Genomic DNA, 47577 nt, shown 5'->3' on the forward strand with positions numbered 1-47577 from the left:
CTTAGTTCACACTCTTGCCCCCCCCTACGCTCTTCCGATCCTTCCATCTGAACGTTCCGTCGACGGACGCCGTCCACACACAGATACCCTTGACAGGTGACCGACGCCCAAGACACCGCAGCAGACAGTTCACTGCGCACCACCGGGGGCACTCCCCCGGACGACGCCGAGTCTTCTGCGACGGGGGCGCCGATCCCTCTGCTGGAGCCGCGCGAGGGCATTCCGCCCGTGGTCGCCGACGCGGCCGCGCTCGCCCGCGTGGTCGCCGCGTTCGCCGCCGGTTCCGGTCCCGTCGCCGTCGACGCCGAGCGGGCGTCCGGCTACCGCTACGGACAGCGCGCCTACCTGGTCCAGCTGCGCCGCGAGGGCGCCGGGACCGCGCTGATCGACCCGGTCGCCTGCCCCGACCTCTCCGGCCTCGGCGAGGCGCTGGCCGGCGTCGAGTGGGTGCTGCACGCGGCCACCCAGGACCTGCCCTGTCTGCGCGAGATAGGCATGGTGCCCAGCAGCCTCTTCGACACCGAGCTGGCCGGCCGGCTCGCCGGGTTCCCCCGGGTCGGGCTCGGCGCGATGGTCGAGGGTGTCCTCGGGTTCGTGCTGGAGAAGGGGCACTCCGCCGTCGACTGGTCGACCCGCCCGCTGCCCGAGCCGTGGCTGCGGTACGCGGCGCTCGACGTCGAACTGCTGGTCGACCTGCGGGACGCCCTGGAGAAGGAGCTCGAGCGGCAGGGGAAGCTGGAGTGGGCCCGGCAGGAGTTCGACGCCATCGCGGCCGCGCCGCCCGCCGAGCCCAGGAAGGACCCCTGGCGGCGGACGTCCGGGATGCACAAGGTGCGGCGGCGTCGGCAGCTGGCCGTGGTGCGGGAGCTGTGGGAGATGCGGGACCGGATCGCGCAGAAGCGGGACGTGTCGCCGGGCAAGGTGCTCAGCGACGCGGCGATCGTCGAGGCGGCGCTCGGCCTCCCGCCGAACGTGCACGCCCTCGCCGGGCTGAACGGGTTCGGGCACCGGATGGGCCGGCGCCAGCTGGAGCAGTGGCAGACCGCGGTGGACCGCGCCAAGGCACTGCCGGACGCCGCGCTGCCGCAGCCCGGTCAGCCGGTCACGGGGCCGCCCCCGCCCCGGGCGTGGGCCGACAAGGACCCCGTCGCGGCGGCCCGGTTGTCCGCGGCGCGCGCAGCGGTGTCGGCCCTGGCCGAACAGCTCACCATGCCGCAGGAGAACCTGATCGCACCGGACACCGTACGGCGGCTCTGCTGGGAACCGCCGCGGGTGGTGGACGCCGACTCGGTCGGGGCCGCGCTGGAGGGGTACGGCGCACGACCGTGGCAGGTCGAGCAGGTGACCCCGGCCCTGGTGACGGCGCTGACCCCGTAGGCGTGCCGGCCGACCGGCCCCCGAGCCGCTCCCGGCTCCGGGGCGCGTGACCCTTCGCGTGGCGGGCCCCTCCCGTGGCGGGCCGGATCAGCCCCCCGAGCCCCGTGCGGAGGAGCCTGCCGCGCCCTGCCCGGCAGCGGCCTCCGGGTCCGGGTCCCCCCGCGGGATGGCGTCCGGGTCCGGGTCCCCCTGCGCGGTGGCGTCCGGGTCCGGGTCGGGGGTGGCTTCGAGGAACGCCGTGTAGAGGTGTTTGCCCCGGGTCACCGAGAAGTCCATCTCCGGGAGCACCTCCGGGACCGCGATCGCGGTCACCAGGTTGCGGTACATGCGCGAGATCCGCGCCTCCACGTTCCCCAGGTGCCGGTCGAGGGTGTTCGAGATCAGCACCACCCCGGCCCAGTTCCCCGCGAGCTGGTAGGCCTGCTCCGCCACGTCGACGAAGGGTTTCAGCTCGCCGTGCCGCTGGGCCTCGGTGAGCTGCCCGGTGTTGAAGACGATCCAGTCCGGCCACGGAGTCCCGTAGGTCTCCGGCGCGCTGCTGTGGAACGACAGCATCAGGGCGGCCTGAAGTGCGCTCTCGTGGGAGATCCGGTGCGCCAGGATCATGCCGATGTCGACCACCTCCTGGAGCTTGAGCCGCTGCTCCCGCAGCCCGTCCATGCTCAGCGTGTCCGTCATGATGGCGCTCGCCACGTCGAGCTTGCCGCCGGGGAAGTGCCGGTAGAAGGCTCCCTTGCTGGTGCGCGCCGCCGTGATCAGGTCGCTGACCGAGGCCCCTTCGTAGCTCTCCGCGACGAACAGCGCCCCGGCCGTGTCGAGGATGCGCTGCCTGGTGTCGAGGGCACGCTGTTGCCGACGTCGCGGACTGCGCGGGTTGGTCATGCACTCTCCCGGATGGCTCCACCGATTCCCGGGCCAAGGAATACCAGACGGACGGGCCCACGACCGACGTCTGCTTGACGCCACCGCACCTGAGTTCCAGACTTGGCGACGCTAGAAGAGACCGCTCGGTCCCTTCTAGCATGGTACAGAGCAGAGCGGCACGGAGATTTCACCGGTTCTCCAGGTGAAAGCTGCTGCGACAGACGGGACCGTTCGGTCCCAACAAGGCCGGGAGCAGTGCAATGAGCGTCTCCGACACCGTCGGCACCGTGGCGGTGATCGCCCCGTACGACGCCGGGAACGCGTATCCGCTCGCGTTCGCCCGGCACGGCTGGCGGACGGTGGCCGTCGTACCGGAGCACCGGCTGCGGCCACCGGCGTACCGGAACGCCGCGGTGGCCGCGGGCTACACCGGCACGGTCGTGCACCGCGGGGTACGGCAGACGGTCAAGGCGTTGCGGGCCCTCGGGGTGTCGGCAGTCGTCGCGGCCGGCGCCGGGGGCGTCGAACCGGCCGAGCGGATCGCCTGGCAGCTCGGCCTGCCCGGGGCGGATCCGGCCTCCTCCCCGCTGCGGTACGACCGCGGGGCACAGGCGGCCCGGCTGTCCCGGCTGGGGATACCCGCTCTGCGGGGCGTCCGCGCGACGAGTCCCGCCGCCGCGGTGGCCTGGGTACGGGCCTGCCCCCTGCCCGGTTACCTGCTCGCGCCGGCGACGGCCGGCACCCCGGTCGAGCCGGTGGAGTGCGCGGACGCACTCCAGGTCGTCGCCGCCTGGCAGGCCGTACGGGACGCGGCCGTCCGCTACTCCGGCAGCCCGGACCTCGTCCTGACCGAGCGGCCGCCGCCCGGCAGGTTCACGGTCCGCACCGTCACCCGGCCGGACCCCGACGGCCGCCCCGAGCACGTGGTCACCGCGCTGCGGGCACGGCCCCCCTCCTACCGCACGGCGCAGGTCCCCTCATCCCGCACGGTGCAGCTCCTCAGGCACCGCACGGCGCGGGTGCTCGACGCGCTCGGCGTGGTCTGCGGTCCGGCCACCACCCGGTTCGCCCTCGGGGCCGACGACGAGCCGCTGCTGGTGGACTCGCTCGCCGCCGGTTCAGCCCCACACGTCCCTCTCTCCCCAGGACAGTCCATGACCGAATGGCCGCCGCCCGCCACCGCCCGCCCCGCCGACGTGCCGCCCACCGTGACGCGGAACGCCCGCATCCTGGAGCTGCGCGCACCGCGCGAGGAACCGTCCGCCCCCTCCCGGGCGGCTCGTCTCGCGGCGCCCCGCACGAAGCCGGTGCAGGTCGAGATCACGCCAAGGTTCCGGGATGCCTGTCAGCAGCGGACGGACATGTGACCTTCGCCGCTCCCGCCGTCAGGGGTGGGCAGTCACGTTACTGATAAGTAGCATGGGGCTGAGCGCGCGCTCAGCGCGGCCGCAGCAGTGCAGACCCGCATCTGGAGGAGAGCCATCGTGCCTCGTACCGTCAGGGACGTCGTCTTCGTCGACGGCGTCCGTACCCCGTTCGGCAAGGCGGGCCCGAAGGGCATCTACCACGAGACCCGTGCCGACGACCTCGTCGTGAAGGCGATCCGGGAGCTGCTGCGCCGCAACCCCGGCCTGGACACCACGAAGATCGACGAGGTCGCCATCGCCGCGACCACGCAGATCGGCGACCAGGGTCTGACCATCGGCCGTACCGCGGGGATCCTGGCGGGTCTGCCGCAGTCCGTGCCGGGCTACTCCATCGACCGCATGTGCGCCGGCGCCCTGACCGCCGTCACCACGGTCGCCGGTTCCGTCGCCTTCGGCGCGTACGACGTCGCCATCGCCGGCGGTGTCGAGCACATGGGCCGCCACCCGATGGGCGAGGGCGTGGACCCGAACCCGCGGTTCGTCAGCGAGAAGCTGGTCGACGAGTCGGCGCTGTTCATGGGCATGACCGCGGAGAACCTGCACGACCGCTACCCGGGGATCACCAAGCTGCGCGCCGACGAGTACGCGGTGCGTTCGCAGGAGAAGGCCGCCAAGGCGTACGCCAACGGCAAGATCCAGGCCGACCTGGTGCCGATCTCGGTGCGCCGGACCAACCCGGAGGGCGGCGAGACCGGTTGGGGTCTCGTGACCGCCGACGAGCCGATGCGCCCGGGGACCACCCTGGAGAACCTCTCGGGTCTCAAGACGCCGTTCCGGGTGCACGGGCGGGTCACCGCCGGCAACGCGGCCGGTCTGAACGACGGTGCGACCGCCTCGATCATCGCCTCCGAGGACTTCGCCCGCGAGAACAACCTGCCGGTGAAGATGCGTCTCGTGGCGTACTCCTTCGCGGGGGTCGAGCCCGAGGTCATGGGCTACGGCCCGATCCCGGCGACCGAGAAGGCCCTCGCGCAGGCGGGGCTGTCCATCTCCGACATCGGCCTGTTCGAGATCAACGAGGCCTTCGCCGTCCAGGTGCTGGCCTTCCTCGACCACTACGGCATCGCGGACGACGACGAGCGCGTCAACCAGTACGGCGGCGCCATCGCCTTCGGTCACCCGCTGGCCTCCTCGGGTGTGCGTCTGATGACGCAGCTGGCCCGCCAGTTCGAGGAGCAGCCGCACGTCCGCTACGGCCTGACCACCATGTGCGTCGGCTTCGGCATGGGCGCGACGGTCATCTGGGAGAACCCGCACTTCGAGGGGGACAAGTGAGCACCACCGCCGAGCTTCTGAAGCAGGCCTCCGACCTGTTCCCCGACGAGGTCGTGACGTCGGCGCACGTACGCCACTTCGACCTCCCGTTCGGGGCCGGCCGGTTCGCGCTGATCACCCTGGACAACGGCCTGGACCACACCAAGCCGACCACCTTCGGCCCGGCCTCGCTGGCCAACCTCAACACCGCGATCGACCAGGTGGAGAAGGAGGCCGCCGAGGGCGCGATCGTCGGTGTCGGCATCACCGGCAAGCCGTTCATCTTCGCGGTCGGCGCCGACCTCAAGGGCGTCGAGCTGCTCAAGGAGCACGAGCACGCGCTCGCCATCGGCAAGGGCGGTCACGAGGTCTTCAAGCGCCTCGCGGGCCTCGCGGTGCCGACCTTCACGTACTACAACGGTGCCGCCATGGGCGGTGGCGTCGAGGTCGGTCTGCACTGCACGTACCGGACCGTGTCCAAGGCCATCCCGGCGTTCTCGCTGCCCGAGGTCTTCCTCGGCCTGGTTCCCGGCTGGGGCGGTTGCGCCCTCCTCCCGAACCTGATCGGCGCCGACAAGGCCGTCTCGGTGATCATCGAGAACAGCCTCAACCAGAACAAGCAGCTCAAGGGTCAGCAGGTCTTCGACCTGGGCATCGCCGACGCCCTCTTCGAGGGTGCCGACTTCCTGGAGCAGTCGCTGATCTGGACCGCCCAGGTGCTGAAGGGCGAGATCGAGGTCGAGCGTCCGGTGATCGACCGCGGCGATGCCTGGGACCAGGCCGTCGCGCGCGGCCGGTTCATCGCGGACTCCAAGGTGCACGGCGCCGCGCCGGCCGCCTACCGCGCCCTGGACATCATCGCCGCCGCCAAGAACGGCGACCTCCAGCAGGGTTACGACGCCGAGGACCTGGCCCTCGCCGACCTGATCATGGGCGGTGAACTCCGCGCCGGCATCTACGCGTTCAACCTGGTGCAGAAGCGCGGCAAGCGTCCGGCGGGTGCGCCCGACAAGAACCTGGCGCGTCCGGTCACCAAGGTGGGCGTCGTGGGCGCGGGCCTCATGGCCTCGCAGCTCGCGCTGCTCTTCCTGCGCCGCCTGGAGGTGCCGGTCGTGCTGACCGACATCGACCAGGAGCGCGTCGACAAGGGCGTGGGCTACGTCCATGCCGAGATCGACAAGCTGCTCGGCAAGGGCCGCGTCAACCAGGACAAGGCCAACCGCCTCAAGGCCCTCGTCACCGGTGTGCTGGACAAGGCCGAGGGCTTCGCGGACGCCGACTTCATCATCGAAGCGGTGTTCGAGGAGATCGGTGTCAAGCAGCAGGTGTTCGCGGAGGTCGAGGCGGTCGCCCCGGCGCACGCGATCCTCGCCACCAACACCTCCTCGCTGTCGGTGACGGAGATGGCGTCGAAGCTGAAGAACCCCGAGCGGGTCGTCGGCTTCCACTTCTTCAACCCGGTCGCGATCCTCCCCCTCCTGGAGATCGTGCGCGGCGAGCAGACGGACGACGCGTCCCTGGCGACCGCGTTCGCCGTCGCCAAGAAGCTGAAGAAGACCGCGGTGCTCGTGAAGGACGCCCCGGCGTTCGTCGTGAACCGCATCCTCACCCGCTTCATGGGCGAGATCCAGAACGTCATCGACGAGGGCACCCCGGTCGAGGTCGCGGAGAAGGCGGTCGACCCGCTGGGCCTGCCGATGTCTCCGCTGGTGCTCCTGGAGCTGGTCGGTCCCGCCATCGGCCTGCACGTCTCGGAGACCCTCAACCGGGCCTTCCCGGACCGCTTCACGGTCTCCCCGAACCTCGCGGCCGTCGTCAAGGCGGGCAAGCGCGGCTTCTACGTGTACGACAGCGGGAAGCCGGAGCTGGACCCCGAGGTCGCCGCGCTGCTGAAGCAGGGTGACTCGGTCCTCAGCGAGGAGCAGGTCCGCGACCGCGTCCTGGACGCCGTCGCCCAGGAGATCGGGCTCATGCTCGACGAGGGCGTCGTCGCCGAGGCGCAGGACATCGACCTGTGCCTGATCACGGGCGCCGGCTGGCCCTTCCACCTGGGCGGCATCACGCCGTACCTGGACCGCGAGGGCGTCTCGGAGCGTGTGAACGGCAAGAAGTTCCTGGCCCCGGGCGTGGCGTCGGTCCCGGCGTAACGACCGGTCAGCCACAGGGGGCCTCCGCAGTGCTGCGGAGGCCCCCTGTCGTCGCTCCGGGACAATGCCGGTGGTCATGAAAAAATCTCACACGCTCACAGGTCCGGTGTCCGGTCGCAAGGCGCTGCTCGCGGTCGTGGTGGCGCTCGCCGCCGTCGCCGCGGCCCTCTCCTGGTCGGGCCGGAACGGGCACGCCGACCGCACGTTCCGCGTCTGGCAGTGGAACATCGCGGGGAACGCCCTGCACCACGGTGCCGTCGACGACGGGCTGGCCGAGGCCGCGGTCGACTCGATACGCCACCGCGAGGCGGACTTCGTCTCCCTCAACGAGGTCTGCCGGGGCCAGTTCGACCGGATGAAGGAACTCCTCGCCGCACGCGGGTGGCCCAGCGGTCCCGGGACGTTCGCCCGCTTCGCCGCCACGCGTGCCGCGTCGCCCGGACTGTGCGGTGGCACCGGGGACTACGGTATCGCCCTGTTCAGCAGGGACCCGCTCGGCGCCTCGCGGGAGTACGTCCTGCCCTCCGACGGCACGGCGGAACACCGGCGGCTGCTGTGCGCGGCGCTGCGGGACGAGCCCCGGATGAAGTTCTGCACCGTGCACATCACCACCAGCAACGCCGTGCGCTCGGGCGTGCCCGCCAACGTCCGGCAGCTCCGGGCGGTCCTGAACGTCCTGGACGGCTTCGACGCGGCCGGTCAGGCGTACCTCATCGCCGGCGACTTCAACGCCCAGCCCGACTACGCCCGGCTGAACGCGTTCTACGCTCCCTCGGCGTCCACGGCCGCCAACCCCGCGAACACGGGAAGCCACCGGGAACTGGACGACGCGGACAGGGCCCACTGTCCCGGGTACGGGCAGTGGACGGCCCTGGGGACTCCGGGCAGCGCGCCGCCCTGCGGGGGCCGTGCCAAGATCGACGAGATCTTCGTGCGCGAGTCGCGTCTGGCCGGGCCGTACGCGGCCGTCGCCCTGACCGTCCCCACCTCGTGCCGGGGGCTCGTCCGGTGTTCCGACCACCGTGCCCTCGTGGGCACGGTACGACTGCGCATGCCCTGATCCCCCGGGGTCCGTCCGGTCACCAGCGCCCGTGGAACGGCAGGTGCTCGCACTTCTCGTCCCCGCAGGCGTCGCGGGCGCGGGCCGCGGACTCCCGGATCCAGTTGCCCTCCGGAATCCCGTGGATCCTCAGCCGCAGGGAGGCCGGCCGGGAGTGCAGGGCGCTGAACACCGACACGAAGTCGACCTGGTAGGTGCCGGGCTTCCAGTCGTGGGGATGGCGCACGCTCCAGGTGCCGTCCTCGCGCACCGGGGCCTCGGCGATCAGCCGACCGCCCTCCAGGAGCATCACCTTGGTCACGCCGGGGTCGGCGGTGCCGGAGAAGCGCGGCCGGGGACCGCTGAAGGCGCCCTCGCGGGGGCCGAGCACGACCGGGGGCTCGACGTGGTCCCGGACGGTGAAGGGCACCGACGCGACCTCGGTCACGCCGGAGTCCGTGAGCCCGACCGCCTGCAACAGGTGGTCACCGCCGGGCCAGCTGACCGCCCGGCGCCACTGCCAGGTACCGGCGGAACCGACGGAGGTGCCACCGAGATAGCCGCCGTTCTCGAAGAACAGCAGGTAGGACGTGCCGGGCGGGGCCGTTCCCGCGAACTTGTGCAGCGGGCTGACGATCTTCGAGGCGGTGGGGGCGGCGATCACGGGGGCCGGGCCGGTGATCCGGTTGCCGCCGTAGAGCACGGACTCGGGGTTGGCGACCGTGAACTCGGCGGTCACCGGCGGGTACTCGCCCGCACCGAGGCGGTCGGGGTCGACGAGGCCGGGCGGCAGGGTGCGGGCGTGCAGCAGCGCGGAGCAGAGGATGCGGGCCACTTCCCGGGCACCGGCCTCGTTGAAGTGGGTGGAGTCGACGATGCCCTCGGGGTGGTGGGGATGCTCGCCCGGGTCGGTCCAGCGGAAGAGGCCCCGCGCCCGGGTGGGGCCGAGTTCCTGAAGCAACCGCGTGGTGTAGTGGTTCAGGTCGATCAGGTCGGCGCCTGTGCCGGCCGCGACCTCGCGGATCACGTCCGGGTAGACGTCGTGGGTGTTCAGGACGTTGCCCTGGACGTCGAAGACGCAGCGCGCCGTCGGGGTGAGCAGCAGCGGCACGGCTCCCTCACCGCGGATCGCGTCCACGTAGAGCCGCAGGAACTCGGTGAACTCGCGGGGGCTGTGGTAGCGCAGCGGCACGTTGACCCGCTGTTCGACGGCGCCGAAGTCCATGGCCACGACGTCGCCGGGGACGAGCGAGTTGAGCAGGCTCGCCATCCGCTCGGTGTAGTAGGTCCGCGCGGTCATCGCGTCGCGGGCGTAGTTCTTGACCTCGTGGTGACCGGAGAGGAACTCCTCGACGTACTGGCCCCAGCCGGCCATGGGCGCCTCCTCCGGTCTCCGGGAGGTGGCCACGGAGTTGCCCAGGATGCAGAAGGTGTTCATGGTTCCTCTCAGAGCGGCCAGCCGGGCAGGCGCCCCGCATGGAAGAGCCGATTGCGGGGCGAGCCCGCCTCGAACTGGCTGGCTATCGGGAAGTAGCTGGGCAGGAACGCGGCCAGGGTGGCGTCCTGCTCGTCCTCGGAGATGTCGCCGTCGTGGAAGTCGTTGAGGCAGAAGACGTCGTTGGCCCGTTCCGCGAGGAGGTGGTTGAGCCGCTTCACCTGCTCGCTGAGGCCGACGTTGACGAATCCGCTGGAGATGCCGCCCGGCACGCTGCGACCCGTGTAGTAGCCGAAGTAGTGGTGCAGCGACGAGGCGACGGACACGTCCGACGGGTCGCGCAGCTGGTTGCGGGCGGTGGTGCCGAGCGCGTCCGGGAACTGCTTCTCCAGGTCGTACATGACGCTGCGGCGCAGGGGGTGCGGGGCGTGGATGAAGGAGTTGACGAGGGTCCGGCCGAACATCCAGGCCACCAGCTGCCGGTTGTTCTTCGCCGCCATACGGCTGAACTCGTCGCCCTCCGTGATGGGGTTCATCGGAATGGCGTTCGACGACATGAAGTGCTTCGACTGGCCGTTGCCCAGGAAGAACAGGCCGGGCTGGAGGGGGCGGGCGGCGAAGACGTCGTCGTTGAAGTACAGGAAGTGTTCGGCCAGTCCGTCGATGTGGTGCAGCCGGCTCTCGATGGCGTGCGAGTTGTACGTGGGCAACGCCCCTTCGCTGCCGAAGATCTCGGTGTGGTCCACCACGCGGACCCGGGGGTGGTGGGGGTCCAGCCACTGCGGGACCTGCCGGTCCGTGACCAGGTAGATGTTCCTGATCCACGGGGCGTACATGTCCAGGGACCGCAGTGAGTACCGCAGTTCGTCGCGGTTGCGGAAGCGGGCCGCGCTGGTGGCCGCGTCCTGCGTCTCGATCCCCTTGGCGGCCAGCACCGCGTTCTTGCGCTCCAGCCAGGAGACGTCGGCGCCGTCGACCCAGGTGTAGACGGCGTCGACCGGGAACGCGATGTCGTGGTGCAGGGTGTCCGCGAACGCCTCCAGCGTCGGGTACTTGCGCCCGCCCAGGACCGTCGGCACCCGGCGCAGCGCGCTCTTGGGCACCCGTGAGCCGATCAGGGTGCGGTACGGCGAGACGATGGTGCCGGAGTCCTCCGGGTCGTCCTCCCAGAACGCGACGGTGCAGCCGTAGGCCGCCCCGAGCCGCAGGGTGCGGGACGGTGTGACGACACTCTGGTAGACCCGCACTCCGGCGCATTCCGTGCGCAGGTATTCGGTGGCGAGTCCGGCGAGCGTGGTGGCGACCGCGGTGTCGGCGTCGTTGAGCAGTGCCATGTACACGGCCTGCTTCGCGAAGTGCTGGGCGAGCGCCTTGAGGACGGCCTCACGGTGGTCGGCGTGCACGGCGACGGTGTGCCGCACCTTCGTGGTCCGGGAGACGAAGTACGGGATGCGGGCCGCTTCCAGCGCGGCGGCCGTCATCGCCAGGTTCGCCTGGACGGTGTCGAAGGGGGTCTCCGCGTCGATCAGGCGGCACAGCTGTCCGCCGTCGCGCACCAGCGTGCCGTTCTCCTTGAGGAGCCGCTCCTCGGTCCCCTGGAGCCGGCTGGAGTGCTGGGTGCTGCGCGGGGCGGCGGCCGCGGCCCTGGCCTGGCCGCCCGCACCGGCGATCATGGCGTGCGCGGCGATCCGTTCGGCCTTCAGCGCGGCGCGGCGACCGCTCGCCCGGTCCGCCTCCAGGGTGGTGAGCAGGCCGTCCCACTGGTCGCCGGCCCGGAACCGCAGGGCCGCCTCGGCGGCGAGGTTGCCCATGCCCAGGCGCATCTCGGTGTTCTCGATCATGTCGAGCAGCGCGGCGGCCAGGGCCTCCGTGTCCCCGGGAGTGGTGAGGAGGCCGGTGCGCCCCTCGTGCACGATCTCCCGCGGGGCGTGGGGACTGTCGTACGCCAGGACGGGCACCCCGGCGGCCTGGGCCTCGCGCAGCGCCAGTCCCACGGCGTCCTCGGTCGCGGTGCTCAGGGCGATGCTCGCCTTGGCCCACTCCTCGGCGAGGCTGGGCGGCGCCTCCCCCACGAACTGGACGGTTCCGTGCAGGCCGAGCTGGTCCCGGTGGCCGGTGAGCCGGTTGCCGAGCGGACCGTCGCCGACGACCCGCAGGACCCAGGTGGGGTGCAGCGGGCTGACCCGCGCCCAGGCGGCCAGGGCGTCGGCGATCCCGGAGCGCTCCTCCAGCCGGGCGGCCAGGGTCACCATCCGGGTCTCCAGCGTGGAACGGGGCCGGAACCCCTCGGCGAGCGCGGGCGGGATCACCACGAGCGGCGGGGCGCCGGCGCCGAACGTCTCGGTGTACCACTCGTGGGAGCGGGCGCACGCCAGCGCCACCGCGTCGCAGCGCGTGATGTGCCGGAGCAGGGGTTCGGCGGCGGGGCCGGCCACTTCCGGCGCGCTCAGTTCGTAGTGGACCGTGAGGACGTGCGGCGGGGCGAACCGCGCGGCGTAGGCGAGCAGCGCCGGCGAGGTGGTGACGAGGACGTCGACGTCGGCGTCCTGGAGCGCGTACTCCAGTTCGATGTCGGCGAGTCGGTGGAAGCGGTCGTCCCAGCGGCGCTCGACGACCTCGCTGGGTACCGCGCTCAGGGCGAGGCCGGTGCCGGCGTCCAGGGTGGAGCGGCGTACGGGCCGGTGCTGGAGCGTCTCGATGAGGAACCTGACCGGCACCCGGGGGTCGGGGGGTGCGAAGCGTCGGCGCCGCGCCTTGAACACGCTGATGACGCTGACCTCGTGCCGGTCGGCGAGCGTGCCGGCGTGACCGAGCACGGCTCGTTCCTCGCCGCCCAGCACGTCGGCCTGGGTCAGCAGGAAGGCGATTCTCATGGGTTCCTCTGCTCCGCCCCGGCACCGTCACCGCAGGTGAACCGGAGGTTCCCGGCAGGGGTGTAGCGGGGTTCGATCATCATCAGGGTGTCGCGGCGCGGTGACACGAGGATCTTCCGCATCGCGAACACCCGCCCCGGCGCCTGGACGTCGTGCAGCCGGCGCCCGAGGCGCAGGGGCGTGCGGGCGTCCGTGTGGACGAGGACGTCCCAGTGCACGCGCCGGCTTCCGGTGGGGACCATCTCGGCCAGCGGAACGTCCACCCGCCATACGCCGGGCTCCACTTCGTCCAGCGGGCGCGTGACACTCCGGCCGGCGGCGACGAACTCGGCCTGCCGGGCGTCGGTGCCGACGCCGAGCAGGCGCAGATCGACCTCGATGCGCGCGTGCTCGATGTGCACGTTGACCACCTCGGCGGCGGGCCGCGCCTTGGCGCACACCACGCGGGCGTCACCGCGGACGGTCCGGCCGAGCCGGTAGCGGTCGGCGGTGACCGGCGACGACTTCATGGGTCCTGTCGTGCCCGTCGGGGGCTTCGTCAGCTCCGCGAGCAGCAGCGGGAACTGGCGGACCCGGCGCCCGGTGCCCACGTCCAGCCGCAGTTTCCAGCGCCCCGGGGTGACGGGCACTCCCCTGGTGCCGGTGCCCAGCAGCACCGCCGCGTCGACGAGGTAGCGGCCGTCGCGCCCGGCGTAGACCCGGGCGGGGACCCGGTGCCGGTGGCGCCGACGCAGTACGACGATCTCGGCGTGGTCCGCCTCGGTCACCGAGCCGGGCAGCTCGGCGTGCAGGTTGACGGTCTGGCCGTCCAGCAGGGCGGCGTAGCGCAGCCGTGCGGTACGGCCGGCTCGCCGGGGCAGGAAGAGCCGGTTCATCAGCCAGGCACGCGGCCGGGCGAGCCGGACCGCGGCACGGCGCCGGACGGCGGCGAGGAGACGACGGCGCGCGCTCATCGGACGGCCACCCCCTGCTCCTGCTCGACCTGGTGCCGCGCCGGCGACAGCGCCCGGTCGGGGAGTTCGTACGGACTGGCGACGGGGAAGTAGGCGTCGAGGAAGCGGGCGACCATGCGCGTCTGCGCGTCCCGGTCCTCGGGGACGATCGTGTCGTTGATGCAGAAGGTGTCGAAGTCGCGCCGGGCGACCAGCCGGTTCAGCCGCTGCTGGGCGCGCTGCTCACCGATGTCGACGTAGACGTAGCGCAGGTCGCCGACCGTGGCCCGGGCCGAGTGGTAGGCGTAGTAGTGGTGCAGCGACGAGGCGACGGGCGTGTCGTGCGGGGAGCGGAACCGCGAGTGCTGCGTGACCCAGTGCGCACGCGCGTAGACCTGCTCGATCTCGGCGAGGACGGAGCGCCTGAGGGCGTGCGGGGTGTGCTTCATCTTCTGCGAGATGACGGTGCCGAACTGCTGGGCGATCAGACCCCGGCTGTTCTTGCCGGCGGCGTTCACGGGAAGGTCGTCGGGGGAGATCTGCCCGGACGGGATCAGCGCCTTGGACATGAAGAATTTGGTCAGGCCATTGGGATGGAAGAACTGCTCGGGGCGGACCGGCCGTCCGAAGAACACGTCGTCGTTCAGGTAGAGGAAGTGTTCGGCGAGGTCCGGGATGTGGTGCAGCTGGCTCTCGATGGCGTGGGAGTTGAAGGTCGGCAGCGCGCGGGAGTCGGAGAAGATCTCCCGGTGGTCCACCACCCGCAGGCCCGGGTACTCGGTGTCGAGCCAGTCGGGCACCTGCCCCGCGGTCACCAGGAAGATGTTCCGGACCCAGGGCACGAACTGGTGGATCGAGCGCAGGGAGTACCGCAGTTCGTCGCGGCTGGTGTACCGGGCGTCGTTGTCGGCCTGCTCGTGCAGCGACGTGGAGCCGCCGTCGTACTGCCGGCGCGCGGCGTCCTTGTTCGCTCTCCAGACGGGGTCGGAGTCGTCGACCCAGGTGTAGACGATGTCGATCGGGTACCGGTGGTCGCCGATCAGGGCGGCCGTGAACTCGGGCAGCGTACGGGTCCGGCCGGTGCCGTAGAGGAACGGGACGGGGCTGAACAGGCGCTGTTCCGCGAGTCGCCGTTCCCCGCCCACCGGGGTGCTGGTGACCACGGAGTTGGGGCGGGGTGCGACGAGCTCGCCCTCCTCCTCCGTCCAGAACTCCAGCTCGCAGCCGGACTCATGGCCGAAGGCGAGGTTCTCCGTGGGGTCGCACACGACCCAGGCCACGTTCAGCACCTTCTGCGAGCGCAGTTTCCGCCAGGCCTGCGCGGACGAACCGGCACGGGACTGGCCCCCGGAAGCGGCGCGGACGTATCCCGGGTCGCGGCTGCACACCAGCTGGAAGACGTCCTCGACGTCCTCGCGGAGCGCGGCGGGCACGGCCACTGCAGGAACGGTTCCTCCCGTGCCGCGCACGGCGAAGTACTCGATCTCCGCGTCTTCGAGGACGGCCACCAGCAGATGGAGGTTGCGAGCCCTGGCGGCCCATTCGGTGGCGCCGGGCACGACCATGGCCCGCACGTGCTGACCGTCGAGGCGGATCACCCGCAGGACGGCCCCGGCGCCGCGCCGGGCGGGACCACCGGCCGCCCCGAGGACGACCCTGGCCAGAGCGGTGCGCATGGCGTCCGCAGCCGTCAGGATCCGCATGACCCCCTGGCGCAGCGGACGGGGAATCCGGCGGACGATGCGCCGCCGGGCCCGTACCGGCACCAGTGATCGGTAGGTCGAAACGAGCGCGCTCGCCTCAGGATTACCCGGGCTCACTCCAACTCCTCAGCACCTTGGCAAGGGCTGAGACCCCCCTCATGCCCCGTACAAACGATTCAGCCCGCCCGCCGCTCGCTTTGGGACGAACGAATCAAGCCACCGGATCTTCACATCTTTGCCAACTCATTGTCTAGATGTTTTCTTACCTGTGAGATATGTGTCACTTACATTTTCTTCAGCTGTGTCTTACCGCACGTCACACCCGGACCGACCGGCCCAGCACCAGTCCCGCCTCGGCCGACTGGCGCGCCACGCACAGCGCGCCCGCCTCGTCCAGGAAGGCCAGGACCACCCGCCCGTGCGCGTCCCGGGCCAATGCGGGGCCGTGCGCACAGCGCTCCCCGGTGGGCGACCACCACACGCCGCCGCCCTCGTTCTCCGTGCCGAAGGCCGCGAGCGCGATCTCCCCCGCGTGGTCGCGCGCGGCGAGGACCGTGCAGTCGTACCCGTCGAGAGCGGTCCGCAGGGCCGCGATCCGGCCGACGGCGGGTGCCCCGCCCAGCGGGATGACCCAACTGCCGGGACGGTGCGCGACGATCCCGCCGGTCGCCGCGTCCGTCCAGTAGAAGGTCACCCGGTCCTGGGCGGTCTCCAGCACGGCGGGGCTGCCCTCGGCCACGGCGACGGGCACGTTCGGGCAGCGCTCCGGGTCGGCGTCCGGCTCGGGCTGGGACCAGCGCATCGCGGGACCCTCCCCCGGCACGAACAGCTCGATCCGGCCGGTGCCGGTGGCCGTGGCCGTCATGCCCGGCCGGACGCCACCGCCGCGCAGATCCCGCCAGGGCTCCCAGCGCCCGTCCGGCGCCTCCCGGCGCAGACAGACCCCGCCACCCGCGTTGCGGACGAACACATGCACCCGCCCCGACGCGCTCACGGCCGCTGCCGGTGCCGCCACCAGCGCCGCGCGCTCCGGGGTCCGGCCGGGATTCCCCATCGAGCGCCACTCGGTGACCGGCCTGCCGGTCTGGTACTGCACCGCGTGCACGATGTCGACGGGTGCGGAGCCGCCCGGTTCCCGCCGGGCGACCAGGTGCACATACCCGTCGGCGCCCTGGGCGGCCGACACCTCCGTGACGCCGGGGGCGGCCAAGAAGTCCGGGCCGGTCCACTCCGGACCGCCGGGACGCGCCTCGGTCCAGCGCAACAGCCCGCCATCGGTGCGCGCGTAGGCGGTGAGTCTCCCGTCGCGACCGCGCAGGAGCCAGCGGCCGTCCACGGCACCGACGGCCCGGGGACCTTCGTACGGCACCCGGCCCGCGGCTCCTCGCGGTGTGCCGGCTCCTCCCGGTGTGCCGGCTCCTCGCGGTGTGCCGGCGCGTCCGCGCCGGGCACGCCCGGTCCTGGCCCCCATCCGGTGCCCCCTCTTCCCGTTCCTCCGACAGCCCCCGGCCGGCGCCGACCGCCTCCCCGGCCTCCCAGAAGGTCACTCGCCCGACGGTCTGCATTCATGTTTTCGTCACTCCGACCGCACAACTGTCCGGACGGGGTGTCTATAGTGCAACGTCATCCGGCAGATCACGGACCGGCCCTCCCCCACCCGAGTCCCCACGCCACCGCATTCGCCCTCCGGGGCACGACACATGAGGACTCGAACCAGGATGAGCCACGTATCGACGCCGTCCCCCGACGACACCGACGGCGCCGCCGGGACCGGCGGCGGGCGAGGCCGCAGGCGTGGGCGTACCGGCAAGCGCCGGACCGGCCGCTGGATCCTGCTCTCCCTGGCCGTGCTGGTCCTCGCCGGGGCCGGCACCGCCTACTGGCTCTACAGCGGGATCGACGGCAACATCAAGGGCGTCGACATCAACAGGTCGATCGGCGACGACCGGCCGGAGAAGCTGCCCACCTCGGGCCAGAACGTCCTGATCCTGGGCTCCGACTCACGGGCCGGGGCCAACGCGAAGCTGGACGACGCCAAGGTGTCCGGCGCCCGTTCGGACACCGCGCTGGTGATGCACATACCCGAGGGCCGCAAGCAGGCCGTCGCCGTCAGCATCCCGCGCGACACCCTGGTGACCCGCCCCGAGTGCACCAAGGCGGACGGCACCCAGGTCGCCTCCGCGAAGCGCGTGATGTTCAACTCCATCTACGCGCAGGTCGGTCCGGCCTGTGTGGTCAAGACGGTGGAGCAGATGTCCGGCGTCCGCATGGACCACTACGTCGAGGTCGACTTCGCCGGCTTCAAGGGCCTGGTCGACGCGATAGGCGGGGTGACCGTCACCGTCGACCAGGACATCCACGACTCCTCCAGCGGCCTGAACATCACCAAGGGCACCCACCGGCTGAACGGCACCCAGGCCCTCCAGTTCGTCCGCACCCGGCACGGCATCGGCGACGGCAGCGACCTCGGCCGCATAGGCCTCCAGCAGCAGTTCATGCTCGCGCTGCTCTCGGAGATCCAGAAGCAGGACCTGCTGGGCAGCCCGGTCAAGGCGTACAAGATCGCCGACAAGCTGACCGCCGCGCTCACCACCGACTCCGAACTGGCCTCCCTCACCAAGCTCGCCGAGTTCGGCCGCAGCCTGAACGGCGTCAGTCCGTCGACCATGGAGACGATCATGCTCCCGGTGGCGTACGACAAGATCGACCCGAACCGCGTGGTGGCCGCCGAACCGCAGGCGGCCACGCTCTGGAAGGCGATCCGCACCGACGCCACCATCCCGGAGTCGGCGAAGAAGTCCCCTGCCACCGGCGGTAACTGACGTAGCGCCAGTTGTCGTCAGACCTCGCGCCAGGCTTGCAGGGCCAGCCCCGGTTCGTCCTTGCGTCGGGTGAGGAGGAGTTGGGCGGTGGCCGGGGACAGGGTCGCCGCGGTGACGCGGCCGGACTCGTCCGTGGTGAGGGCGACCGTCGCGTCCGCGGGGAGCTGCGGGCCGGACTCGGCCCACCAGGCACCGGCCCGCTCGTCCTCGGTGGGGTAGGCGGCGAAGGCGACCCGGCCGCTCGCCGAACGCTGGGCGAGCAGGGTGCAGTCGTGGCCGTCCAGTTCGCAGCGGATCGCCGCGACCGGGCCGGGGCCGGCCGACGGCAGCAGCGCGGCGGGCTTGCCGCCGGGGCGCCAGGCGCACAGGTCGCCGGCGGCGTCCGTGTAGTAGAGGGTCGTGCTCCCGGGCGAGGTGGCGAGGGCGGCAAGGGTGCCCGGCCGGACCGGTGCCTCCAGGGCCTCCTGGAGCACGGGCGGACTGCCCGCCTCCTCCTGACGCCAGTACAGGATCCCGTCGGGCACGGCCGCGTAGACCTCGACACGCCCCGACGCACCGGTCACCGCCGCGAGTCCGTCCTCGACCAGCCGCCCCTTCAGGTCGCGCCAGGGTTCCCAGCCGCCCTTCTCCTTCTGGGCGACCATGCTCACACCGCGCCCCGGGTTGCGGACGAACACATGGGCGCGGCCCTCCGCGTCCACCGCGACGGCCGGGGTGCCGGTGACATCGCCCTGCTTCGCCGGGTGGCCGATCGGCTGCCAGTCCATCGCGGCGAGATGAGGGCGGTAGTGGGTCGAGTGCACGAGGCCCGACTCGCCCTTGACGGTCGGCCGCCAGGCCACCAGGTGGGCGTACCCGTCGTCGCCCCGGCCCACCGAGAAGCCGGGGTGCAACCGTTGGTCGCCGCCCATCCGCCGGGGGGCGCCCCAGGGGCCGCCGGGTCCGCGTTCCGCCCGGCACAGCACGGCGTCACCCGACGGCAGATACACACTGAGCCGGCCGTCACGGCCGCGATGAAGCCAGTCGCCGTTCACCGCTTCACTTTAAGCGGGGCCGTCCGGGGCAGTGGGGCGACCCCGGGCGTGCGAGGCTTGGGGCATGGATGAGGAAGCTCCGCTGCTGGTGATCGTCGACGGCGCGAACGTCGTCGGGTCGCGGCCGGACGGCTGGTGGCGGGACCGCAGGGGTGCCGCCGAGCGGTTGCGGGACCGGCTCGCCGAGCGAGGGTTGCCGGGCCGTCCGACCCCCGTGGAACTGGTGCTCGTCGTGGAGGGCGCGGCCCGTGGGGTGGCGTCGGTGCCCGGGGTACGGGTGGAGTCGGCGCCGGGCAGCGGAGACGACCGGATCGTGGAACTGGCCGCCGAGCAGCCCGGCCGCCCTCGCCTCGTCATCACCGCGGACCGTGAACTACGGCGCCGGGTGACGGAGTTGGGAGCGGAAGTGATCGGACCGAGCGCCCTGCTGCACTGAACCGGGGTGAGCACCCGCGGCCCGGACCCGGGCGGGCCGCCGGCACCCCGACACGGCACCTGGAGCCGCCGGCCGAGGCAGCCGCTCTTCGTCGCGGCCCCTGGAGCCGCCGGCCGAGGCGGCCGCTCTTCGTCGCGGCCCCTCACTCCCCCGGCGCTCTGACGTACAGCACCGCTCCGTCCACCTCGCCCGCCGGTTCGTAGTCGGCCGTGAGCAGGCGGCGCAGGCTCGGGATCCGGTCGGGGGCGTACGGCTTGCCCCGGGAGTCGTCGATCACCAGGGTGGGCGGGCGGGCGGCCAGTTCCGCGCGGAAGACCGGCCAGGTGCCGGCCACCGCGTACTTCTCGCCGACCTGCGGTCCGTCCCGGCCGCCGCTGAAGTTGGTGAGGAGGCCGGCGGTGAGGTAGCGGGTGGCGGGGGCACGGCCGGCGAGCCAGTACGTCTCCGGGTGTATGCCCCAGACCAGGACCCGGTCACCGGGCGCGCTGCGGCGGTCCAGGGCGAGCGCCAGCCGCTGGGCGTGGGCGAGTTCGGTGCGCGGGGCGCACAGTCCCCAGGTCAGGAACAGGGCGCAGGCGCAGCAGGACGTGAGGACGGCGGCCGTGACCCGTTCCCGCGGCAGTACCTGGAGCGCAGCGGTGGCCAACAGCGCCAGGGGCGGGGTGAGTTGCAGGAAGTAGTGGCCGAAGAAGTGGAGACCGAGGGTGACGGCGGCCCCCGACGCGGCCAGCCACAGCCACAGGTCGACGGCCCCGGTTCGGGCGACGCGCAGGGCCCGTACGACCGGCGGCAGCAGACCGGCACAGGCCGCGGCGAGGATCGCAGTGTTGGTCAACGCCCGCCCCAGCACATGGAGTTCGGAACCGGTGAAGGAGGCGTAGGCGCCGGATCCGGTGACCGTCCAGAAGACGAAGCCGGCCGGGTCGGTGGCCAGGGCCGCGCCCAGCACCGGCAGGACCGCGCCGGCCGCCAGTCGCAGCGTGGCCGCGCGCGCGTCGCCGTACCGGTGCAGGAGCCACACCACCGGCAGCAGGACCGCGCCGCCGGTCTGCTTGGTGAGGACGGCGCACGCGACGGCCACCCCTGCGGCGGCCCAGCGGCGACGGTCGGCGCACCACATCGCGGCCGCCGTGCAGGGCAGTATGAACACCTCGAAGGTGGCCGCCTGGGCGTCCTCGGGGTTGAGTCCCACGGAGACCAGCAGGTACAGCCCCCCGGCGGTACGTCCCGCGCGGTCGCCCCAGCGGCGCCGGGCGAGCGAGGCCAGCAGCACGGCGGTGGTCAGCTGCGCGAGTACGGCGAGGACCCGGACCGGGGCGAGCGAACCGGACCCGAAGACCGCGAACACCCCTTCGTACAGCCAGGGCAGCAGGGGGGGCTTGCGGTCCACGACCGTCTGGTACAGCTGCCCGCCCCGCGCCAGCATCCCCGCCTGTACGGCGAGGTAGCCCTCGTCGGGGTTCCACAGCGGCCGGACGAAGGACGGCACCCTGGTCACGCAGGCCAGCGCGGCGAGCGACGGCAGCAGCCGGGGCCAGTACCCCTTCCGTACGACTACGGACCGTGGCTGAGCGAGGGGCGCGGCGAGCATGGAGTGCACGCTATCCGTCCCGCGGTCCCGTCAGGACGGGACATACGGGGCCGGAGCGGTGAGGCTGATGATTACGGAGCGTCCACCGGGGTGCGCTGCTGCCCGGCGAGGCGGCTGTGCGTGCGGCCGTAGAAGAAGTAGACGACGAAGCCGATGACCATCCAGACGGCGAACCGCAGCCAGGTCTCCGCGGGCAGGTTGAGCATCAGCCACAGCGAGGCCAGCACGGACAGGATCGGCAGCACCGGCACCCACGGGGTACGGAAGGACCGCTCCAGGTCGGGGCGGGTGTTGCGCAGGATGATCACGCTGATCGCGACGACGATGAACGCGAAGAGGGTGCCGATGTTCACGAGTTCGGCGAGTTCGCTGAGACTGGTGAAGCCGGCCACGATCGCGATGATGACGCCGAGCAGGATGGTCGGCCGGTACGGGGTGCGGAACTTCGGGTGGGTGTGCGAGAAGAACCGGGGCAGCAGCCCGTCCCGGCTCATCGCGAAGAACACCCGGGACTGGCCGAGCAGCAGGATCATGCACACGGTGGTGAGGCCGACGGCGGCGCCGAAACTGATCAGACCGGCGAACCAGGGGTGCCCGGTCGCCTTGAACGCGTCCGCGAGCGGGGCGTCCACGGACAGTTGGGTGTACTTCTGCATGCCGGTGACCACGATGGCCACGGCCACGTACAGGGCGGTGCAGATGATCAGGGAGCCGATGATGCCGCGCGGCACGTCGCGCTGCGGGTTGCGGGTCTCCTCGGCGGCGGTGGCCACGACGTCGAAGCCGATGAAGGCGAAGAAGACGACGGACGCGGCGGTGAAGATGCCCATCACGCCGAAGTTGGACGGCGCCCAGCCGATCATCAGCTGGATCAGCGGCGCCTTGAGGTTGCCGCCGGCCGGCACGGCCACCTTCGGCGGGATGAAGGGGGTGTAGTTGCCGCTGTGGATGAAGAAGGCGCCCGCGATGATGACGACGAGGACGACGGCGACCTTGATGGCGACGACGACCGAGGTGACCCGGGCGGAGAGCTTCATGCCGATGACGAGGATCGCGGTGAGGGCGAGGACGAGGGCGGCGGCGAGGATGTCGAAGCCGAAGCCGTGGGCGCCGTCCCTGCCGCTGAGGTACGCCGGCAGGTGCCAGCCGGCGTTGTCCAGCAGGGAGTGGATGTACCCCGACCAGCCGACGGCGACCACCGCGGTGCCCAGCGCGAGTTCGAGGACCAGGTCCCAGCCGATGATCCAGGCGGGGAACTCGCCGAGCGAGGCGTAGGAGAAGGTGTACGCGGAGCCGGCCACCGGGACGGTGGAGGCGAACTCCGCGTAGCAGAGCGCGGCCAGGCCGCAGACGACGCCGGCCACCACGAAGGACAGGGCGACCGCGGGCCCCGCGTTGTTCCTGGCGGCGGTGCCGGTCAGGACGAAGATGCCGGTGCCGATGATGACACCCACGCCGAAGACCGTGAGGTCCAGGGCCGAGAGCGACTTCTTGAGCGCGTGCTCCGGTTCCTCGGTGTCCTTGATGGACTGCTCGACGTTCTTGGTCCTGAACAGGGTGCTGCTCACGTGCCTACCTCCCGAGAGAGCCGGAGGTGCGTATGCCCGGCAAAGGCAGGTTCACGCAGATGGGCCGGTCTCGCCACCGGAGAGGTGGGGAGACCGACCCAGGGGGTGGTGCGGGACGCGCTGGGGTGCGGGCCGGTGGGGGCTGGTCGCGCAGTTCCTCCCCCAGCCTCCGGCCGGGGGTACCCCCAGCGCCCCTAAAGGGGCGCTCCGGCTGGGGCGGCTTCGATCAGTCCCTCGCCGGTTCCACCGAACTGACATCCGTCGGCTGGCCGTCCAGCTTGGCCACCAGGCCCGTGACCTGGCGGGCGATGGCGGGGGCCGTCAGGCCGATCTCCGCCATGATCTCGGGGCGGGAGGCGTGGTCCAGGAAGCGGGGCGGGATGCCGAAGTCGCGGAGCGGGACGTCCACGCCCGCGTCGCGCAGGGCCTGGGCGATGCTGGAGCCGACGCCGCCGACACGGACGTTGTCCTCCACGGTGACGACCACCCGGTGCCGCTCGGCCAGCGGGGCCATCGCCTCGTCCACCGGCTTCACCCAGCGGGGGTCCACCACCGTGGTGGAGATGCCCTGCTTGTCGAGGAGGCCGGCGATCTCCAGGCACATCGGCGCGAGGGCGCCCACGGAGACCAGGAGGACGTCCGGGGTGTCGGTGCCCGGCTCGCGCAGCACGTCCATGCCGCCCACGGTGCCCACGGCGGGTACGGCGGGGCCGACGGCGCCCTTGGAGAAGCGGACGACGGTCGGGGCGTCGTCGACCTCGACGGCCTCGCGCAGCTGGGCGCGGACCTGGTCGGCGTCGCGCGGGGCGGCGAGCCTGAGGCCGGGGACGACCTGGAGGATCGACATGTCCCACATGCCGTTGTGGGAGGCGCCGTCGGTCCCGGTGACGCCGGCCCGGTCCAGGACGAAGGTCACCCCGCAGCGGTGCAGGGCCACGTCCATCAGGACCTGGTCGAAGGCGCGGTTGAGGAAGGTGGCGTACACGGCGAAGACCGGGTGCAGGCCCGCGGTGGCGAGGCCGGCGGCGGAGACGGCGCCGTGCTGTTCCGCGATGCCGACGTCGTAGATCCGCTCCGGGAAGGTGTCCGCGAACTTCTTCAGGCCGACCGGCTGGAGCATGGCCGCCGTGATGGCGACGATGTCCGCGCGTTCCTTGCCGAGCTCGACCATCTCGTCGCCGAAGACGGAGGTCCAGTCGGCGCCGGAGGCCTTGACCGGCAGACCGGTGTCGGGGTGGATGGGGCCGATGCCGTGGAAGCGGTCGGCCTCGTCCTGGAGGGCGGGCTGGTAGCCGCGCCCCTTCTCGGTGAGGCAGTGCACGATCACCGGGCCGCCGAACCGCTTGGCGCGGGCCAGGGCCGACTCCAGGGCCTCGATGTCGTGGCCGTCGATGGGGCCGACGTACTTCAGGCCGAGGTCCTCGAACATGCCCTGCGGGGCGATGAAGTCCTTGAGCCCCTTCTTGGCACCGTGCAGGGTGTCGTAGAGCGGCCTGCCGACGACCGGGGTGCGCTCCAGGAGGTCCTTGCCGCGGGCCAGGAAGCGCTCGTAGCCGTCGGTGGTGCGCAGGGTGGCCAGGTGGTTGGCGAGGCCGCCGATGGTCGGGGCGTACGAGCGCTCGTTGTCGTTGACGACGATGACCAGCGGGCGGTCCTTGGCGTCGGCGATGTTGTTCAGCGCCTCCCAGGCCATACCGCCGGTGAGGGCGCCGTCACCGATCACGGCGACCACGTGGCTGTCGCGTTCGAGCAGCTGGTTGCCCTTGGCGATGCCGTCGGCCCAGCCGAGCACCGTGGAGGCGTGGCTGTTCTCGATGACGTCGTGCTCGGACTCGGCCTGCGAGGGGTAGCCGGACAGGCCGCCCTTCTGCTTGAGCCTGGAGAAGTCCTGGCGGCCGGTGAGCAGCTTGTGCACGTAGGACTGGTGGCCGGTGTCCCAGAGCACCTTGTCCTTCGGCGACTCGAAGACGCGGTGCAGGGCGATGGTGAGCTCGACCACGCCCAGGTTGGGACCGAGGTGTCCGCCGGTCTTGGAGACCGCGTCCACGAGGAAGCTCCGGATCTCCTCCGCCAGCTGGACCAGCTCCTCGGTGCTGAGCCGGTCCAGATCGCGCGGTCCCCTGATACGGGTCAGCAGCGGCACCCGTGCCTCCTTGCAGTAGAGCTGATCGAGCTGTTGCCGGGCTCGTCGAGTCTAATGTTCCGCCCGGGCGGCCGACGCGCGGGCTGTACGTCATACGTCACGCGAACGGCAGTACCCATCGAAGGGGTTCCTGAGACACAGCTGTGGCCCGGCACCTGAACGGTGCCGGGCCACTTGTCCTACCTAGGGGGCGCTGGGGGTACCCCCGGCCGGAGGCTGGGGGAGGAACTGCGCGACCAGCCACTACGGACCGGCACCCGCGTCACCACCGCACCCCCGCGGCGCTCACGCGCTATCCGCGTCCGGCCGCCTTCTGGCTCTTGCGGGAGACGGAGTCGATGACGACCGCGCCCAGCAGGACCCCACCGGTGATCATGTACTGGATCGACGTGTTCATGTTCAGCAGGTCGAGGCCGGTCTGGATGGACTGGATGACCAGCATGCCCAGGAGGGCCGACCACACCGAACCACGGCCGCCGAACAGCGACGTACCACCGATGACCGCCGCCGCGATGGCGAGCATCAGCGTGTTGCCGCCACCGGCGTTGAGCGTCGCGCTCGCCGTCTGACCGGCGAAGAACATGCCGCCGATCGCCGCGAAGCCACCGGAGATCGCGAAGACCGTGATGCGGACCAGCGGCACGCTGATACCCGCACGACGGGCCGCCTCGATGCCGCCGCCGACCGCGAAGACCTTGCGGCCGAACGTCGTACGACGCAGCACGAAGTCCACGATCACCAGGGAGGCGAGGAAGATCACCAGCGCGTTGGAGACACCGGCCGCGCTGTTCAGGACGGCCGCGGCCACGAAGGACGCGATCGCGAGCAGGGCGACGCGGACGACGATCTCGCTGGTGGGCCGGAACGGCACACCGGCGGCCCGGCGCCGGCGCTGCTCGTTGAACTGGCCCAGGGCCGACAGGACGACACCGAGGCCGGCCAGCAGGTAGGCGCCGATGATGGCCTGGTCCATGAAGAAGGAGGACTGGCCGAGGATGTGCACCGGACCGGAGTCGGCCGGGATGTTGATCGTGCCGCTGTCGCCGAGCAGCCACAGCATCAGGCCGTTCCAGCCGAGGAAGCCGGCCAGGGTGACCACGAACGCCGGCACGCCGATCCTGGCGAAGAACCAGCCGTGCAGCGCGCCGATGCCGACACCGGTGATGATCGTGAGGATCAGGGCGAGCCACTGGTTCATCCCGTGGTTGACCACGAAGACGGCGAACACGGTGGAGGCCAGGCCGCTGACCGAACCGACGGACAGGTCGATCTCGCCGAGCAGCAGCACGAACACCAGGCCGATGGCGAGCATGCCGGTGGCCGAGAGGAAGTAGCTGATGTTGGAGAGGTTGTCCGCGCTGAGGAACAGGCTGTTCTTCAGCTGGAAGATCGTCCAGATGATGATCAGGCCGATGACCACCGGCAGCGAGCCCAGCTCGCCGCCCTTCACCTTGCGCTTGAACTCGGTGAGGTAGCCCTTGAGGCCCTCTTCACGGACCAGCAGCCGCGGGTCGACGACCGCGACACCCGCGGCCGTGGGGTCCTCGGCGGGTGCGGCGACCGTGGCGGTGGCCGCGGCGGCGTCGGCGGCCGCGCTCTTCTCGACCTTGGGCGACTCGTCGCCCTGCACGGTCTTGTTGGATGTCTCGCTCACTTTGCCGCCTCCGTGGTGCGACGCTCCGCACGACGGGTCACGGCGTTGTCCGTGGCACCCGTGATCGCGGCGATGATCTCTTCGTGGCTGGTGCTCTTCACGGGGAAGGAGCCGTTGTTCTTGCCCAGGCGCAGCACGGCGACGGTGTCGGCGACCGCCTTGACGTCGGCCATGTTGTGGCTGATGAGGATGACGCCGAGGTCGCGCTCGCGCAGCCGCTCGACGAGGTCGAGGACCTGCGCGGTCTGCTCGACACCGAGGGCCGCGGTGGGCTCGTCGAGGATGACGACCTTGGGGTCGCCGATCAGGGCGCGGGCGATGGCCACGACCTGGCGCTGACCGCCGGAGAGGCTGGCGATCGGGATCCGCACGCTCGGGATCCGGATGGAGAGCGTGGACAGCAGCTCGCGGGCCTGCTTCTCCATCGTCACCTCGTCGATGACGCCGCGGTGCAGCAGCTCACGGCCGAGGAAGAGGTTGCCGACCACGTCGAGGTTGTCGCAGAGCGCGAGGTCCTGGTAGACCGTCGCGACGCCGAGCCCCTGGGCGTCGTGCGGCTTGTTGATGCTGACCGGGTTGCCCTCCCACTCGATGACGCCCTCATCGATGGGATGCACACCCGCGATCGTCTTGACCAGGGTCGACTTTCCTGCGCCGTTGTCGCCCACCAGGGCGACCACTTCTCCGGCGTGGACCTCCAGTTCGACGTCGGTGAGTGCCTGCACCGCACCGAACCTCTTGGAGACTCCGCGCAACGCCAGCACGGGCGTAGCGGACACGTGAACCATCTCCTTCGCCGCCTGACCGGCGGGGATGCCGCGCTTGCTGATCAGGCGCGGAGGGACGTGCGGCAGCCCGGGAGTTCCCCGGGCGGACGCACGTGGTTTACAAGATGAACATGCGCGAATCCGCGGCACTTGGCAACGGGTCCGTCCGACGCCCGCTCCGGCAGCGGGGTATGAAGGCCGGAGCGGGCGTCGGAGGAGTTTCGCGAGACCGCCGGACGGGGCGCCCCGCTCGCGCGGGGGCATCGCTCGTCGGGCGGCCGGGGCCCGGGTGTCGTACTGCGATCACCCGGGCGCTGGCGGCCGGAGCCCGGGGGCTCCGGGGCGCGGCTACTGAAGGCCGGCGGCCTTGCAGGCCTTGGCGAACTCGGCGGTGCAGATGTCCGAGACGGTGTACAGACCGTCCTTGATCACCGTGTCCTTGATGTTGGCCTTGGTGACCGACACCGGGGTCAGCAGCTGGGAGGGCACCTTGTTGCCGGAGCCGCTGGTCTGCGTGGTGGTGGCGAGCGAGGAGATGCTCTTGCCCTGGAGCAGGTCCACCGCGATCGTGGCGGCGGCGTCGGCCTCCGGCTTGAACGCCTTGTAGACGGTGGAGGACTGGGTGCCGGCGACGATGCGCTGGATACCCGCGAGCTCCGCGTCCTGACCGGTCAGCGGGATGCCGCTGATGCCGGCGCCCTTGAGAGTGGTGGCGATACCACCGGCCATGCCGTCGTTGGCGGAGTAGACGCCCGCGATGTTCTTGGCGCCCAGCTGGGTGATGGCCGCCTTCACCTTCTGCGCGGCGACGGTGTCCTTCCACAGGCCGGACTGCTCGTAGGCGATGTCGACCTTGCCGTCCAGGGCCTGGTGGGCGCCCTTCTTGAACTGGCCGGCGTTCGGGTCGGCGTCGTCACCGTTGATCATGACGATCTTCGACTTGGTGGTCGCCTTGGAGCCGAGGGCGTCCAGCAGGGCCTGGCCCTGGAGCTGGCCGACCTTGACGTTGTCGAAGGAGACGTAGGCGGAGACGTTGCCCTGCGCGAGGCGGTCGTACGCGACGACCTTGATGCCCTTGGCCACGGCGGCGTCGATGGAGGACTTGATGGCCGCGGAGTCCTGGGCGGAGATCACGATGACCTTCACACCCTTGGTGACCATGCTGCTGACCTGCTGGGCCTGCTTGGCCGCGTCACCCGCAGCGTTCGCGTACTCGACCTTGCAGTCGGCACACAGCGAGCTGACCTGCGCCTCGAAGTACGGCTTGTCGAACTTCTCGTAGCGCGCGGTCACGCTGTCGGGGAGCAGCAGGCCGATGGTCTTGCTCCCACCGGAGGAGCTGCTGCTCGACGAGTCGCTCTTCTTGTCATCGCCGGCCTTGCCACAGGCGGCGAGCGACAGCGCCATGGAAACCGCGGCGGTGCCGATGACGACTCTACGCATCGTTGCGTTCATTTGAGGGGTGCCTCCCTGACAGGGCCGCAACGCTGCGGCCGAGGTGGCTCGAAGTCAACTCGGCCGCAAGTTCGACGTCAAGAAGTAAATACTTAACGAGATGGCAACGGCGCCATTCGTTCTCTAAGTGAAGGCAGGTGCAACAGCGGGTGACGACCCATCCAAAAGGGTCGAATCGCCCATCTCGCTGAGCGCGAGAGCGAGCGCCCCGAGCACCTCGGCGCGGCCGCCGAGGGCCCCTGGGAGCACCGAGAGCTGGCGGGCCGCGCTGGGGATCGCGTAGCGGCCCACGGACTCCCTGATGGGCCCGAGAACCAGCTCTCCGGCCTCGGCGAGGTCGCCGCCGAGGACCACCCGGCTCGGGTTCAGCAGGTTGCAGAGGTTGGCCACGCCGCTGCCGATGTGGCGGCCCACGTCGCCGATCACCCGACGACAGCCCGGGTCGCCGTCCCTGGCCAGCCGCACGACGCCCTCCATGGTCAGCGCGGTGCCGTGACTGGGCTGGAGCAGCGGCAGCACGTAGCGGGCCGACGCGAAGGTCTCCAGGCAGCCGCGGTTGCCGCAGCGGCAGACCGGACCGGCTTCATCGAGCGTAATATGTCCGATTTCTCCGGCGGTACCACCGGGCCCCCGGTAGATCTTCCCGTTGATCACCAGACCGGCGCCGACACCGCTGGCGACCTTGATGTAAGCAAGGTCACGGACGCCCTTGCCGCTGCCCCAGACCAGTTCGCCGAGGGCACCGAGGTTGGCGTCGTTGTCCACGTGCACGGGGACGCCGAGGCGCAGTCTGAGCTCCTCGGCGGGTCTCGCGCCGATCCAGCCGGGCAGGATGGCACTGGAGCCGAGGGTGCCGGACTCGACGTCGATCGGGCCGGGCACGCCGACCCCCACTCCGGCGATCTTCGAGCGGTCCACGCCGGTCGCCGAGACCAGGCGGTTGACCAGCTCTTCGGCGCGGTCGAAGCCCTGGCTGGACGACGCGTCCACGTCGAGCGGCTCGGACTCCTCGGCCAGCACCTGGTGGGCGAGGTTGCCGATCGCGACGCGCAGGTGGGTGTGGCCGAAGTCGATCCCTATGACGATGCCCGCATCACCGCTGAGACTCACGCTGCGGGCCCGGCGGCCGCCCGCCGACGTGGGCGTGACCTCGACCGTTCCGCCGTCCTTGAGCTCGCGCACGATGTTGGAGACCGTCGCCGCCGACAGGCCGGTCGTGCGCGCGATCTCCGCCTGCGTGAGCGATCCGGCCAGTCGTACGGCCCGTACGACCCGTTCCAGGTTGGCTCGGTGCAGCGACGACTGCGACCCCGGAGTCTCCATCGACCCATCCACTCCTGCCATCGGAGGCGGCCACGGCGCCGCCAAGGTGACCCAGGTCACATCTACGGAACCGGGCCACTTACAAGTTATGAACTCCAAGCTCTTCTGAACGGGTTACCGCCGTCAAGTCCTTGAGAGAAATCGTTTGCGGTTCGGGGGTTGCCTGGGGGACATGCGACGGACATGTCTAGGCCATTGGGCAGCAGGTCGGAGAGGGGGTCGCGGGGTGCGCCCGGTGGGGCCGTGCGGGTGCGTCGTGGCTGGTCGCGCAGTTCCCCGCGCCCCTTTCGGGTCGCGAACCCTCGGCCTATTTCAAAGCTCCCGCCGTCAGTCCCGCCACCACCTGGCGCTGGAAGACGATGTAGGCCGCGAGCACCGGGAGCATCGCCATCACCAGGCCCGCGAAGAGGCCGGACCAGTCGCCCTTGTAGCCCTGGCTGACCGCCAGCTGGACCAGGCCCTGGGTGAGGACGTGTTTGTCCGGGTCCGTGTTGAGGACCGTCGGGAGCATGTACTGGTTCCACTGACCGAGGAAGTTGAAGATCCCGACACTGATCAGGCCGGGCTTCGCCATCGGCAGCATGATCTGGAAGAAGGTGCGGGTGTGCGAGGCGCCGTCGACGAAGGCGGCCTCGGCCACCGAGGTGGGCAGGGTGCGGAAGAAGGCCGTGAGGAAGAACACCGTGAACGGCAGCGAGTACGCGATGTAGACCAGGATCAGCCCGTGGATCGTGTTCAGCAGGCCCAGGTTGTTCACGACGTAGAACAGCGGGACCAGCGCCAGCATGATCGGGAAGCTCATGCCGCCGATGAACAGGTAGTAGATGAAGCGGTTGCCCGGGAAGTCGAAGCGGGCGAGGACATAGGCGGCCATCGAGCCGAGGACCAGAGTCCCGATGAGCGAGCCGCCCACCACCAGGACGGTGTTCAGGAAGTAGTCGCTCATGTTGGCCTGGGTCCACGCCCGCGACCAGTTGTCGAAGTGCAGCCTGTCGGGCAGCGCCCACGGCGAGCTGAAAATCGACCTGTCGTCCTTGAACGACGTCATCACCGCCCACAGCAGCGGCGTGACCACCATGACCGCCCAGATGACCAGGATGCCGTGCGAGAAGACGTTGAGGACGCCGCCCTCGCGCCTCGTACCGGACGGCGCCGGTTCGGGGATGTCGGCCTTCGTGACGGTGACATCGGTCTCGGTCGTCGTCATCGCTTTCAGTACTCCAGCCGCTCGCGACGGCCCAGCCGCATCACGATCGCCGCGAAGGCGAGGGTGACGACCAGCAGGGCGACGCCGATGGTGGTGGCGTAGGCGGCCTGACCGTCCCGGAACGCCTTCTGGTACACGTACAGGACCAACACGGTCGTCGAGTAGTCGGGGCCGCCCGGTCCGGTCGTCATGATCTGCACGACCGCGAACGACTCGGCGCCGAGCGCGAGGATGCCCATGTACACCCAGCCCGACTGCACGGTGTCCCACAGCAGCGGCAGGGTGAGGCGGAAGAACGTGGTGGCGCGGCCGGCGCCGTCGAGCAGGGCGGCCTCGTAGAGATCGGTGGGGATGGACGCCATGCCCGCCGAGAAGAGGACCACGAAGAACCCGACCGTCGACCAGACCAGTACGGCCATCACGCACCACAGGGCGAGGCTCGGGTCGCCGAGCCACAGAGGCTGGACGTCGTCCAGACCGATTCCGCGCAGGAGTGAATTGATCGCGCCGCTGTCCGGGTTGTACGCGAAGGCGAACAGCAGCGAGACGATCGCGATGGAGAGCACCTGCGGGAAGAAATAGACGATCTTGTAGAAGGAGGAGCCGCGGACCCCGGAGACGACCGGGCCGCCGCGCCTTTTCCGGCCGCCGACATTGATCATGAAGGCGAAGAACAGCGCGAGGCCGATCGTCACCAGCGGCAGCACGACCGCGAACATCAAGCTGTGCTGCAAGGACTTCCAGAAGATCTCGTCGTGGAGCATCCTCCGGTAATTGTCCAGGCCGACCATCTTGAACTCGGGGCTGAGGCCGGTCCAGTCCGTGAACGAGTAGTAGATGGACTGGACGAAAGGCCACACCACGAAGAGCGCGTACAGTCCGAGGGGCAACGCCAGAAACCCCACGATGAACCGGTACTTGCCGTGCTGCATCGCCACTCCGGTGCCGTCGGGATCCGCGATTACTGGTGCTTGTAGTGCTTGATCGAGGTGTCCTTGGCGGCCTCGTCGGCAAAGCCCTGGATCTTCTTGACGGCCTCGGCCGGGGTGAGCCGGCCGGCCATCATCTCGCCGAGGCCGGCGACCCCGATCTTCTCCTTCTGGAGCTGCACGTACCAGTCCTGGAGCCGCGGGTTCACCACGTTCGACCCGGCCAGCTTCAGCGCGGCGACACCGGAGGTGAGACCCGGGGTGAGACTGATGCCGTCGGTGCCGCCGTTGTACGCGGTGAGCGACTTCACCTTGGTCGTGAAGTTCTTGGACGAGGCCTCGCTGAGCATGATGCGCAGCTGCTCCATGCCGCCCTCGGCGTTCTTCGCCTTGGCTGGGACGATGAACGGCTCGCCGCCGGAGGCCCAGATGGTGCCGAACGGCATCTTGTCGTTCTTGTCGATGCCGGTGGGCGCCGAGACGGCGAGATCGAAGTCGGAGGGGATGACGTTCGCCGACTCGTTCTCCACCCAGGAGCCGTTCGGGATGAACAGCGCCTTGCCCTGCGCCCAGGCGGTCTGTGACTGGATGTGGTCGAGTCCCGGGGTGCCCTTGAGGATGTAGCCCTTCTGGTAGAGCTCGTAGTAGGCCTCGAAACACGCCTTGACGGCCGGGTGTTTCCAGGCGTTCGGCTCCAGGTTGTCGATCGCGTTCAGGACCTCCACGCCGCCGACCTTGCCGATCATCGGGTACAGCGAGAAGGGGAGGTAGTACGGGTACTTGCCCGCGTAGGTCCAGCCGGCCATGCCCTTCTTCTTGGCCTTCTCGCAGACGGCGAGCATCTGGTCCCAGGTCTGCGGGTACTCCGCGTCGAGGGAGTGCAGGGCCTTCTGGGAGTACCAGACGCCGTAGACCGTGTAGGCGTAGTACATGATCCAGACCGGGTCGCCGTCGAACTGGCCCATCTCGACGATGCCGGGGCGCAGCGTGTCACGGACCTTCTTGTTCGGGTCGTCGTACGACGGCGCGTCGAGCAGCGGGGTGAGGTCGGCCAGCTGGTTCTTGCCGACCAGCACGCCCATGTCCATCTGCTCGGCGCCGGAGTTGTCGATGAGGTCCGGCGGGGTCCCCTGGTTGAAACGGGGCTGGAGGGTGGACTGGATCTTCTGGGTGGCGGAGAACTTGACGTGGGCCTTCGGGAAGTCGTTCTGGTAGATCTTCACCGCGTCCTGGGCGTATTCCTTGCCGAAACCGCCGTCGAAGAGGACGAATTCCAGCTGCGCGCTCTCGTTGACGCCCAGCGGGTTCTTCGCCGTCTTCTTGCCCGCCTTGTCCTTGGACTGGCCGCCACCGCCGCTGCTCGCGCAGGCGGAGAGGAATCCGACGGTGGGGACGGACAGCAGGCCGAGTGCGGCGGACCGCTTGATCAGATCGCGGCGGCCGACACCTTCGGCACCGTTCTTCGGTGTGGCACCGGAACCGTGGTGTGCTGCGGAAGTGGATCCCATGCTCAAGTCCTCGCCTTCTCCAGGACTCAGGCGGTGAACCGGATCCTCCCCGGCACCGCGGTCGGGTCGTGCTGGGTCGTGCAGGAAGTCGTGCGGGAAACGCCGACAGGTATAGTCCACTTTCCGTCAGCGGGGCAAGATCGAGTGCAGGGTTGGCCGCGGGTCTTTTCCTAGTTGAGACCTGTCGGAAATATGAGCGACCCGGGTACGCCTTGCCGGAAAAAGAACCGACATAGCCCCCTGAATGCCGCAGCCAACACCCTTGACATCACGGGCCACTTGGCCACCTACTGGTTCCTGCGCCACCCAGCTGACAACGTTGTCTCACGTGGCAGGGAGGGTATCCGTTTTGATGCAGCGGACAACGCAGCGAAGAACAGGACACAGATCCGGTACGGCGGTCGTGATCACGGCCGCCGTCGTCATGGCACTGGGTTCCCAGGGGGCCGCGGTCGCCCTGCCCGCCAAGGCACCGGTCGCCGCCACCCGGTTCGCGTCCTCGTTCGAGCCTGGCGATCCGGCACCCGACTGGACGGACACCGTCGACACCGACCCGGCCGGCGCCCCGCGCGCCTCGGGTGTCGACGGCGGCTACAGCACCGGCATCCCCGGCAACGTCACCGACCATGTGACCGACGTGCGGGCCGACGGCGAGAACACCGGCGCGGGCGAGGTGAAGGAGAACCTGGTCGACGGCGAGCCGGGCACCAAGTGGCTCACCTTCGCGCCGACCGGCTGGGTGGAGTTCGACTTCGACAAGCCCGTCAAGCTCGTGACGTACGCCCTCACCTCGGCGAACGACTACGACGAACGCGACCCCAAGGACTGGACCCTTGAGGGCTCGACCGACGGCAAGGACTGGAAGACCCTCGACACCCGGACCGACGAGTCCTTCTCCGAGCGGTTCCAGACCAGGTCGTACGACCTCTCCGCACCGGCCGAGTACCGGCACTTCCGACTCGACGTCACGAGGAACAACGGCGCGCCCGACATCCTCCAGATCGCCGACGTCCAGTTCTCCACGGGCGGCAGCGGCGGCCCGGTGCCCGAGGACATGCTCTCGCTGGTCGACCACGGCCCGAGCGGCTCCCCCACCGCCAAGGCACGGGCCGGCTTCACCGGCACCCACGCCCTGCGCTACGCCGGCCGGCACACCGCGACCGGCCGCGCGTACTCGTACAACAAGGTCTTCGACGTGAACGTGAAGGTCGCCCGCGACACCCGGCTGTCGTACCGGATCTTCCCGTCGATGGCCGACGGCGACCGCGACTACGACGCGACCAACGTCTCCGTGGACCTGGCCTTCACCGACGGCACCTACCTCAGCGGCCTCGGGGCGACGGACGAGCACGGGTTCGCGCTCACCCCGCGCGGGCAGGGCGCGTCCAAGGCGCTGTACGTCAACCAGTGGAACGCCGTCTCGTCGGCGATCGGTTCGGTGGCGGCGGGCCGGACGGTCGACCGGATCCTGGTGGGGTACGACTCCCCCGCGGGGCCGGCCAAGTTCCGCGGCTGGATCGACGACGTGTCCCTGGCGCCGGTGGCCCCCGAGAAGCCGAAGGCGCACCTGTCCGACTACGCGCTGACCACCCGCGGCACCAACTCCAGCGGCAGCTTCTCCCGCGGCAACGACTTCCCGGCGACGGCGCTGCCGCACGGCTTCAACTTCTGGACGCCGGTGACCAACGCCTCCTCGCTGAGCTGGCTGTACGAATACTCCCGGGCGAACGACGACGCGAACCTGCCGACGATCCAGGCGTTCAGCGCCAGCCACGAGCCGAGCCCCTGGATGGGCGACCGGCAGACCTTCCAGGTGATGCCCTCGGCCGCGGCCGGCGCCCCGGACACCGGCCGCGAGGCGCGCGCACTGGCCTTCCGGCACGACGACGAGACCGCCCGGCCGTACTACTACGGGGTGCGGTTCGAGAACGGCCTGAAGGCCGAGATGGCACCGACCGACCACGCGGCCGCCCTGCGCTTCACCTACCCGGGCGACGACGCGAGCGTGGTCTTCGACAACGTGACCGAGCAGGCGGGCCTGACCCTCGACAAGGAGCACGGCACCGTCACCGGCTACTCGGACGTCAAGTCGGGTCTTTCGACGGGCGCGACACGGCTGTTCGTGTACGGCGTCTTCGACAGGCCGGTGACGGGCGGCGACTCCAGCGGCGTGAAGGGCTACCTGCGCTTCGACGCGGGCGCCGACCGCACCGTGACGCTCCGCCTGGCCACCTCGCTCATCAGCGTCGACCAGGCGAAGGACAACCTGCGCCAGGAGATCCCGGACGGCACCTCCTTCGACACGGTGAAGGCCCGCGCCCAGCGGGTCTGGGACCGGCTGCTCGGCAAGGTCGAGGTGGAGGGCGCCACGGCCGACCAGCTGACCACCCTCTACTCCAGCATGTACCGGCTGTACCTGTACCCCAACTCCGGCTTCGAGAAGGTCGGTTCGACGTACCAGTACGCATCGCCGTTCTCCCCGATGACGAGCCAGGACACCCCGACGCACACCGGCGCGAAGGTCGTGGACGGCAAGGTGTACGTCAACAACGGCTTCTGGGACACGTACCGGACGACATGGCCGGCGTACTCGCTGCTGACGCCCGGTCAGGCGGGAGAGATGGTCGACGGTTTCGTCCAGCAGTACAAGGACGGCGGCTGGACCTCCCGCTGGTCCTCGCCCGGGTACGCCGACCTGATGACCGGCACCTCCTCGGACGTGGCGTTCGCGGACGCCTACGTCAAGGGCGTGCGCTTCGACGCGAAGGCGGCGTACGAGGCGGCGGTGAAGAACGCGACGGTCGTGCCGCCCTCCCCCGGCGTGGGCCGCAAGGGCATGTCGACCTCCCCCTTCCTCGGCTACACCAGCGACGACACCCGCGAGGGCCTCTCCTGGGCGATGGAGGGGTACGTCAACGACTACGGCATCGCCGAGATGGGCAAGGCCCTGTTCGCGAAGACCGGCGAGAAGCGGTACGCGGAGGAGTCGGACTACTTCCTCAACCGGGCCCGGGACTACGTGAACCTCTTCGACGCCAAGGCCGGTTTCTTCCAGGGCAAGGACGCCCAGGGCAGATGGCGGGTGGACGCGTCGTCGTACGACCCGCGCGTGTGGGGCTACGACTACACCGAGACCAACGGCTGGGGTTACGCCTTCACCGCCCCGCAGGACAGCCGGGGCCTCGCCAACCTGTACGGCGGCCGGGCCGGTCTCGCCGACAAGCTCGACGAGTTCTTCGCGACGCCGGAGACGGCCTCCCCCGACTTCGTCGGCTCCTACGGCGGGGTCATCCACGAGATGACCGAGGCCCGGGACGTCCGGATGGGCATGTACGGCCACTCCAACCAGGTCGCCCACCACGTCATCTACATGTACGACGCGGCCGGTGAGCCCTGGAAGGCGCAGGCCTACGTCCGGGAGGCGCTCTCCCGGCTCTACCTGGGCAGCGAGATCGGCCAGGGCTACCACGGCGACGAGGACAACGGCGAGCAGTCGGCCTGGTACCTCTTCTCCGCCCTCGGCTTCTACCCGCTGGTCATGGGCAGCGGCGACTACACCATCGGCTCCCCGCTGTTCAGGAAGGCGACGGTGCACCTGGAGAACGGCCGCGACCTGGTGATCCGCGCGCCGCGCAACAGCGCCACGAACGTCTACGTGCAGGGCGTCCGCGTCAACGGCCGCCCGTGGACATCGACCTCGCTGCCGCACGCGCTCGTCGCCAGGGGCGGGGTCGTCGACTTCGCGATGGGCCCGAAGCCGTCGGCCTGGGGCACGGGCCGGAACGCCGGACCGGTCTCGATCACCCAGGACGACAGGGTCCCGGCACCGCGCTCGGACGTCCTGGAACCCCGGGGCGCCCTGTTCGACAACACGTCGGCGACCCAGGAGACGGTGAGGTCGGTGGACCTGCCGGTGCCGGGGCCGGTCAAGGGCGTCCAGTACACGCTCACCTCGCCGTCGGACCACACGAGGGCGCCGACGGGCTGGACCCTCCAGGGGTCGGCGGACGGGACCAGCTGGCGCACCCTGGACCGGCGTTCGGGTCAGTCCTTCGACTGGGACCTGCAGACGAGGGCGTTCACCGTCCAGAAGCCCGGGGCCTATGCGCACTACCGGCTCGTCCTGGACGGCGAAGCGACCCTGGCGGAGGTGGAGTTGCTCGCCTGAGGCGGTGCCCGCCCGCTTCGGGCGGACCCGGCGCCCGGTGGGAACCGGGCACCGGCGTCCGCCCGGAGCGGGTCGCGCACGTCGACCGGCCGCCCGGAGCGGGTCGCGCACGTCGACCGGCCGCCCAGAGCGGGTCGCGCACGTCGACCGGCCTGACAGGGCGGGCCGGTCGCACTGTCCCCGCCGGTCAGGAGACGGACGTGGGGCGGGAGCGGTCCGGCCCGTCGGCGGGTTCCGGTCCGCCGCGATGGGAGCGCTCCCACCCCACTTCCCGTGAAGCTAGCGCGGACCGGGGCGGGTGTAAACGGTGTGGACGGGGTGCACCGTTTCGGGGACGTGGGAAACAGCCCGGCGTCCCAGCGGCATCCCAGCGACATCCCGGCGGCTCCGCGACGCCGCAGGTCGGAAGGCCGTCGTCATCCCACCCTCCCAAGTGGCCGAAACCGCTTGGCGGGGCGCGGGAGACACCGACAGCCTCTTGCCGCCAGCCCACCGGGCCGCCGGGCCGCTTGGCACCGGGCCACCAGGCCGCTTGGCACCGGGCCACCGGGCCGCCGGGCCAACCGGCCACCAGGCCCACCGGCCCACCGGCCCACCAGGCCACCGAGTCGCCTGGCCGCCGGGCCACCACACCGCGGCGAGGGACGGCACCTCGCCCGAACACACGGGAGAATTCATGAACAAGCGCGGGATCACCGCCGTCGCCGCCGGTCTCGCGGCCGTCGCCCTGGGGTTCACCCCGGGCACGGCCGCCGCCGCCGACAACCAGCCGCTCAGCGCCAGCACCACGGGCGCGTCCGTCTCGCTGACCGTCGACTGGACCGGTTCCGAGTCGTTCACCCTGCGCAACGTGAAACTGAGCGACACCTCCTGTGACGCCCACCCGGTGTACTTCTACGTCACCGCGCCGGGCTTCCAGTTCCCGAACCACTGGAACTCCAGCGGCTGCGGCACCACCAGCACCTGGAGCAGCCTGTCCGGCAGCCTGGTGGGCGGTATCCACAGCCTCGGGGTGACGGTCTGCCGCGACACGACCTTCGACAACTGCAGCTCGTCCGGCCTGTCGATCAACCCCTACGACTGAGACCCGGGCGGCAGGAGGGCGCCCACGGATTCCGTGGGCGCCCTCCTCATCCCCAGGGACCGTCCGGCAGATCATGCCTCAGACGCGGGGTCTGGCGCGCCCTCCCCCACTGCCCTAAAGGCGTGGGGGGACCCCCAGCGGCGTCGTCGGCGGTCGCCGACGTCCCCCAGCCTCCGGCCGGGATGTGCCCCCACCGCGTCGCCCGCCGCGGCAGCGGCTGATCGGCCACGGCTCCTCCGCCTTGCCATCGGACGCACCAGACCCCGCTCACCTCGGCCGATGCGTCGCCCCTGCTTTCCCGCGGCTTGATCCGCCGGACAGCCCCCAGGCCGGCGCGGTCCGGGCCCGCAGCGGCGCGTCGGCGGGCGGGAGCCGGGCGCTGGGGAGTTCGACGGTGAACTCCGTGTGGCCCGGCGTGCTCCGCACGTCGATGCGGCCGCCGTGGGCCGTCGTGATCGCGGCGACGATCGCCAGGCCCAGCCCCGAGCCGCCCTCCAGGCCCCCCGCGCGGGTGCGGGAGGTGTCGGCCCGGGTGAAGCGTTCGAAGACGGTCGGGAGCAGGTCCGGCGGGATGCCGGGGCCGTCGTCGCGGACCCGGATCACGGCGGTGTCGGGGGTGGTCTCGACCGTTGCGGTCACGGTCGTGCCCGCGGGGGTGTGGATCCGTGCGTTGGCCAGCAGGTTCGCCGCCACCTGCCGCAACCGGGCCTCGTCGCCCAGCACCAGGGCCGAGCCGTCCGGGTCGAGTTCGAGCTGCCAGACGTGGTCGGCGCCGGCCGCCCGCGCGTCCCACACCGCCTCCGCGACCAGCGCGGCCAGGTCCACCTCGGCGGACTGCAACGGGTGGCCCTCGTCGAGGCGGGCCAGCAGCAGGAGGCCCTCCACCAGGCTGCGCATGCGCGCCGACTCGGCGTTGACCCGGCGCCAGGCCAGACCGGCCTCGATGCGGTCCGTGCCGCGGTCCATCAACTCGGCGTACCCGGCGATCGAGGCGAGCGGGGTGCGCAGTTCGTGGCTCGCGTCGGCCAGGAACCGGCGCATCCGCTCCTCACCCCGTCTGGTCTCGGCCTGGAACGCCTCGACGTGGTCGATCATGCGGTTGAGGGCGGCACCGACCTGGCCGGCCTCGCTGCCCGGATCGGTGTCCCGTTCGGGCACCCGGGTCAGGGCGGCGGACTGGCCCCGGCCGAGGGGCGCGTGGGTGACCTCGGCGGCGGTGGCGGCGACCCTGCCGAGGGGGCGCAGCTGCCGTCGTATCACCACCGCGCACACGATGCCCGCGGCGGTGAGGCCGACGGCGGTGACCGCGATCTCGACCTCCACCAGGCCGTCGATCATGTCCCGTACGTCGTCCATGGGCAGGCCGGTCAGGACCCGGATGCCGTCGGCGTCCAGCGCGGCGACCCGGTAGGTGCCGAGGCCGGGGACCGTGCGGGTGCGGGGCGCGCCGTCGGGGGCGACACCCTGGAGGGCGGCCCTCTGGGCGCTGGTGAGCGGCTGCGGGGACGCGTCCTGGCCGATGACGGCCGCGCTCAGGATGTCGCCCTTGGCGTCGGTGCGGGCGGCGAGCATGCCCGCCGGCCGGCCGCGCTCGCGCAGGAAGGTCAGGTCGCGGGTCAGCTCCGGGTGCGGGGCGGCGTCGGCCGCGTTGCGTTCGACCGCGTCACCGACCCGGTCGTCCAGGTCGCCCATCAGGTAGGCGCGTTGGGCGAGGGCGGTGGCCAGGGCGGTGGCGGCGCAGACGCAGACCAGGACGGCGGTGACCAGGACGAGCAGGCGGGTGCGCAGCGACCGGCTCCGTGGCCTGGCCGCCGCCTGCCGGCCGCTCGGCCGGGTGGTCATCTGCCGTCCTCCACGGGCCGGTGCACGTGACCGAACCCGTGCGCGGTGCGGCTCCTCGGGACCCGGCCGCGGTCGGTCCTGCGGCGCGGGACGGGGATGGGGGCCTCGACGAGGCCGCCGCCGCTGTCGGACGACGCGCTGCGGGCGGTGGGGATCGGAGCGGGCGGCTTCGGTGTCCCGTCACGTGGTCCGCGGGGCGCCCGCACCTGGAGGCCGCCGGGACCGGGCTGGTCGTCGGCGGCCAGGACGCGGTCTCGGAATCGGCCGGTTCGGGACCCTGTGGTGGCGGACATGTACCGAGTCTGTGCCGGTTGGCTGGGGGAACCCTGTGTTCCGGCTGGGCTTTGGCGATGTCACGTGCGGGCGATAGGCGCAGGGCAGGACCGGCGACGGCGGGGAACGCGGCAGGGCCGCGCCCCCGTCGACCGGAGTACGTGGGCTGTTTCAATCCGCCAGGGACCATCGCGCCGGCAGAATCGCTGCCGGCGCCGACGACGCGCTGGCGGCGTACACCTCATGACCGGCCACTGGTTCCTGCCGCCGGACGCGTGGACCGCGCCGGATTCCCGTGCCCTCCTGCGTGGCCGGCCGGTGCGGCGGCGGTGTGGTCGGGCGGCTGGGGCCGGGCGTGTGCTGCTGTCAGCGGGTGGTGAGCATGCCCTCGCGCAGCCGGGCCAGGCAGCGGGTGAGGAGTCGGGAGACGTGCATCTGGGAGACGCCGAGGCGTTCGCCGATCTGGGCCTGGGTGAGTTCTTCCACGAAGCGCATGTGGATGATCTGCCGGTCGCGTTCGTCGAGTGCGGCGATCATCGGGGCGAGGGCGTGGAAGTCCTCGACGAGTTCGAGGGCCTGGTCGTCGGTGCCGATGAAGTCGGCCAGGGCCGTCTCGCCGTCCTCGCTGCCGCTGATGGCGGCGTCCAGGGAGGAGGAGTTGTAGCCGTTGGAGGCCAGGCGGGCCTCACGGACCTCGTCCTCGGACAGGCTCATCAGCTCCGACAGCTCCTTCACCGTCGGGTCCCGGTCCAAGCGGCTGCGGAGTTCCTCGGTGGCGCGGGCGAGCTGGACGCGCGCCTCCTGGAGGCGGCGCGGCACGTGGACGGCCCAGGTGGTGTCGCGGAAGAACCGCTTGATCTCGCCGACGATGTAGGGGATGGCGAAGGAGGTGAACTCCACCTCCCGGGTGAGCTCGAACCGGTCGATCGCCTTGATCAGGCCGATCATGCCGACCTGGACGATGTCCTCCATCTCCTCCGGACCGCGGCTGCGGAACCGCCCCGCCGCGAAGCGCACCAGGGACATGTTCATCTCGATCAGCGTGTTGCGCGCGTACTGGTACTCCGAGGTGCCCTCCTCCAGCACCGCCAGCTGGTCGAAGAACAACCGCGACAGCTGCCGGGCGTCCTTCGGCGCCACCTGGGAGGGGTCGGCAACCTCCGGCAGACCACTTGCCTTCGTACCCGTCTTCGCCGCAGCCACTGTCGTCATGACGCTTCCCTCCCCTGTTCCTGCACGCTGCCGGCCCGCCACGGACCGACGACAGCCCGCCTACCCCGGCATCCGCAGGTCATGCGCACACAACTTCAGCAGGCCGACGAGTCGGGGTGCGCTGCCGGATGTCGGCTCAGCCCGAACAGCGCGTCGCACCCCGTGATCTCCAGCACCCGGATGAGGGACGGCGCCCGCAGGCCTGTCAGGGCGAACAGCGTCCCCGCCTGCACGGCCAGTTCCCTCATCGTCATCAGAGCCCTGACTCCCGCCCCGTCGCAGAACGACACCGCGGACAGGTCCACCACCAGACGGACAGGCTGCTGTTCAAGGCACTCGCGGACAACCGCGACCAGCTCGTCGCCGGTGAAGGTGTCCAGCTCGCCGAAGACCCCCACCGAGTGCACCCCGCTGTCGCGGGCGACCAGGGTCGTGATCCCTCCAGCACCATTCATCTGCAGCCTCCCTCGGCAGCAGTGACACGAACAGTCAGGGCGCCGCCCGCCGGGCGGCGGGCTGTCGGATACGGATGGGTGCCGGGCGAGCACATGGGCGGCCGGCCGTCGCACCGGGTGGTCCCGGTGGGGATTGCGGTGATGGGAGCATGCCTGTCCATCACCCCCGCCTGCCCAGGCAGACGGATCGCTGTCAGCCACCGACGTTAGCGACGACCGTGACATGTGTCTCTGAAAATCCTGGTCAAGCCGACCCAGTGGACCTGCAACGGGCAGGGCGACCAACGGTTCCTGTTCGTGCGGGCCTCCGACGGCTACGGCGAACTGCGCGCCCGGCACTCAGGCCAGGACGTGGCGGTCGCGGGCAATTCCAGGACGGCCGGCACCCCGGACATCGCGTGCAGCAGCCCCGCAGAAATGAGGAGGCGCAGGGTTCCACTGCTGCTTCTGCGGGGCCGGTGCATCCCCCACGTACCCTCTGATGCACCCGGTACGCCCCGATCTGTCCGCTCTGTCTGAGCGGGTATGCACGTATTGCATGACGTGGGCCCGGCCTTCCCGGCCGGGCCCACGTCATATTCCGCTACGGCAGCGCTCCTCACGCTGAGGACCTGGGTCTACCAGCGGTACCAGCGACCCCTGCGGCCTGCGCCGTCCGCGGACCGGACGACGAAGCCCAGGGCCCACACGATCAGCACGATCACCGCGATCCACCACAGCGCCTTCAGCGCGAAGCCCGCACCGAAGAGGATCAGAGCCAGCAGAAGAACCAGAAGCAGGGGAACCATCGTTATCAACCTCCTGGCCACCGAATGCCCTTACTCCGCACCTACAAGCACACAAATCATGAGTTTTTTCCGCGAGATGAAGGGAATATGCGCGCGCCATGCCCGATTCCCCCTCTCCGGCAGCTGATACACCACGGTCATGTGGCTTCGTGCACCTTCGGTGACAGGCGTTTGTCGCCCAGCTCGAGCGGCGGCCTGCGTCAGTGATCTGGGCCTGCGGTCCGTGCGGAGCAGTCGTGTCGGGCGCCGGGCAGGCCCATGACGTTCAGCACGGGTTCCTCGCCCTCGGGGATCTCGAAGGTGAAGTTCGCTCCGGACGCGATCGCCGTGAGCGAGCACTGGTTGCCGAAGGTCAGCGCGGCATGCGGCTCCCAGGAACAACCGGCCCTGTCCAAGGCGGACACGACGTCCGCGTGCTTGAGCCCTGCCGGGAAGGTGGCCGTCCCGCCGACACCCAGCGAAGGGAGTTCGACGACGTCACGCCAGGTCTGGACGCAGATGAGGGAAACCTTGCGGCAGCGGCAGACACTCAGCTCGAGGTCCCCGTAGGCGAAGAGCCGCGGCCACCTTCTGTCCCGGCTCATTGTTCCGATGTCCCACGGCTCGCCGAGTGCTGCGGTCACGTCGTTCCAGTCGACTCCGCTGAACACCGGGCCCAGTCGACCTGTCTTCGCCATGCTGGTCAGGACATCGAGAATTTCCACGAGGCGGAGCCTGACAGTGCCCTGATCAGCAGTCCAGCGAATTCAGGGGTCAGGCCGCTGCCGGTTCTTCCGGACGCTCTCACGCAGAGAGCCGCAGCTGGACCGCCGACCGCGCGGCGCACACCCCCGCGTCCGCGCATCCTGATCCACCCAGCACGCCCGAACCCGCCGCCGGGAAGCCGGCGCTCTCGTCGCAGCGCACCGCGCGGATCCTCTTCGTGGCCTTCGTGAGCGGGAGCGGCGTCGGCGTGCTGAAACCTGACCGACTGACCCGCGGGCACGGCCGTCAGCGGGGCGCTGAACTCGTGGACAGGGCCGCCGCGCCACTCCACCCACTGCGGGCCGGTCAGGCAGGCTGGGTCTGTGCCGTGGCTGGGGCAGGCGGTCGCGTGCGGCTGCGCAGCCGCACGGTCGCCGCGCACACGCAGCCGGCCAGGACGCCGATGACGAGGGCCGCGGACACGCCTGATCCCAGGGAGACGTAGTAGAGCAGGGGTCCGGCGGTGGTGCCCTGGTAGGAGAGCAGCGAGGTCCAGATTTCACTCACCTCGACGCCGAGGGTGGTGGCGGCGACGGCGCCGAGCGCGCAGGCGGGGTAGGTGACGCGGTCGAGCAGGACGGGCAGCAGCCGCAGCCCCCACCAGACCAGGACGAGCAGTGCCACGTCGCCGAGCCGGTACAGCAGCCAGTGCCCGAAGGTGGAGCTGGTGGGCATGGTCCAGGCACTGAGCTGGATCCACTGCCGCAGCAGGTCACCGGGCTCGGACAGCCGCCCCCCGCCGTCGAACGCGGTCTGGATGTGCCCGGCTACCCGGTCGTTGGAGAGCACGACGAGGGCAAAAGCGACCACGGCGGTGCCCAGGGTCGCGGCAAGCCGTGCGGTGGCCGTGGTCGGCACGGCCGGGCGCGGTTCCGACGCCGCCTCGCTCCGCAGCAGTGCCATGAGACCTGTGGCCGCCGCCGCGGCCACCAAGGCGGCGCCCACCGGGAGTTCGCGGCCCTGAGACATGAAGCTCGCGAGGTGGGGCAGCAGCCGGAAGGCCGCCGATCCGCCGGAAGCGACCATCCAGGGCGCGGAGACAGCGACGGCGAGCATGGCCGCGACGATGCCCCATCCCCACAGGGCCGCCACGCAGACCGCGGTGCGCCCGGCGCCGCGGCCCGAGAGCCGGCGCAGCAGCGGCAGCGCGCCACAGGCGAAGAGGAGGACGAGTGCGGCGTACCGCACCCCCATGGCGGTCTGCCACAGAGCCGCGTAGTCCGCGCCGTGACCGGCCGCGCCGGCGGGATCGGTGAACTGGTTCGAGGACGGGAGACCGGTCGACCACGGCATCGTCCACGTGACCAGTTGGTTCGCCTGGTCGGGGCCGAGGAACCGTGTGGCGCCGGGCAGACTGAGTGCGTGAGCGCTGGAGCCGGCCCACCAGAGCAGTCCAGCCAGCAGCAACGCCCCGAAGAGCGCCGGCCCGAACACACGCCGATACGTCATCCTGTGTTCCCACCCTCTACCCGCTCCTGCGGGTCCCCCGCTTCCGCCGCCGTTCGACGGAGCATGACAACGGCGACAGATGTATCAGACACCGAAGGCAAGGTCAGCCTGCTACGCGGGATTTGAGTACGGGTACTCACGTGTACTCATGCGTACTCACTGCCGCCGCCGCAGCTTCCCTGAGAGTGCGTTCGAGGGCGGCGAGCAGGTCGAGCAGGTCGAGCAGGGTCTCGTTTTCGTCGGCCTCGGCACCGGTCAGCGCGAATGCGAGAAGAAACGGCTGGGGCTGGCGCAGTACCCGTACTCGGCCCATCGGCCACGTCCAAGAGCGTTTGACAGGCTCGCGGGAGCGTCCGGCTTCTGGAGGTGTCGGTCGCCGGCACCCGGGCCACTCGCCGCAGCAACTCGGCGGCCTTGCGCAGCCACTTGTTGCAACCGGGCTGCTGCGCGGTGGCGAGGGAGGTCAACTCTGGGTAGTACGGCTCCTACTGCTCCTTGACGGAGGGCCGTCGCACCTCGAAGTGGAAGCATCCGTATTCCACTGCCCTGACGTGTACAAGCATCACGTCCGGATCGCCGAACGCATCGTCGAAGGCTGCGTCGAAGCCAGTCGTGGCGTCGGCCGGAATTCCCAGAAGGCGGCCGCCTGCGATATGGCCCCGGGCGTCGTAGCGGCGCACGGTACGCAGGGCTCCCGGCCGAGCGAAGGGGTAGTTCTCCCCGGGGGTGAACCCGCCGCAGTCATCGGCATGGATGAAGACGGGACCCTGTTCGTCGTACGCGCCCGGATCTGCACCCCGCGTGGCGGCCCAGCGACGCAACGGGGCGTACGAGACAAGGGCGATCCGCTCACCCAGCGTGATGGGGCGCAGACAGCAGCGCAGCGGAGAGCCCACGTCGTCGCCGGTCGCGACGTACGGGGCACAGGGACGACCCGCGTCGTCGACGACCCGCAGTTCCTTCACGACGGCTGCTTCGACGGGGAGCACGGTGTATCTGGTCATACGCCCATGCTGAAGCGACGCACGGGCGACTGCTGGCAGGAAACGGACGTCACGTTGGTGCCCGCGAGGCACGCCCCCTTCAAGAGTTTCAAGGTCGGCGCGCATTGCCGACCGCAGCGCGCCTCGACACGACCCTCACGCCTTCTCGGCATCTCGCTGTTCGGGTCGCATGCGCTCATGTGAATGGAGTGCGCAAGAAAGGACCCAGGACGGATCCAGGACGCATGCAGGACAGGTGAAGGATGCGCGTTCGTAGCGTTTCCTGTGGGGCTGTCAGCCGGTGCTGGCAGGCCGCGATCCCAGCCAACTCACCAAGGGGGAAGCCTGCATGAAGCTGCACGCCCGTACACGGGCCGGCGCCACCGCGCTGGCACTCGCAGTCGCCGCGAGCGGTCTGACCATGGCAATCACCGGCCCCGCTGCCGCCGCCTCGTGCGGAAAGTCCCAACTCGGTCCGACCCGCAACATCTGGAGTGGCGGTCACACCATCGGCTATTTCTCCCTCGACTGGAATTCGTGTGATCGCACCGCCTACACGGAGGCGCATATCACCAATACGAATTGGACCGGCTCGCACGGCTACATCAACGTCTTCAACTCCTCCAGGGGCTCCTTCGCGCTCGGTCCGAAGTCTCCGACGATCGTTTTCGACGGGACCGCGTGGTGGGATTCGGGTTTCCTGCCGATCAACTCCTACCCGAGCACGGACCGGAACTACCTCGGCGACGTCCAGTTCACCGACAGCCACGGCAACCCCATCTGCACCGGTTACACCCCGACATGGAACTTCTCGGGGACGGGCGTCCAGAGCCAGGGCTCGGACATGTACTGCTAGGGCGTGTTCGGCGGCAGCACCACAGAAGCTGCGTCAGAGCCCCATCGGGGGCACCAGTTCCTGGCCGACATCCGCGGCGACGTCGGCAGCGGGTACGGACCGGTCACGGTCTGAGGAACCGATAAGGCGCGCGGCCGATGTCGCCGGCCGCGCGCTTCGGTGCGCTCAGGGTGCGCCGCCGCCGGCATTGCCGAGGTGAGTCTGCGCGCCGGGGTGGAGGTGACGGTCCTGGTCT

The 47577-nt window shown here is 70.7% G+C and carries 36 protein-coding genes; 10 read left to right on the forward strand and 26 right to left on the reverse strand.

Annotation, left to right across the window (positions count from 1 at the left end; translation table 11 throughout):
* Window positions 1–96 precede the first annotated feature (96 nt).
* A complete protein-coding gene (locus AB0958_RS31085) occupies window positions 97–1377 on the forward strand; it encodes a ribonuclease D (RefSeq protein WP_366893801.1) in 1281 nt (426 codons plus the stop codon).
* An 87-nt stretch (window positions 1378–1464) separates the two neighbouring features.
* Here the strand turns inward: AB0958_RS31085 and AB0958_RS31090 are convergent, their stop codons facing one another.
* Window positions 1465–2259 (reverse strand): TetR/AcrR family transcriptional regulator, encoded by a 795-nt coding sequence (locus AB0958_RS31090; RefSeq protein ID WP_366893802.1) that lies wholly within the window; start codon window positions 2257–2259, stop codon window positions 1465–1467.
* 242 nt (window positions 2260–2501) lie between these two features.
* Here AB0958_RS31090 and AB0958_RS31095 point away from each other — a divergent pair, with 242 nt between their 5' ends.
* From AB0958_RS31095 to AB0958_RS31110, 4 genes are all read left to right on the forward strand, one after another.
* Window positions 2502–3608, forward strand: coding sequence for a hypothetical protein (locus AB0958_RS31095; protein ID WP_366893803.1), 1107 nt, complete (start codon window positions 2502–2504; stop codon window positions 3606–3608).
* 117 nt (window positions 3609–3725) lie between these two features.
* Window positions 3726–4943 (forward strand): acetyl-CoA C-acyltransferase, encoded by a 1218-nt coding sequence (locus tag AB0958_RS31100; RefSeq protein ID WP_366893804.1) that lies wholly within the window; start codon window positions 3726–3728, stop codon window positions 4941–4943.
* Complete coding sequence (locus AB0958_RS31105) at window positions 4940–7069, forward strand: 3-hydroxyacyl-CoA dehydrogenase NAD-binding domain-containing protein (protein WP_366893805.1); 2130 nt, start codon at window positions 4940–4942, stop codon at window positions 7067–7069. The genes AB0958_RS31100 and AB0958_RS31105 overlap by 4 nt, the downstream gene beginning before the upstream one ends.
* Window positions 7070–7175: 106 nt before the next feature.
* A complete protein-coding gene (locus tag AB0958_RS31110; RefSeq protein ID WP_366893806.1) occupies window positions 7176–8129 on the forward strand; it encodes an endonuclease/exonuclease/phosphatase family protein in 954 nt (317 codons plus the stop codon).
* Between the two features lie 19 nt (window positions 8130–8148).
* Here AB0958_RS31110 and AB0958_RS31115 read toward each other — a convergent pair whose 3' ends face one another.
* The 5 genes from AB0958_RS31115 to AB0958_RS31135 all read right to left on the reverse strand — a co-directional run bounded on the left by AB0958_RS31115 (window position 8149) and on the right by AB0958_RS31135 (window position 16420).
* Window positions 8149–9546, reverse strand: a complete 1398-nt coding sequence (locus tag AB0958_RS31115) for a hypothetical protein (RefSeq protein WP_366893807.1) — start codon at window positions 9544–9546, stop codon at window positions 8149–8151.
* Between the two features lie 8 nt (window positions 9547–9554).
* Window positions 9555–12416, reverse strand: coding sequence for a stealth conserved region 3 domain-containing protein (locus tag AB0958_RS31120; RefSeq protein ID WP_366893808.1), 2862 nt, complete (start codon window positions 12414–12416; stop codon window positions 9555–9557).
* A complete protein-coding gene (locus AB0958_RS31125; RefSeq protein WP_366893809.1) occupies window positions 12413–13369 on the reverse strand; it encodes a hypothetical protein in 957 nt (318 codons plus the stop codon). The genes AB0958_RS31120 and AB0958_RS31125 overlap by 4 nt, the downstream gene beginning before the upstream one ends.
* Window positions 13366–15051 carry a stealth family protein gene (locus AB0958_RS31130; protein ID WP_366893834.1) on the reverse strand — a complete coding sequence of 562 codons (1686 nt, stop codon included), beginning with the start codon at window positions 15049–15051 and terminating at the stop codon, window positions 13366–13368. Before AB0958_RS31130 ends, AB0958_RS31125 begins: the two co-directional genes overlap by 4 nt.
* Window positions 15052–15367: 316 nt before the next feature.
* Window positions 15368–16420 (reverse strand): hypothetical protein, encoded by a 1053-nt coding sequence (locus AB0958_RS31135; protein WP_366893810.1) that lies wholly within the window; start codon window positions 16418–16420, stop codon window positions 15368–15370.
* 349 nt (window positions 16421–16769) lie between these two features.
* On the opposite strand from AB0958_RS31135, the gene AB0958_RS31140 reads away from it, so the two are divergent.
* Complete coding sequence (locus tag AB0958_RS31140) at window positions 16770–17873, forward strand: LCP family protein (protein ID WP_366893811.1); 1104 nt, start codon at window positions 16770–16772, stop codon at window positions 17871–17873.
* Between the two features lie 17 nt (window positions 17874–17890).
* On the opposite strand, the gene AB0958_RS31145 is transcribed toward AB0958_RS31140, so the two are convergent.
* Complete coding sequence (locus AB0958_RS31145) at window positions 17891–18907, reverse strand: hypothetical protein (RefSeq protein WP_366893812.1); 1017 nt, start codon at window positions 18905–18907, stop codon at window positions 17891–17893.
* Between the two features lie 64 nt (window positions 18908–18971).
* Here AB0958_RS31145 and AB0958_RS31150 point away from each other — a divergent pair, with 64 nt between their 5' ends.
* Window positions 18972–19343 carry an NTP pyrophosphohydrolase gene (locus tag AB0958_RS31150; protein WP_366893813.1) on the forward strand — a complete coding sequence of 124 codons (372 nt, stop codon included), beginning with the start codon at window positions 18972–18974 and terminating at the stop codon, window positions 19341–19343.
* Window positions 19344–19485: 142 nt separating this feature from the next.
* On the opposite strand, the gene AB0958_RS31155 is transcribed toward AB0958_RS31150, so the two are convergent.
* The 10 genes from AB0958_RS31155 to ngcE form a co-directional block, all read right to left on the reverse strand.
* Window positions 19486–20934: a glycosyltransferase family 39 protein gene (locus tag AB0958_RS31155; RefSeq protein WP_366893814.1), complete on the reverse strand. Its 1449-nt coding sequence runs from the start codon at window positions 20932–20934 to the stop codon at window positions 19486–19488.
* 71 nt (window positions 20935–21005) lie between these two features.
* Window positions 21006–22502, reverse strand: a complete 1497-nt coding sequence (locus AB0958_RS31160) for an amino acid permease (protein WP_366893815.1) — start codon at window positions 22500–22502, stop codon at window positions 21006–21008.
* A gap of 226 nt (window positions 22503–22728) precedes the next feature.
* Window positions 22729–24645 carry a 1-deoxy-D-xylulose-5-phosphate synthase gene (dxs, locus tag AB0958_RS31165; protein ID WP_366893816.1) on the reverse strand — a complete coding sequence of 639 codons (1917 nt, stop codon included), beginning with the start codon at window positions 24643–24645 and terminating at the stop codon, window positions 22729–22731.
* A gap of 292 nt (window positions 24646–24937) precedes the next feature.
* Complete coding sequence (locus AB0958_RS31170; RefSeq protein ID WP_366893817.1) at window positions 24938–26299, reverse strand: sugar ABC transporter permease; 1362 nt, start codon at window positions 26297–26299, stop codon at window positions 24938–24940.
* Window positions 26296–27087, reverse strand: coding sequence for an ATP-binding cassette domain-containing protein (locus AB0958_RS31175; RefSeq protein WP_366893818.1), 792 nt, complete (start codon window positions 27085–27087; stop codon window positions 26296–26298). The genes AB0958_RS31170 and AB0958_RS31175 overlap by 4 nt, the downstream gene beginning before the upstream one ends.
* 327 nt (window positions 27088–27414) lie before the next feature.
* Entirely contained in the window at window positions 27415–28509 is a 1095-nt protein-coding gene (locus AB0958_RS31180) for a substrate-binding domain-containing protein (protein WP_366893819.1), read from the reverse strand.
* 135 nt (window positions 28510–28644) lie between these two features.
* The gene (locus AB0958_RS31185; RefSeq protein WP_366893820.1) at window positions 28645–29844 is read right to left on the reverse strand and encodes an ROK family transcriptional regulator; all 1200 of its coding nucleotides are present in this window, start codon (window positions 29842–29844) and stop codon (window positions 28645–28647) included.
* 307 nt (window positions 29845–30151) lie between these two features.
* Window positions 30152–31051, reverse strand: coding sequence for a carbohydrate ABC transporter permease (locus AB0958_RS31190; protein WP_366893821.1), 900 nt, complete (start codon window positions 31049–31051; stop codon window positions 30152–30154).
* A gap of 5 nt (window positions 31052–31056) precedes the next feature.
* Complete coding sequence (locus AB0958_RS31195; RefSeq protein WP_366893822.1) at window positions 31057–31983, reverse strand: sugar ABC transporter permease; 927 nt, start codon at window positions 31981–31983, stop codon at window positions 31057–31059.
* A 29-nt stretch (window positions 31984–32012) separates the two neighbouring features.
* Window positions 32013–33488 carry an N-acetylglucosamine/diacetylchitobiose ABC transporter substrate-binding protein gene (ngcE, locus tag AB0958_RS31200; protein ID WP_366893823.1) on the reverse strand — a complete coding sequence of 492 codons (1476 nt, stop codon included), beginning with the start codon at window positions 33486–33488 and terminating at the stop codon, window positions 32013–32015.
* 424 nt (window positions 33489–33912) lie between these two features.
* Here ngcE and AB0958_RS31205 point away from each other — a divergent pair, with 424 nt between their 5' ends.
* Both AB0958_RS31205 and AB0958_RS31210 read left to right on the forward strand, forming a co-directional pair.
* The gene (locus tag AB0958_RS31205; protein ID WP_366893835.1) at window positions 33913–37656 is read left to right on the forward strand and encodes a GH92 family glycosyl hydrolase; all 3744 of its coding nucleotides are present in this window, start codon (window positions 33913–33915) and stop codon (window positions 37654–37656) included.
* 676 nt (window positions 37657–38332) lie between these two features.
* Entirely contained in the window at window positions 38333–38740 is a 408-nt protein-coding gene (locus AB0958_RS31210) for a hypothetical protein (RefSeq protein ID WP_132890153.1), read from the forward strand.
* A gap of 267 nt (window positions 38741–39007) precedes the next feature.
* On the opposite strand, the gene AB0958_RS31215 is transcribed toward AB0958_RS31210, so the two are convergent.
* The 9 genes from AB0958_RS31215 to AB0958_RS31255 form a co-directional block, all read right to left on the reverse strand.
* Window positions 39008–40582, reverse strand: coding sequence for an ATP-binding protein (locus AB0958_RS31215; protein WP_366893824.1), 1575 nt, complete (start codon window positions 40580–40582; stop codon window positions 39008–39010).
* A complete protein-coding gene (locus AB0958_RS31220; protein WP_366893825.1) occupies window positions 40579–40875 on the reverse strand; it encodes a hypothetical protein in 297 nt (98 codons plus the stop codon). The genes AB0958_RS31215 and AB0958_RS31220 overlap by 4 nt, the downstream gene beginning before the upstream one ends.
* A 346-nt stretch (window positions 40876–41221) precedes the next feature.
* A complete protein-coding gene (locus AB0958_RS31225) occupies window positions 41222–42067 on the reverse strand; it encodes an RNA polymerase sigma factor SigF (protein ID WP_366893826.1) in 846 nt (281 codons plus the stop codon).
* 95 nt (window positions 42068–42162) lie between these two features.
* A complete protein-coding gene (locus AB0958_RS31230; RefSeq protein WP_366893827.1) occupies window positions 42163–42522 on the reverse strand; it encodes an STAS domain-containing protein in 360 nt (119 codons plus the stop codon).
* A 617-nt stretch (window positions 42523–43139) separates the two neighbouring features.
* Entirely contained in the window at window positions 43140–43310 is a 171-nt protein-coding gene (locus tag AB0958_RS31235) for a hydrophobic protein (RefSeq protein WP_366893828.1), read from the reverse strand.
* A gap of 200 nt (window positions 43311–43510) precedes the next feature.
* Entirely contained in the window at window positions 43511–43987 is a 477-nt protein-coding gene (locus AB0958_RS31240; RefSeq protein ID WP_366893829.1) for a hypothetical protein, read from the reverse strand.
* Between the two features lie 373 nt (window positions 43988–44360).
* A complete protein-coding gene (locus AB0958_RS31245) occupies window positions 44361–45503 on the reverse strand; it encodes a hypothetical protein (protein WP_366893830.1) in 1143 nt (380 codons plus the stop codon).
* A 136-nt stretch (window positions 45504–45639) separates the two neighbouring features.
* On the reverse strand, window positions 45640–45816 hold the full coding sequence (locus AB0958_RS31250) for a hypothetical protein (RefSeq protein ID WP_366893831.1): 177 nt from the start codon (window positions 45814–45816) through the stop codon (window positions 45640–45642).
* A 172-nt stretch (window positions 45817–45988) separates the two neighbouring features.
* Window positions 45989–46507, reverse strand: coding sequence for a DUF1203 domain-containing protein (locus tag AB0958_RS31255; protein WP_366893832.1), 519 nt, complete (start codon window positions 46505–46507; stop codon window positions 45989–45991).
* Window positions 46508–46835: 328 nt separating this feature from the next.
* Here AB0958_RS31255 and AB0958_RS31260 point away from each other — a divergent pair, with 328 nt between their 5' ends.
* Entirely contained in the window at window positions 46836–47342 is a 507-nt protein-coding gene (locus AB0958_RS31260; protein WP_366893833.1) for a hypothetical protein, read from the forward strand.
* The last annotated feature ends 235 nt before the right edge of the window (window positions 47343–47577 follow it).

Origin of the sequence: Streptomyces sp. NPDC006655, from assembly GCF_040703965.1 — a bacterium.
Taxonomy (GTDB): domain Bacteria; phylum Actinomycetota; class Actinomycetes; order Streptomycetales; family Streptomycetaceae; genus Streptomyces.

Excerpts from the sequence above, each read along its gene's own strand:
- AB0958_RS31090 (WP_366893802.1), bottom strand. The coding sequence starts at position 2,259 with ATGACCAACCCGCGCAGTCCGCGACGTCGGCAACAGCGTGCCCTCGAC.
- AB0958_RS31095 (WP_366893803.1), top strand. The coding sequence starts at position 2,502 with ATGAGCGTCTCCGACACCGTCGGCACCGTGGCGGTGATCGCCCCGTAC.
- AB0958_RS31115 (WP_366893807.1), bottom strand. The coding sequence starts at position 9,546 with ATGAACACCTTCTGCATCCTGGGCAACTCCGTGGCCACCTCCCGGAGA.
- AB0958_RS31120 (WP_366893808.1), bottom strand. The coding sequence starts at position 12,416 with ATGAGAATCGCCTTCCTGCTGACCCAGGCCGACGTGCTGGGCGGCGAG.
- AB0958_RS31125 (WP_366893809.1), bottom strand. The coding sequence starts at position 13,369 with ATGAGCGCGCGCCGTCGTCTCCTCGCCGCCGTCCGGCGCCGTGCCGCG.
- AB0958_RS31130 (WP_366893834.1), bottom strand. The coding sequence starts at position 15,051 with ATGCGGATCCTGACGGCTGCGGACGCCATGCGCACCGCTCTGGCCAGG.
- AB0958_RS31140 (WP_366893811.1), top strand. The coding sequence starts at position 16,770 with ATGAGCCACGTATCGACGCCGTCCCCCGACGACACCGACGGCGCCGCC.
- AB0958_RS31150 (WP_366893813.1), top strand. The coding sequence starts at position 18,972 with ATGGATGAGGAAGCTCCGCTGCTGGTGATCGTCGACGGCGCGAACGTC.
- AB0958_RS31155 (WP_366893814.1), bottom strand. The coding sequence starts at position 20,934 with ATGCTCGCCGCGCCCCTCGCTCAGCCACGGTCCGTAGTCGTACGGAAG.
- AB0958_RS31175 (WP_366893818.1), bottom strand. The coding sequence starts at position 27,087 with ATGGTTCACGTGTCCGCTACGCCCGTGCTGGCGTTGCGCGGAGTCTCC.
- AB0958_RS31180 (WP_366893819.1), bottom strand. The coding sequence starts at position 28,509 with ATGCGTAGAGTCGTCATCGGCACCGCCGCGGTTTCCATGGCGCTGTCG.
- AB0958_RS31185 (WP_366893820.1), bottom strand. The coding sequence starts at position 29,844 with ATGGAGACTCCGGGGTCGCAGTCGTCGCTGCACCGAGCCAACCTGGAA.
- AB0958_RS31190 (WP_366893821.1), bottom strand. The coding sequence starts at position 31,051 with ATGACGACGACCGAGACCGATGTCACCGTCACGAAGGCCGACATCCCC.
- AB0958_RS31195 (WP_366893822.1), bottom strand. The coding sequence starts at position 31,983 with ATGCAGCACGGCAAGTACCGGTTCATCGTGGGGTTTCTGGCGTTGCCC.
- ngcE (WP_366893823.1), bottom strand. The coding sequence starts at position 33,488 with ATGGGATCCACTTCCGCAGCACACCACGGTTCCGGTGCCACACCGAAG.
- AB0958_RS31205 (WP_366893835.1), top strand. The coding sequence starts at position 33,913 with ATGGCACTGGGTTCCCAGGGGGCCGCGGTCGCCCTGCCCGCCAAGGCA.
- AB0958_RS31210 (WP_132890153.1), top strand. The coding sequence starts at position 38,333 with ATGAACAAGCGCGGGATCACCGCCGTCGCCGCCGGTCTCGCGGCCGTC.
- AB0958_RS31215 (WP_366893824.1), bottom strand. The coding sequence starts at position 40,582 with ATGACCACCCGGCCGAGCGGCCGGCAGGCGGCGGCCAGGCCACGGAGC.
- AB0958_RS31220 (WP_366893825.1), bottom strand. The coding sequence starts at position 40,875 with ATGTCCGCCACCACAGGGTCCCGAACCGGCCGATTCCGAGACCGCGTC.
- AB0958_RS31225 (WP_366893826.1), bottom strand. The coding sequence starts at position 42,067 with ATGACGACAGTGGCTGCGGCGAAGACGGGTACGAAGGCAAGTGGTCTG.
- AB0958_RS31230 (WP_366893827.1), bottom strand. The coding sequence starts at position 42,522 with ATGAATGGTGCTGGAGGGATCACGACCCTGGTCGCCCGCGACAGCGGG.
- AB0958_RS31235 (WP_366893828.1), bottom strand. The coding sequence starts at position 43,310 with ATGGTTCCCCTGCTTCTGGTTCTTCTGCTGGCTCTGATCCTCTTCGGT.
- AB0958_RS31240 (WP_366893829.1), bottom strand. The coding sequence starts at position 43,987 with ATGGCGAAGACAGGTCGACTGGGCCCGGTGTTCAGCGGAGTCGACTGG.
- AB0958_RS31245 (WP_366893830.1), bottom strand. The coding sequence starts at position 45,503 with ATGACGTATCGGCGTGTGTTCGGGCCGGCGCTCTTCGGGGCGTTGCTG.
- AB0958_RS31250 (WP_366893831.1), bottom strand. The coding sequence starts at position 45,816 with ATGGGCCGAGTACGGGTACTGCGCCAGCCCCAGCCGTTTCTTCTCGCA.
- AB0958_RS31255 (WP_366893832.1), bottom strand. The coding sequence starts at position 46,507 with ATGACCAGATACACCGTGCTCCCCGTCGAAGCAGCCGTCGTGAAGGAA.
- AB0958_RS31260 (WP_366893833.1), top strand. The coding sequence starts at position 46,836 with ATGAAGCTGCACGCCCGTACACGGGCCGGCGCCACCGCGCTGGCACTC.